Origin of the sequence: Pseudomonas sp. S3(2024), assembly GCF_036861315.1 — a bacterium.
Lineage (GTDB): Bacteria > Pseudomonadota > Gammaproteobacteria > Pseudomonadales > Pseudomonadaceae > Aquipseudomonas > Aquipseudomonas putida_A.
Genome location: NZ_JAZAQQ010000001.1, coordinates 704,673 through 762,343, shown reverse-complemented (window position 1 = coordinate 762,343; position 57,671 = coordinate 704,673). Strand labels below are relative to the sequence as shown.

Annotated in this window: 50 protein-coding genes (2 of these 50 cut by a window edge); 20 read left to right on the top strand and 30 right to left on the bottom strand. The window is 60.9% G+C overall.

Features of this window, described 5'->3' with window-relative positions:
* The 3 genes from fecA to VLA07_RS03585 form a co-directional block, all read right to left on the bottom strand.
* Positions 1–598 carry the 5' portion of a TonB-dependent Fe(3+) dicitrate receptor FecA gene (fecA, locus tag VLA07_RS03595; RefSeq protein WP_333988419.1) on the bottom strand. It extends 1,733 nt beyond the left edge of the window, so only the first 598 of its 2,331 coding nucleotides appear in the window; its start codon is at positions 596–598; its stop codon lies beyond the left edge, outside the window.
* Between the two features lie 208 nt (positions 599–806).
* The gene (locus VLA07_RS03590; RefSeq protein ID WP_247267882.1) at positions 807–1,739 is read right to left on the bottom strand and encodes a DUF4880 domain-containing protein; all 933 of its coding nucleotides are present in this window, start codon (positions 1,737–1,739) and stop codon (positions 807–809) included.
* Positions 1,736–2,224, bottom strand: a complete 489-nt coding sequence (locus VLA07_RS03585) for a sigma-70 family RNA polymerase sigma factor (protein WP_333988418.1) — start codon at positions 2,222–2,224, stop codon at positions 1,736–1,738. Before VLA07_RS03585 ends, VLA07_RS03590 begins: the two co-directional genes overlap by 4 nt.
* A 178-nt stretch (positions 2,225–2,402) precedes the next feature.
* On the opposite strand from VLA07_RS03585, the gene VLA07_RS03580 reads away from it, so the two are divergent.
* From VLA07_RS03580 to VLA07_RS03555, 6 genes are all read left to right on the top strand, one after another.
* Positions 2,403–2,708, top strand: a complete 306-nt coding sequence (locus VLA07_RS03580) for a DUF3649 domain-containing protein (protein ID WP_095139564.1) — start codon at positions 2,403–2,405, stop codon at positions 2,706–2,708.
* Entirely contained in the window at positions 2,705–4,288 is a 1,584-nt protein-coding gene (locus tag VLA07_RS03575; RefSeq protein ID WP_333988417.1) for a PepSY-associated TM helix domain-containing protein, read from the top strand. The genes VLA07_RS03580 and VLA07_RS03575 overlap by 4 nt, the downstream gene beginning before the upstream one ends.
* Positions 4,288–4,614, top strand: a complete 327-nt coding sequence (locus tag VLA07_RS03570; protein WP_333988416.1) for a DUF3325 domain-containing protein — start codon at positions 4,288–4,290, stop codon at positions 4,612–4,614. Before VLA07_RS03575 ends, VLA07_RS03570 begins: the two co-directional genes overlap by 1 nt.
* Before the next feature lies 1 nt (position 4,615).
* On the top strand, positions 4,616–5,182 hold the full coding sequence (locus VLA07_RS03565) for an RNA polymerase sigma factor (RefSeq protein WP_003221797.1): 567 nt from the start codon (positions 4,616–4,618) through the stop codon (positions 5,180–5,182).
* Positions 5,179–6,168 carry a FecR family protein gene (locus tag VLA07_RS03560; RefSeq protein WP_333988415.1) on the top strand — a complete coding sequence of 330 codons (990 nt, stop codon included), beginning with the start codon at positions 5,179–5,181 and terminating at the stop codon, positions 6,166–6,168. The genes VLA07_RS03565 and VLA07_RS03560 overlap by 4 nt, the downstream gene beginning before the upstream one ends.
* Positions 6,169–6,373: 205 nt before the next feature.
* On the top strand, positions 6,374–8,803 hold the full coding sequence (locus VLA07_RS03555; protein ID WP_333988414.1) for a TonB-dependent siderophore receptor: 2,430 nt from the start codon (positions 6,374–6,376) through the stop codon (positions 8,801–8,803).
* 142 nt (positions 8,804–8,945) lie between these two features.
* Here VLA07_RS03555 and VLA07_RS03550 read toward each other — a convergent pair whose 3' ends face one another.
* On the bottom strand, positions 8,946–9,821 hold the full coding sequence (locus VLA07_RS03550) for an AraC family transcriptional regulator (protein WP_333988413.1): 876 nt from the start codon (positions 9,819–9,821) through the stop codon (positions 8,946–8,948).
* Between the two features lie 254 nt (positions 9,822–10,075).
* Here VLA07_RS03550 and VLA07_RS03545 point away from each other — a divergent pair, with 254 nt between their 5' ends.
* The gene (locus VLA07_RS03545; protein WP_027610905.1) at positions 10,076–10,978 is read left to right on the top strand and encodes a DMT family transporter; all 903 of its coding nucleotides are present in this window, start codon (positions 10,076–10,078) and stop codon (positions 10,976–10,978) included.
* Between the two features lie 19 nt (positions 10,979–10,997).
* On the opposite strand, the gene VLA07_RS03540 is transcribed toward VLA07_RS03545, so the two are convergent.
* The 4 genes from VLA07_RS03540 to VLA07_RS03525 form a co-directional block, all read right to left on the bottom strand.
* Positions 10,998–11,507, bottom strand: a complete 510-nt coding sequence (locus VLA07_RS03540; protein WP_333988412.1) for a DUF2165 family protein — start codon at positions 11,505–11,507, stop codon at positions 10,998–11,000.
* Positions 11,508–11,656: 149 nt separating this feature from the next.
* Positions 11,657–12,631 carry a 2-hydroxyacid dehydrogenase gene (locus VLA07_RS03535; protein WP_333988411.1) on the bottom strand — a complete coding sequence of 325 codons (975 nt, stop codon included), beginning with the start codon at positions 12,629–12,631 and terminating at the stop codon, positions 11,657–11,659.
* 972 nt (positions 12,632–13,603) lie between these two features.
* Entirely contained in the window at positions 13,604–13,978 is a 375-nt protein-coding gene (locus VLA07_RS03530) for a DUF6124 family protein (RefSeq protein ID WP_333988410.1), read from the bottom strand.
* A gap of 382 nt (positions 13,979–14,360) precedes the next feature.
* Entirely contained in the window at positions 14,361–15,329 is a 969-nt protein-coding gene (locus VLA07_RS03525) for a LysR family transcriptional regulator (protein ID WP_027610909.1), read from the bottom strand.
* A 274-nt stretch (positions 15,330–15,603) separates the two neighbouring features.
* Between VLA07_RS03525 and VLA07_RS03520 the strand changes: the two genes are divergently transcribed.
* The 4 genes from VLA07_RS03520 (at position 15,604) to VLA07_RS03505 (ending at position 20,502) form a co-directional block, all read left to right on the top strand.
* On the top strand, positions 15,604–17,103 hold the full coding sequence (locus VLA07_RS03520; protein ID WP_333988409.1) for an efflux transporter outer membrane subunit: 1,500 nt from the start codon (positions 15,604–15,606) through the stop codon (positions 17,101–17,103).
* A 139-nt stretch (positions 17,104–17,242) separates the two neighbouring features.
* Complete coding sequence (locus VLA07_RS03515) at positions 17,243–19,435, top strand: FUSC family protein (protein ID WP_333988408.1); 2,193 nt, start codon at positions 17,243–17,245, stop codon at positions 19,433–19,435.
* The gene (locus tag VLA07_RS03510) at positions 19,425–19,625 is read left to right on the top strand and encodes a DUF1656 domain-containing protein (RefSeq protein ID WP_003221811.1); all 201 of its coding nucleotides are present in this window, start codon (positions 19,425–19,427) and stop codon (positions 19,623–19,625) included. The genes VLA07_RS03515 and VLA07_RS03510 overlap by 11 nt, the downstream gene beginning before the upstream one ends.
* A gap of 10 nt (positions 19,626–19,635) precedes the next feature.
* Entirely contained in the window at positions 19,636–20,502 is an 867-nt protein-coding gene (locus VLA07_RS03505) for an efflux RND transporter periplasmic adaptor subunit (protein ID WP_096795164.1), read from the top strand.
* A 129-nt stretch (positions 20,503–20,631) separates the two neighbouring features.
* On the opposite strand, the gene VLA07_RS03500 is transcribed toward VLA07_RS03505, so the two are convergent.
* Together VLA07_RS03500 and VLA07_RS03495 are read right to left on the bottom strand one after the other, a co-directional pair.
* Positions 20,632–21,030: a DUF4440 domain-containing protein gene (locus VLA07_RS03500; protein WP_247267870.1), complete on the bottom strand. Its 399-nt coding sequence runs from the start codon at positions 21,028–21,030 to the stop codon at positions 20,632–20,634.
* Positions 21,027–22,397, bottom strand: coding sequence for an MFS transporter (locus VLA07_RS03495; RefSeq protein WP_333988407.1), 1,371 nt, complete (start codon positions 22,395–22,397; stop codon positions 21,027–21,029). Before VLA07_RS03495 ends, VLA07_RS03500 begins: the two co-directional genes overlap by 4 nt.
* A 109-nt stretch (positions 22,398–22,506) precedes the next feature.
* Here VLA07_RS03495 and VLA07_RS03490 point away from each other — a divergent pair, with 109 nt between their 5' ends.
* Positions 22,507–23,388, top strand: a complete 882-nt coding sequence (locus tag VLA07_RS03490; RefSeq protein ID WP_333988406.1) for a LysR family transcriptional regulator — start codon at positions 22,507–22,509, stop codon at positions 23,386–23,388.
* Between the two features lie 100 nt (positions 23,389–23,488).
* Here the strand turns inward: VLA07_RS03490 and VLA07_RS03485 are convergent, their stop codons facing one another.
* A complete protein-coding gene (locus VLA07_RS03485; RefSeq protein WP_333988405.1) occupies positions 23,489–24,313 on the bottom strand; it encodes an SDR family oxidoreductase in 825 nt (274 codons plus the stop codon).
* 36 nt (positions 24,314–24,349) lie between these two features.
* A complete protein-coding gene (locus VLA07_RS03480) occupies positions 24,350–24,814 on the bottom strand; it encodes a hypothetical protein (protein ID WP_027610918.1) in 465 nt (154 codons plus the stop codon).
* A 178-nt stretch (positions 24,815–24,992) separates the two neighbouring features.
* Here VLA07_RS03480 and VLA07_RS03475 point away from each other — a divergent pair, with 178 nt between their 5' ends.
* Positions 24,993–27,845 carry an RHS repeat domain-containing protein gene (locus tag VLA07_RS03475; RefSeq protein WP_333988404.1) on the top strand — a complete coding sequence of 951 codons (2,853 nt, stop codon included), beginning with the start codon at positions 24,993–24,995 and terminating at the stop codon, positions 27,843–27,845.
* 73 nt (positions 27,846–27,918) lie between these two features.
* On the opposite strand, the gene VLA07_RS03470 is transcribed toward VLA07_RS03475, so the two are convergent.
* The 13 genes from VLA07_RS03470 to yaaA all read right to left on the bottom strand — a co-directional run bounded on the left by VLA07_RS03470 (position 27,919) and on the right by yaaA (position 46,045).
* On the bottom strand, positions 27,919–29,370 hold the full coding sequence (locus tag VLA07_RS03470; protein WP_247267864.1) for a mannose-1-phosphate guanylyltransferase/mannose-6-phosphate isomerase: 1,452 nt from the start codon (positions 29,368–29,370) through the stop codon (positions 27,919–27,921).
* A 155-nt stretch (positions 29,371–29,525) separates the two neighbouring features.
* A complete protein-coding gene (locus VLA07_RS03465) occupies positions 29,526–30,182 on the bottom strand; it encodes an alginate O-acetyltransferase AlgF (RefSeq protein WP_007969549.1) in 657 nt (218 codons plus the stop codon).
* A 15-nt stretch (positions 30,183–30,197) separates the two neighbouring features.
* Positions 30,198–31,370, bottom strand: a complete 1,173-nt coding sequence (locus VLA07_RS03460) for an alginate O-acetyltransferase (protein ID WP_027610920.1) — start codon at positions 31,368–31,370, stop codon at positions 30,198–30,200.
* 10 nt (positions 31,371–31,380) lie between these two features.
* Positions 31,381–32,946 carry an MBOAT family O-acyltransferase gene (locus VLA07_RS03455; protein WP_027610921.1) on the bottom strand — a complete coding sequence of 522 codons (1,566 nt, stop codon included), beginning with the start codon at positions 32,944–32,946 and terminating at the stop codon, positions 31,381–31,383.
* 194 nt (positions 32,947–33,140) lie between these two features.
* Positions 33,141–34,265: a mannuronate-specific alginate lyase gene (locus VLA07_RS03450; protein WP_333988403.1), complete on the bottom strand. Its 1,125-nt coding sequence runs from the start codon at positions 34,263–34,265 to the stop codon at positions 33,141–33,143.
* Positions 34,266–34,273: 8 nt separating this feature from the next.
* Entirely contained in the window at positions 34,274–35,734 is a 1,461-nt protein-coding gene (locus VLA07_RS03445; RefSeq protein ID WP_333988402.1) for an alginate O-acetyltransferase, read from the bottom strand.
* Positions 35,735–35,744: 10 nt separating this feature from the next.
* Complete coding sequence (gene algG / locus VLA07_RS03440; RefSeq protein WP_115990441.1) at positions 35,745–37,331, bottom strand: mannuronan 5-epimerase AlgG; 1,587 nt, start codon at positions 37,329–37,331, stop codon at positions 35,745–35,747.
* 26 nt (positions 37,332–37,357) lie between these two features.
* A complete protein-coding gene (locus VLA07_RS03435; protein WP_333988401.1) occupies positions 37,358–38,839 on the bottom strand; it encodes an alginate export family protein in 1,482 nt (493 codons plus the stop codon).
* Entirely contained in the window at positions 38,836–40,344 is a 1,509-nt protein-coding gene (gene algK, locus VLA07_RS03430; protein ID WP_274621138.1) for an alginate biosynthesis TPR repeat lipoprotein AlgK, read from the bottom strand. Before algK ends, VLA07_RS03435 begins: the two co-directional genes overlap by 4 nt.
* Before the next feature lie 9 nt (positions 40,345–40,353).
* The gene (locus VLA07_RS03425; protein WP_103369089.1) at positions 40,354–41,523 is read right to left on the bottom strand and encodes an alginate biosynthesis protein Alg44; all 1,170 of its coding nucleotides are present in this window, start codon (positions 41,521–41,523) and stop codon (positions 40,354–40,356) included.
* 35 nt (positions 41,524–41,558) lie between these two features.
* Positions 41,559–43,040 (bottom strand): mannuronan synthase, encoded by a 1,482-nt coding sequence (gene alg8 / locus VLA07_RS03420; protein WP_333988400.1) that lies wholly within the window; start codon positions 43,038–43,040, stop codon positions 41,559–41,561.
* Between the two features lie 97 nt (positions 43,041–43,137).
* Positions 43,138–44,454, bottom strand: a complete 1,317-nt coding sequence (locus VLA07_RS03415) for a nucleotide sugar dehydrogenase (RefSeq protein WP_333988399.1) — start codon at positions 44,452–44,454, stop codon at positions 43,138–43,140.
* Positions 44,455–45,265: 811 nt separating this feature from the next.
* Entirely contained in the window at positions 45,266–46,045 is a 780-nt protein-coding gene (yaaA, locus tag VLA07_RS03410) for a peroxide stress protein YaaA (RefSeq protein WP_108181747.1), read from the bottom strand.
* Positions 46,046–46,358: 313 nt separating this feature from the next.
* Here yaaA and VLA07_RS03405 point away from each other — a divergent pair, with 313 nt between their 5' ends.
* The 6 genes from VLA07_RS03405 (at position 46,359) to VLA07_RS03380 (ending at position 51,590) form a co-directional block, all read left to right on the top strand.
* On the top strand, positions 46,359–47,435 hold the full coding sequence (locus tag VLA07_RS03405; protein WP_442969534.1) for a polysaccharide deacetylase family protein: 1,077 nt from the start codon (positions 46,359–46,361) through the stop codon (positions 47,433–47,435).
* Between the two features lie 337 nt (positions 47,436–47,772).
* Positions 47,773–49,167, top strand: a complete 1,395-nt coding sequence (locus tag VLA07_RS03400) for a PhoH family protein (RefSeq protein WP_027610931.1) — start codon at positions 47,773–47,775, stop codon at positions 49,165–49,167.
* Between the two features lie 238 nt (positions 49,168–49,405).
* A complete protein-coding gene (gene moaC, locus VLA07_RS03395) occupies positions 49,406–49,879 on the top strand; it encodes a cyclic pyranopterin monophosphate synthase MoaC (protein WP_095138249.1) in 474 nt (157 codons plus the stop codon).
* Positions 49,876–50,118, top strand: a complete 243-nt coding sequence (gene moaD / locus VLA07_RS03390; RefSeq protein WP_098967306.1) for a molybdopterin converting factor subunit 1 — start codon at positions 49,876–49,878, stop codon at positions 50,116–50,118. The genes moaC and moaD overlap by 4 nt, the downstream gene beginning before the upstream one ends.
* A gap of 3 nt (positions 50,119–50,121) precedes the next feature.
* Positions 50,122–50,574 (top strand): molybdopterin synthase catalytic subunit MoaE, encoded by a 453-nt coding sequence (gene moaE / locus VLA07_RS03385; RefSeq protein WP_007965204.1) that lies wholly within the window; start codon positions 50,122–50,124, stop codon positions 50,572–50,574.
* 239 nt (positions 50,575–50,813) lie between these two features.
* Positions 50,814–51,590, top strand: coding sequence for an ABC transporter substrate-binding protein (locus VLA07_RS03380; RefSeq protein WP_333988397.1), 777 nt, complete (start codon positions 50,814–50,816; stop codon positions 51,588–51,590).
* Between the two features lie 105 nt (positions 51,591–51,695).
* Here the strand turns inward: VLA07_RS03380 and VLA07_RS03375 are convergent, their stop codons facing one another.
* The 5 genes from VLA07_RS03375 to VLA07_RS03355 all read right to left on the bottom strand — a co-directional run bounded on the left by VLA07_RS03375 (position 51,696) and on the right by VLA07_RS03355 (position 57,000).
* Complete coding sequence (locus VLA07_RS03375) at positions 51,696–52,322, bottom strand: helix-turn-helix transcriptional regulator (RefSeq protein WP_095138253.1); 627 nt, start codon at positions 52,320–52,322, stop codon at positions 51,696–51,698.
* A gap of 92 nt (positions 52,323–52,414) precedes the next feature.
* Entirely contained in the window at positions 52,415–53,542 is a 1,128-nt protein-coding gene (locus VLA07_RS03370) for an NAD(P)/FAD-dependent oxidoreductase (RefSeq protein ID WP_333988396.1), read from the bottom strand.
* 151 nt (positions 53,543–53,693) lie between these two features.
* Complete coding sequence (locus VLA07_RS03365) at positions 53,694–54,638, bottom strand: ornithine cyclodeaminase family protein (RefSeq protein WP_333988395.1); 945 nt, start codon at positions 54,636–54,638, stop codon at positions 53,694–53,696.
* 136 nt (positions 54,639–54,774) lie between these two features.
* A complete protein-coding gene (gene rhlB, locus VLA07_RS03360; RefSeq protein ID WP_247267855.1) occupies positions 54,775–56,247 on the bottom strand; it encodes an ATP-dependent RNA helicase RhlB in 1,473 nt (490 codons plus the stop codon).
* Between the two features lie 96 nt (positions 56,248–56,343).
* Positions 56,344–57,000: an alpha/beta hydrolase gene (locus VLA07_RS03355; protein ID WP_247267854.1), complete on the bottom strand. Its 657-nt coding sequence runs from the start codon at positions 56,998–57,000 to the stop codon at positions 56,344–56,346.
* A 468-nt stretch (positions 57,001–57,468) separates the two neighbouring features.
* Between VLA07_RS03355 and VLA07_RS03350 the strand changes: the two genes are divergently transcribed.
* Positions 57,469–57,671: the start of an amino acid ABC transporter substrate-binding protein gene (locus VLA07_RS03350; protein ID WP_007965188.1), read on the top strand. The gene runs 829 nt beyond the window's last position; the window shows 203 of its 1,032 coding nt (coding positions 1–203); it begins with the start codon at positions 57,469–57,471; its stop codon lies beyond the right edge, outside the window.

Genomic DNA, 57,671 nt, shown 5'->3' with positions numbered 1-57,671 from the left:
TCAGTACGGTCGAGCGCGCGGCCAGGCGCGGATTGAGACCGCGAATGCCGAAGTTCAGCGCCATGTCGTGGCTGCCGGTGCCGTTGTTTTCCGGGGCATTGACCCCGGGGATGCGGTTGAGCACGTCGCGCGCCTGAGTCGCGCCTTGACGTTCGAAGTCTTCGCGGCGGATCACATCGCGGGCGCCGGGGTGTTCGAACACGTTGACCTGCGTCGCTTCACCGAGCCAGTCACCGACGACTTTCGAGGTGTCCAGCTCCAGCGCCTTGTCGCCGACCGGTTGCAGGCTGAAGGCATTGTTGCCTTCGGCGCGGGCTTGCAGGCCGGTGCCTTCGAGCAATGCATCGAGACCTTGTGCGGCGCTGTAGCTGCCTTCGAGGCCACGGCTTTGCACGCCGCTGGTGATCTGCGAGCCGAAGGAAATCAGCACGCCGGCTTCACGACCAAACTGGTTGAGGGCGTTTTCCAGCGACGCCGGAGCGATGTGGTAAACCCTGGTTTCGGCGGCCATGGCCGGCAGAGCGCTGAAGCTCAGGCTGGCGCCCAGTATGAGGTTGCGCAGGCGACGGGCCAGTGGCGTGAGGCGGGTGGGGTGCATGAAGGGTGATCCTGAGAAGGTTGAATCAACGGGGCTTTCCTTCTCTGTCACGCCAGATCTGAAAAACGGCTCACGGTTTACGAATATTTTTTGCATGACTGATTTTGTGGCGAGGGAGCTTGCTCCCCGTTGGGGCGCAAAGCGGCCCCTGTATTGAGGGCCTGCTGCGCAGGCCAGCGGGAGCAAGCTCCCTCGCCACAGTTTTGTTTTAAACCCGCGCCTCTACGCTGACCCAATAGCGGGTAAACCGCCGTACTTTCACCGGCAGACTGATTTGCAGCAGATCAAGAATCCGCTCGCTGTCGTCCAGTGGATAGGTCCCGGAGATCAGCAGGTCGGCCACTTTCGCATCGCAATGCAACTGGCCGCGACGGTAACGCCCGAGCTCTTCAAGGAAGTCGCCCAGGCGCATGTGTGCGGCGATCAGCATGCCGTCGGCCCAGGCGCCGCTGTTGGCGTCCAGTGGCTTGGCTTCGCTGACTGAGGTGGCGCTGAAACTCAGCTGACGGGCAACGGGTAGCCACATCGGCTCGCGCCCGGGGCGGGTCAATTCGACCTGGCCTTCGAATAGCGCCACCTGCGTGCGATCGGCAAATTGCCGGACGTTGAGTCGGGCAGCACTGGTTTTCAACAGCCCTTGCGCCGTGCGCACTTCGAACGCTTGGGCGGTGCTTAGGAGGATCTCGCCTTCCAGCAAACGGATCAGCCGTTGCGTGCTGTCCACGTCCGCTGCGCTCGCGGTGTTGAGCTGCAACTGGCTGCCCGCACCCAGCGTAACCTTGCGGCGCTCCCCCAGCGGGCTGCGGTAATCGGCGAGCAGTGTCGGCAGTGGATTGTGCTCGCGCATGCCCCAGGTGACGGCAGAACCGGCACCGAGAAGCAGCAGCAATTTGAGCGCCTGACGGCGACTGGAAGACTTCTGCCCGTTCAACGCGGCATGGGCCAATGGCGAAGCCACGCCGCGCAAGCGCTGGTTGACCCGCTGCATGTGCTCCCACGCGCGACGATGTTCGCTGTGGGCGTCCAGCCATTGCTGCCAGGCTTGTTGCTGACGCGGGGAGAGCGTCCCCTGCTGCATTTCCATCAGCCAGTGCACGGCCTGTTCGGCCACTTGCGCAGAGAAATCCGGGACGCGGTTCATAGGGCGAAATAGCAGCGCAGGGCGGCTTTTTGCAGATGACGTTTGACCGTGGCCACGGAGATGCCCAGTTCGGCGGCGATTTGCGGATAAGTCAGGCCATCGACCTGCGCCAGCAAAAAGGCGCGCTTGACCAGACGTGGCAAGCCATCGAGCAGCTGATCCAGCTCGATCAGGGTTTGCAGGATGATCGCTTTGTCTTCTTCCGATGGCGCAACCATTTCCGGCATCTGCGACAGGGTGTCGAGGTAGGCGCGTTCCAGATCCTGACGACGGTAATGATTGAACAGCACGCGTTTGGCGAGGGTGGTGAGGAAGGCGCGCGGCTCAACAATTACCGATTGTTCACGTGCAGTTAGCACGCGGATGAAGGTGTCTTGCGCCAGATCCGCCGCGCTGTCCGGGCAGCCGAGTCTGCGCCGCAACCAGCCGGTGAGCCAGCTGTGGTGGTCGTGGTAGAGCGATTCGACGGGATGGGCGGACGACAAGGGTATTACTCCGGGCGCACGTTGGATGCGTTAGAGAACAAGAACTGTTCGCATTGTAGGGGCGGGCGAGGGTGTCCGGCAATCAGATGCTTTTGCGTATGAGAATATTTATCATTAATATTGCTCGCCTGTTGGTTCGGCTCGTTGGCCGGACGTTTTTTCGTTTCAGGGTCGAAACATGAAAGGCAAACTCGCCTCACTTCCCATGTCCTATCGTCTGGCCGTCACCTCGCGGGTGCTGGCGGCGGTGTTCGGCGGCTATCTGGTCGCGGCGCTGGCCAGTGTCGCGCTGACGATGTGGCTGCCGTTGAGCCGCGCCGAAGCGGTGGTGACCGGCATGACCATTTCCTTTCTGGTCTATCTGGTCGCGGTGCTGTGGTGTTTCGCTTGTCGCACGGCGTGGTCGGCGTGGGTCGGTTTGCTGGTGCCGAGCGTGATTCTGGCGACGGTGTCCGGCGCCGCACGGGGCTTGGGCTTCGCATGAAAGAGGGCTTTCGCCAGTCGATGGCCTGGCTGCACACGTGGACGGGGCTGGTGTTCGGCTGGCTGCTGTTTGCGATTTTTCTGACCGGAACACTGGCCTATTTCAAGGATGAGATCAGCCACTGGATGCAGCCGGAAATTCCCGCACGGCCCATCAATGCCGAAGCAAGCCTGACCCTGGCGCAAAGTTACCTGCAACAACACGCCGCCGGCGCCTCGCGCTGGCTGATCGACTTGCCCGACGCCCGCGATTCCGGCCTGACGGTGCGCTGGCAGCAGGCGCCGAAGACACCGGGCGAGCGCGGCAAGTTCGAATCCAGAACACTCGACGCGCAGACCGGCAGTGAAGTCCAGGCCCGCGAAAGCCTGGGCGGCGAGTTCTTCTATCGCTTCCATTTCCAGCTGCAAATGCCTTATCCATGGGGCCGCTGGCTGGCGACGATGGCGGCGATGGTGATGTTCGTCGGGCTGATCACCGGCATCATCACCCACAAGAAAATCTTCAAGGACTTCTTCACCTTTCGCCCGCGCAAAGGCCAGCGTTCATGGCTCGACGGGCATAACGCGGTCGGCGTGCTGGTGTTGCCGTTTCACTTGATGATCACCTACAGCAGCCTGGTGATTTTCATGGCGATGGTCATGCCGGCGAGCATTCTGGCGTCCTATAACGGCGACGTGCGCACCTTTTACGACGAAGTTTTTCCGGCATCGAAGACCCCTGAGCGAGCCAACCGGGCGGCGCCGCTGAGCCCGATGGCTCCACTTCTGGCCAAGGCCAGCGAGCAGTGGGCGGGAGGCAGCACCGCACGGCTGACAGTGAACAACCCGGGGGACGCGAATGCCTCGGTGGTGCTGTCGCGCCGTGGCGATCGCGTCGTCCACGATTTCGGTCGCGCGGTGACGTTCAACGGCGTCACCGGCGAGCGCCTCGGCAGCACCCCGGAGCAGCCAGTGGCGATGGCCGTCGGCGGCACGTTCTACGGTTTGCACATGGGCCACTTTGCCGGTTCGACATTGCGCTGGCTGTATTTCATTTGTGGTCTGGCGAGTACCGCGATGATCGGCACCGGGCTGGTGATCTGGCTTGGCAAGCGCCAGCTCAAACACGCCAAGAGCGGCGTGATGCCGTTCGAATTGCGTCTGGTGGAAGTGCTGAACATCGCCAGCATGGCCGGGCTGGTGGTAGCGGTGGCGGTGTTCTTTTTGGCCAATCGCCTGCTGCCGGCAGACCTGGCCGGGCGCGCCGATCAGGAAGTGAATGCGTTTTTTATCGCCTGGGCCTTGAGCGGGGTGCATGCAGTGCTGCGCAAAGGGCGAAAGGCCTGGGTCGAACAGCTCGCGCTGGCTGCCGTGCTGTTTGTCGCGGTGCCGCTGATCAATCTGACCACACCGTGGAATCTCGGCGAAACGCTGGCGCAAGGTGAGTGGACGCTGGCGGGTTTCGATCTGACTTGCCTGGGCGCAGGTCTGTTCCTCGGCTGGGCCGCATGGAAAATGCAGCGCGCTGGGAGCGCCATCAGCGTGAAAAAAACTCCCCGGGAAAAGCCGCGACCGATCGCGCTTGAGCAGGAGGTCAGCTGATGTTGCTGGCGTTGTTGCTGTGCTACGCCGGGTTCAGCGCGTTGTGTCTGTCGATGCCTCGGCACCACGATGAGCTGCTCGGCAACAAACCCTCGGCCCGACGCGCACGGGTTTTGAAAGTCGCCGGTTGGCTGTTGCTCGGGCTGTCGCTTTGGGCGGCAGTCGCTGCACACGGCTGGAGTTTCGGTCTGGTCGACTGGTTCGCGGTGCTCATGCTCAGCGCCTTGGCGTTGGTGCTGTTGCTGCCGTATCGCCCACGTCTGGCCCTCGCACTGGCCGGGTTGAGCCTGCTGGCCAGTCCGGTCGCCGCTTGGGCGCAGGGCTGACATGCTGATCGGTCATCCCCCGGAGTCCCGCGACGACGAACCGCACGGTGCGCGTGCGCATTTTCTTCAGGTGTTCCTGTCGCAGCGCTCGCAGATGGAAGCGCTGGTCAACCGGCGCGTCGGCTGCCGGGCCACGGCGGCGGATCTGGTGCAGGATCTGTTCCTGCGTTTCTGGCGGCGGCCGCTGGTGCAGGTCGAAGAACTCAGCACCTACCTGTTGCGCTGCGCCGGCAACATCGCCATCGATCACTTGCGCAGCGAAGGCACGCGGGTGCGGGTCAATGAGGGCTGGCAACCGGATGCGCCGGACAGTCACGGCAGCGAACCGCAAGCCGCGCTCGAAGCGGGCAATGATCTGCGCCATGTCGAAGCGGCGTTGCGCGCCTTGCCCGAGCGCACTCGGCAGATCTTTTTGCTCAATCGCATCCACGGCCGCAAATACGCAGACATCGCCAAGGCCATGGGCCTGTCCCAAAGCGCCGTGGAAAAACATATGATGCGCGCCCTCGAGGCCTGCAAGGCCAGCCTGCGCGAACCCGCGCCACGCCTGCCAGGGAAAGCACCGTGAAAGTCACCGACCGCGTCACCCCGACGCCTGCTCAGGAGCAGGCCGCGCTCGCCTGGCTGAGCCTGCTGCACGACCGCCCGAGCACCGGCGATCAACTGACCTTCAGCCAATGGCTGCGCGCCGACCCGGCCCACGCCGAGGCCTACGCCCAGGCGCAAGTGCTCTGGGAGTTGAGCGAAAGTCCGGCGCGTACCTTGGCCGATGAAGAGGCGTTGGCGTTGCAGGGCTACCTCAATGCGATGGATCGTCCGCGTCGTTCAACGCTGCTGCGCTGGTCGGGCGCGCTGGCGATGGCCGCGTGTCTGATGCTGATGATCAGCCTTGGCACGGGTTGGCAGCCGCAGCGCTGGATCGATGATCTGGGTGCCGATTACGTTTCGGCACCGGGCGAGATCCGCACCGTGACCCTGGCCGATCAATCGCAAGTCACGCTGGATGCCGACAGCGCCATCGCGGTGGATTTCAGTCATGGCGAGCGGCATGTGCAATTGCGTCGCGGTGCCGGATTTTTCAGTGTCACGCATACGGGGGATCCGTTTGTGGTCGCGGCGGAGAAGGGTGAGGCGCGGGTGCTCGGCACGCAGTTCGAAGTGCGTCTGCAGCCCGGTGGTGCGCAAGTCACGGTGCTGTCCGGGCGTGTTGGCGTGACGGCGAATCGCAACGCGCAACAGCAGATTCTGACCGCCGGCCAGCAAGTGGCTTACGGGCAGGGCATTGCGGAAAAATCGCACGCGGTGGACAGCGAAGCGCAATTGGCCTGGCGCCAAGGCTGGCTGAATTACTACAAGGCGTCGCTGGCCGATGTGGTGGAGGATCTGCGGCGCTATTACCCAGGACGGATTGTTGTGCTCAATGATGAGTTGGCTGCGCGCAAGGTCAGCGGCAGTTTTCCGAGCAAGGATCCGCAGGCGGTGCTGAGTTCGTTGCGAGGGGTGCTGGGGTTTGAGCAGCATCAGGTGCTGGGGCATCTGATTATTTTGCGCTGAGCCTGCCGGCGCCATCGCGAGCAGGCTCACTCCTACATTTGGAATGCGTTCCCCCTGTAGGAGTGAGCCTGCTCGCGATAGCGTTCTTTCAGACACCAAAAAATATTTTCAAATTTGTGGTGAGGTAAACCACAGCCCCATCCGTGTAGTGACTGAAACTGCGAGTCATTCGCATCCGTTGCGGTTCTACACAGGTCATTGAGCAATGAAGTCCAGGGCAAAATCGGGTTCGGTCAAACAGTGGTTGGGTGTTTCGGCATTGAGTTTTTCCGCATTGGCGCTGTTGCCGCTGAGTGTGGCGCTGGCCGCTGAAACCGTCAGCAGCCCGACACAGAAACAGTTCAGTTTCTCCCTGAGCGCCAAACCACTGCCCCAGGCTCTGAGCGACTTCAGCCGCGTCACCGGGCAAAGCGTGGTCTACACCGATGAAGCGCCGTACGGCCTCAACGCCCCGGCCGTCAGTGGCCAGATGAGCGCCGAACAGGCGCTGCAACGCCTGCTCAGTGGTTCCGGCATGACCTTTCGCCGTACCGACAGCCACACCCTGGCGCTGGAACCGCAACCCACCGCAGGCGCACTCAATCTTGGCGCGACCACCATCACGTCGATGCGTGACGAGTCGATGAGCTATCAGCCGCCGCAGACCAGTTCGGTGATGCGCTCCTCGGCTTCGCTGCAGGAAATCCCGCAGACCGTCAACGTGATCCCGGCCCAGGTGATTCGCGATCAGGCCCCGCGCAATCTCGACGATGCGTTGGCCAACGTCAGCGGCATCACCCAGGGCAACACCTTGGGCAGCACCCAGGACTCGGTGATGACCCGTGGCTTCGGCGACAACCGCAATGGCTCGATCATGCGCGATGGCATGCCGATCGTGCAGGGCCGTGGCATGAACGCGACGGTCGATCGGGTCGAAGTGCTCAAGGGCCCGGCCTCGTTGCTCTACGGCATTCAGGATCCGGGCGGCGTGGTCAACCTGGTCAGCAAGAAGCCGGAACTGACTCAATACAACGCCCTGACCCTGCGCGGTTCCACCTACGGCGACGGCAAGAATGGCAGCGGTGGCACCTTCGACAGCACCGGGGCGCTGGGCGAATCCGGGCTGGCCTATCGGCTGGTGCTGGACCATGAAGACGAAGATTACTGGCGCAACTACGGCACTCACCGCGAGACGCTGATCGCGCCGTCGCTGGCCTGGTTCGGCGAGCGTACCAAGCTGTCGTTCGGCTATGAACACCGCGAGTTTCTCACCCCGTTCGACCGGGGTACGGTAATCGATCCGCGCACCAACCATCCGCTGGACATCTCGCGCAACGAGCGTCTGGACGAGCCGTTCAACGACATGGAAGGCCGTTCCGACCTGTACCACTTCGAAGCCGACCACGAACTCAACGACGACTGGAAAGCCCATTTTGGCTACAGCTGGAACCGCGAAACCTACGACGCCAGCCAGGTACGCGTGACCGCCATCGACACCAAAAAAGGCACGCTGACCCGCAGCATGGACGGCACGCAAGGCGCGATCAGCACTGACCGTTTCACCACCGCCAGCCTCGAAGGCAAAGTCAACCTGCTGGGCATGCAACATGATCTGGTGTTCGGCGTTGACGATGAGTACCGCAAGATCTACCGCGCTGACCTGATCCGCCAGAAAAGCCTGAGCACCTTCAGCTATGTCAATCCGGTGTATGGCCGTGAAGTCGAAGGCACCACGGTCAGTCCGGCGGACAGTGCGCAGACCGATCTGCTGCGCAGCGATTCGGTGTTTCTGCAGGACTCGATCCATCTCAATGATCAGTGGATTCTGGTCGCCGGCGGGCGCTTCCAGGAGTACGACCAGTACGCCGGCAAAGGCGTGCCGTTCAAGGCCAACACCGACAGCAACGGGCAGAAATTCGTGCCTCGCGCGGGGCTGGTGTATCGCTACACCGACGAGTTGTCGTTCTACGGCAGCTATACCGAATCGTTCAAACCCAACTCGACCATCGCCCCGCTCAGCGGCAGCAGCACCGTGCTCGACGGCAGCATTGCGCCGGAAGAGGCCAAGTCGTGGGAACTGGGTGCGCGTCTGGATATGCCGGGGCGCATCACCGGCAATATCGCGCTGTTCGACATCAAGAAGCGCAACGTGCTGGTCTCCAATTCTGAAGGCCCGACCACCATTTACAGCGCGGCTGGCGAAGTGCGTTCCCGGGGTCTGGAACTGGACCTGACCGGGCAGTTGACCGATCGCTGGAGCCTGATCGGCGCCTATGCCTACACCGATGCCGAGGTCACCGAAGACCCGGACTACAAAGGCAATCGCTTGCAAAACGTGGCGAAGAACAGCGGTTCATTGTCGGCGGTGTATGACTTCGGCAGCGTGATGGGTGGCGACCAACTGCGGGTCGGTGCCGGGGCGCGGTATGTCGGCGAACGCGCGGGCAATGCGGTGAATGATTTCGACCTGCCGAGCTACACCGTGGCCGATGCGTTTGCCACTTACGACACGAAGCTTGAAGGGCAGAAGGTCAAGTTCCAGCTCAACGTGAAGAACCTGTTCGACCGCACCTACTACACCTCGGCGGCGAGCCGGTTCTTTGTGTCGATGGGCGATTCGCGGCAGATTTCGTTGTCGAGCACTTTGGAGTTCTGATCCAGGACCGCGTCATCGTTCTTCGCGAGCAAGCCCGCTCCCACACTGGATGGTGTTATTCACACAATCTGAGTTCACTCTGAACCCTGTGGGAGCGGGCTTGCTCGCGAAGCGGCCCGATCAGGCAATAAAAACCCCGGATCTAACGCAAAAACGCCTGCCGATATTCCCCAGGCGTCCCACCCAACACCTGCCGAAACCGGTTGGTGAAATGACTGGCACTGGCAAACCCGCACGCCAGTGCAATCTCCCCCAGCGGCAACGCCGTGCCACGCAACAATTCCCGCGTCCGGTTCAAGCGCCGCGCCAGCACGTACTGATGCGGCGGCAGGCCGAAGCTCACGCGAAACATCCGCGCAAAGTGGTATTCCGACAGCGCACACAGCCCGGCCAGTTGCCCGAGGCTGATCGGCTCGGCCAACTGATTGTCGATGAACTCGACCAGTTGCCGCCGCTGATGGGGCGCCAGTCCGCCCTTGAGGCGCACACCCTGCCGGGCGCCGACCTGGCTGAGCAGGGTATGGCTGATCAATTCATGCGCAATGCTGCTGGTCAGCAGGCGTTCGGCCGGTTCGTCCCAATTCAGTGTCAGTAACTGACGAAAGCGTCGGGCCTGCTGCGGATCTTCCAGAAAGGTCTGCTCGCGCAACTGCATCTCTCGCGGCTCGCGATCCAGCAGCGTGACGCAACCCAAGGCAAATTGTTCGGCGCTGAAATACAGATGAGCGAGACGCAGATCGCCGTTGATCACCCAGCCCGATTGGTGATCGGCGGGCAGGATGCACAACTTGTCCGGTCCGCCCTTGCGCCCCGGTTGGCCACGGCGAAAGGTGCCCGTGCCCCCGGCGATGTAGCAGGAAAGCGTGTGGTGGCTCGGCGTTTCGTATTCCTGGGCATCGTGGTGGTTGGTCCACAGGGCCGCAGACAAGCCGTCACCGAGATCGGCGCTGTGCAACAGGCGTGCATTCGGCGAGCGGTTGAGGGCTTGGAAGACTTGCAGGGTATCGATAGCGGCCATATTCGGTTCTCTCCAACGCCTTGCATCCTACTCCGTAGCTTTCGCGCTGCCAGCCTGTCGAGCGACAAAAGCGCAAGAATCTGCAAGCGCCCCGATCGTTGCTGTCGCACCCTGAACCTCCATACAACACAACCCTGTGGCGAGGGCGCTTGCTCCCGCCGGGCTGCGCAGCGGACCCATCAGTGAGTGCTGCGCACTCAAGCGCGAGCAAGCTCGCTTGCCACAGAGTGCCCGGTGTTCTCAGGAGTTTCGTCATGAACCTTTCGCTGTATCTGCTGACCGTGCTGATCTGGGGCACCACCTGGATTGCCCTGAAATGGCAACTGGGCGTGGTGGCGATTCCGGTGTCGATCGTTTATCGCTTCGGTCTCGCCGCGCTGGTGCTGTTCGTGCTGTTGCTGCTCAGTCGGCGGCTGCAACCGATGAATCGGCGCGGACATCTGATCTGTGTGGCGCAGGGGCTGTGCCTGTTCTGCGTCAACTTCATGTGCTTTCTGACCGCCAGCCAGTGGATTCCCAGCGGGTTGGTGGCGGTGGTGTTTTCCACGGCCACTTTGTGGAATGCGCTCAATGCACGCGTATTCTTCGGTCAGCGCATCGCGCGCAACGTGTTGATGGGCGGGGCGCTCGGCCTGTTCGGTCTGGGAATGCTGTTCTGGCCGGAACTGGCCGGCCATCACGCCAGCCCCGAAACGTTGCTTGGTCTTGGCCTGGCGCTGTGTGGCACCTTGTGTTTTTCGGCGGGCAATATGTTGTCGAGTCTGCAGCAGAAGGCAGGCTTGAAACCCTTGACCACCAATGCCTGGGGCATGGCCTACGGGGCGGCGATGTTGTCGGTGTGGTGTCTGGTCAATGGCATTGCGTTCGACATGGAGTGGTCGCCACGTTACGTCGGGGCGTTGCTGTATCTGGTGATCCCCGGTTCGGTGATCGGCTTCACCGCGTACCTGACGCTGGTTGGGCGTATGGGGCCGGAACGTGCGGCGTATTGCACCGTGCTGTTCCCGGTGGTGGCGCTGAACGTGTCAGCGTTTGCTGAAGGTTATCAGTGGACGGCACCGGCGTTGCTCGGGCTGGTGTTGGTGATGCTGGGTAATGTCTTGGTGTTTCGTAAGCCGAAAACGCTGGTGGCGCCGGTGCAGGGGAAGTTGGTATGAAACAAACGATCACTGAACATCAGCGCTCGACTTTCAAGGTGATGTAAATCATCACCGGGAATATGAAATCAATGATATGCCGGGCCCAGTCCTTGGCATTCCATGATTGTGAGGTGTCCATGTCAAACCATTCCACACCCACGGTTTGCAGGCACACGTAATAAATGAAAATTGCCGCCAGTATGCCCATGATCGAGAACTTTTTTGCCTCGTGGAATACCTCTGCAGACGCGTTGATGTGCCGATAGAGTTGATAGGTGCCTATCAGGCACAACGCTGTATACGTCACTTCCAGCGTGATGATGAACCAGTAGATCCGGTGATGAATCATCGGTGAATCGATGGCTCGGTATTTTATGGACTCACTGGCGGTGGTTGTGTCCATGCTCAGGATATGAGCCACGTAGGTGTAGTTCGAGTCATAGTCGGTAAAGTTGTGAATCATCACCAATACACCAAAGAAGCTGATGTAAGCCATTAATATAACTTTGCTGTAGCGAATAACTTTATCGGTTGTCAGGTTGTTCACGGGATTAGCTCTCCATAGCAGTGGTCGAACATTCGATTGCCAGGGCAGAGCTTATAATGCTGTTGTTAAGTTGGCTTTGTTGTTCAATTTCAAGTTGTGTAGGGCGGCAACTAACGGGCAAGTGTGGTTTTGCACTTGCCCGTCATTTTTTATCCGCGCCAGACTTGCGGATTGACCAGGTCCTGCGGGCGTTCGCCGAGCAGCGCGCTGCGCAGATTGGCCAGTGCTCGATCGGCCATGGCTTCGCGCGTTTCATTCGTGGCGGAGCCAATGTGCGGCAATGTCACAGCATTTTTCAACTGGAACAGCGGCGACTCGGCCAGCGGTTCTTTCTCGTAGACGTCCAGTCCGGCGCCACGGATGCGATTGTTTTGCAGGGCTTCGATCAGCGCCGGCTCGTCGACCACCGGGCCACGGGAGATGTTGACCAAAATCGCCCCCGGCTTCATCAACGCCAATTCGCGATGGCTGATCAGGTGGCGGGTCTTGTCGCTGAGCGGCACCACCAGGCAGACGAAGTCGGCTTCGGCCAGCAGTTGGTCAAGGCTGCGGAACTGCGCGCCGAGTTGCTGTTCCAGTTCGGTCTTGCGGCTGTTGCCGCTGTAGGTAATCGGCATGTTGAAGCCGAAATGGCCACGGCGGGCGACGGCGGCGCCGATGTTGCCCATGCCGACGATGCCCAGGGTTTTGCCGTGGACGTCACAGCCGAACAACGGTGCGCCGACGCTGGCCTGCCATTGGCCGGCCTTGGTCCAGGCGTCGAGTTCGGCGACGCGGCGGGCGCTGCTCATGATCAGGGCGAAGGCGAGGTCGGCGGTGCTTTCGGTGAGCACGTCCGGGGTGTTGGTGAGCATGATCCCGCGTTCATTGAAGTAGTCGAGGTCGTAGTTGTCGTAGCCGACGGAGACGCTGGAGACTACTTCGAGTTTTGTGGCGGTTTCGAGTTGGGCTTTGCCGAGTTTGCGGCCGACGCCGATCAGGCCGTGGGCGTGGGGGAGGGCTTCGTTGAATTGGGCGTTGATGTCGCCGTTCTTCGGGTTGGGGACGATGACGTCGAACTCTTGCTGCAGGCGTTCGATCATGGGTGGGGTGATGCGGCTGAAGGCCAGGACTGTTTTTTTCATCGCTATGGGCTCGGCTTCTGGGCTTTATTGCCAAGCAAGCTAACATTTCTGTTTTGGGTTGTCTTGGCGGCCTCTGGGCCGACCATGCTTTGGGTTGATGGGGGACATATCCGTTGCTTCGGGTGCTGCTGCTGGCGGTTTCGCTCTTACAGCGACTCCCTTTGGCAAACGCCCCAAAGGAAGCAAAGGTCTTGGCCCCTGCGTTCGGCCCTCGCTTAGGCTCGGGTTCCTTCGTTGCGGGGTTCATCCGGGGGCATCGCCTCCGGTTTGCTTCGCTGCACCTCCTCTCGATGTATGCGGCTTCGCCGCATGGCGCTGCGCGCCTACCCCCGGATAAACCCCTCCACTCAGCCTGCCGATGGGGCCGGCACGGCAAGATCAAGAGCTTTCGGCGAGCTGACACTCGGCCATTTGAGTGGTGAAAAGCATGCGGTCTGTCAGGACTGCTTTGCTTTTCTGTAGGAGTGAGCCTGCTCGCGAAGGCGGCCTGACAGCCGACCAGTTTCCAACTGACTGACCCAATCCCCCTGTGGGAGCTGGCTTGCCAGCGAAGGCGGCCTGACAGCCGACCAGTCTCTAACTGAATCACCCAATCCCTGTGGGAGCTGGCTTGCCAGCGAAGGCGGCCTGACAGCCGACCAGGCTCTAACTGACTGACCCAATCCCACTGTGGGAGCTGGCTTGCCAGCGAAGGCGGCCTGACAGCCGACCAGTCTCTAACTGAATCACCCAATCCCTGTGGGAGCTGGCTTGCCAGCGATGGCGGCCTGACAGCCGAAGGCTCTAACTGACTGACCCAATCCCACTGTGGGAGCTGGCTTGCCAGCGAAGGCGGCCTGACAGCCGATCACTCTCTAACTGAATCACCCAATCCCCCTGTGGGAGCGGGCTTGCTCGCGAAAGCGGTGTGTCAGTCACCGAAAGTGTTGGATGTGCTGACGCCTTCGCGAGCAAGCCCGCTCCCACAATGGCTCAGCTGTGTGCTGCAGGTTGGCTGATTTCCACGTTGTCCAGCACCCGATTCACCGCCAGCTCGGCCAGCATGATGATTTGCTGGATCGCCAGTATCGTCTGTCGCTGCGGGCTTTCGACATAGGCCGCAATGTCGCTGGTCATGATGCTTGCCGAGGCCAGTGATTCGCAGGCGTGAACCAGCAGGCTTTCGTTGTCCATGTCGGGGGCGACCTGGAACATGCTGCTGGGTTTGTGGAATCTCACAGCGGCGGCGGAAGGTTTCAGGTAATGGTCGAGTGCACGCTCGGCGGCGTCGTGGAGCTTTTTTGAATCGAGGGATTCGTAGGGGGAGGTGCTTTCGGCTTGGGGCGGATTGGGTGTGGGTTTGATCATGGTGGAACTCCATTCGGGATGTGGAGTTCGCCACGTACTGCGACCAAGCAATAGGGTGGCGAACCGTACGCAGGTTGGTCGACCAGGGAATGGAAACCCGGCAGGGCCAAGGCCCTCCCACGCACAGCTCGCCATTAAGCAAGCTTGAAAAGTGCGCCATTCTAAACCCGGACGACCAAGTCCGGTCGTTGATTCGTCAACGACCCCCTGAGCCTATCCACCCCACTTCCGAGTCACAACCGTCAAAACCTGTCGGAAAACTCCCTCCAAATCACCGCTTCTGTAGGAGCTGCCGTAGGCTGCGATCTTTTTATTTTTAAACATCAAGAGCAAAAGATCACAGCCTACGGCAGCTCCTACAGTGAACACCGTGTGTTGAAAATCAGTTGGCGACGCGGGCTCCGGCCAGACTCCCACTCAACTCATAAGCCGCCAGTTCCGCCTGATGCGCCGCCAATATCTCCGGCAGTGACCCGCGCAAATACTCGACCCAGGTCTTGATCTTCGCATCCAGGTACTGCCGCGAAGGGTAGATCGCGTACAGGTTGAGTTCCTGCGAGCGGTAGTTCGGCATCATCCGCACCAGCGTGCCGTTGCGCAGGCCTTCGATGGCGGCGTAGACCGGCAGGACGCCGACGCCCATGCCGCTGATGATCGCGGCTTTCATCGCGTCGGCGGAGTTCACCAGGAACGGCGAGCTGTTGATGGTGACCATTTCCTGGCCGTCCGGGCCGTTGAAGGCCCATTTTTCCAGGGGGATCACCGGGCTGACGAGGCGCAGGCAGGCGTGGTTCAGCAGGTCTGCGGGCTTTTGTGCGCAGCCGTTGGCTTTCACGTAGGCCGGGGAGGCGCAGACGATGCTGTAGGTGATGCCCAGGCGTTGCGAGACGAAGCCCGAGTCCGGCAGTTCGCTGGCGAGCACGATGGACACGTCGTAGCCCTCGTCGAGCAGGTCCGGCACGCGGTTGGCCATGGTCAGGTCGAAGGTCACGTCCGGGTGGGTCTTGCGGTAGCGGGCGATGGCGTCGATCACGAAGTGCTGGCCGATGCCGGTCATGGTGTGCACTTTCAACTGGCCGGCGGGGCGGGCGTGGGCCTGGCTGGCCTCGGCTTCGGCTTCTTCGACATAGGCCAGGATCTGTTCGCAGCGCAGCAGGTAGCGCTTGCCGGCCTCGGTCAGGGCGATGCGCCGGGTCGTGCGATTGAGCAGGCGGGTTTGCAGGTGGGCTTCCAGGTTGGAGACCGCGCGCGAGACGTTGGCCGTGGTGGTGTCGAGTTGCACGGCAGCGGCGGTGAAGCTGCCGGCTTCGGCCACGCAACTGAAGGCGCGCATGTTTTGCAATGTGTCCATGGGGTGCTCTCAAGGGAGATGGCAAATTGTGACACGAAGTTTCAGGGGCTGAGACCCCCGACCAAGGGATTATCTCGTTAACGGTAACAAAGATTCACAGGAATCCCAGCTTATCGCCACCAAGGCGCCCACCTAGAATTGCGCCGTTGTGGGAGCGGGCTTGCTCGCGAAAGCGATTTCATCTTCAACGCGGCGTCTTCTGACAGAACGCTTTCGCGAGCAAGCCCGCTCCCACAGGGCCTCGGTTCTTCCCCTTTTTCAGGAATTCGCAGCTGTGCCGCGTCGCATCATCAGAGCGCTTTTGCCGCTCAGTGTTCTGGCTTTTACCCTGGGTCTCAGCGGCTGCATCTCAACGCAAGGAATTGCCCCGCATAGCACGGCATTGGAAGCCGACGCACTGGCCACTGACGACGCCATCGCCCACGCCGCCCGTGACGCACACTGGCCCACCGCACAATGGTGGCAAGCCTACGGCGACCCGCAACTCAATCACTGGATCGACCTCGCCGTGCAGGGCAGTCCGAGCATGGCCATGGCCGCTGCACGAGTGCGTCAGGCCAGGGCGCTGGCCGGTGTCGCCGAGGCCGCCGAGTCGTTGCAGATCAATGGCGAGTCAACGCTCAAGCGCCACAACTGGCCGACCGACCAGTTCTACGGCCCGGGCGAGCTGGCCAACACCACCACCTGGGACAACAACGCCGCGCTGGGTTTCAGCTACGCCCTCGACCTCTGGGGCCGGGAAAGCAATGCCAGCGAACGCGCGGTGGATCTGGCGCACATGAGCGCCGCCGAAGCGCGGCTGGCGCAGCTGGAATTGCAGAACAATATCGTGCGCGCCTACATCGAGCTGTCGCTGCATTACGCCCAGCGCGACATCGTCGCCGCGACCCTCAAGCAGCAACAGCAGATTTTGGATCTGGCGCAGAAGCGTCTGGACGGCGGCATCGGCACGCACTTTGAAGTCAGCCAGGCCGAAACGCCGTTGCCGGAGACCCATCGGCAACTGGATGCGCTCGACGAAGAAATTGCCCTGAGCCGTAACCAGATCGCCGCGCTGGCGGGCAAAGGCCCGGGCGCAGGTGCACAGTTGAAGCGACCGACATTGGCGCTGGGCGCTGCGTTGAAACTGCCATCGGCATTGCCCGCCGAGTTGCTCGGTCAGCGCCCGGACGTGGTCGCCAGTCGCTGGCAAGTGGCGGCGCAGGCACGCGGCATTGATGTCGCGCATGCCGGGTTTTATCCCAACGTCGATCTGGTCGGCAGCCTCGGCTACATGGCCACCGGCGGCGGGGCGATGGAGTTTTTGACTGGCAAGAAGCTCAACTACAACGTCGGCCCGGCGATCTCGCTGCCGATCTTCGACGGTGGGCGTTTGCGCAGTGAACTGGGTGAAGCCTCCGCCGGGTATGACATCGCCGTGGCGCATTACAACCAGACGCTGGTCAATGCACTGAAGAACATTTCCGACCAGTTGATCCGCCGCGAGTCGATGGACAAACAGCAAGCCTTCGCCGCCGAGTCGGTGGCTACTGCGCAGAAGACCTACGACATCGCGATGATCGCTTATCAGCGTGGCCTCACCGATTACCTCAACGTGCTGAATGCGCAGACCTTGCTGTTCAAGCAGCAGCAAGTGCAGCAGCAGGTGCAGGCGGCGCGCTTGAGTGCGCATGCCGAGCTGGTGACGGCGCTGGGTGGCGGCCTCGGGGCTGGCAATGATGTGCCCACAGCCGAGCAAACGGCAGCCCCGAAAACCCCGGCCCTCCTGCGGTGAACACACAACCCTTGTGGGAGCGGGCTTGCTCGCGAATGCGGTGTGTCAGCCCGCGCATCAGGTGTCTGACACACCGCATTCGCGAGCAAGCCCGCTCCCACAGGTTCTCCGGTTCGACTGAATTCTTGAGCAAAATTTAATGACTCCCTTGCCCGCACCTCTACGCTGGCTCTACTCCCTGGAATGGCGTCGGGGTTTGTTTGACTGGGCGCGCAGCGATGGCGTGACCTGGGTGTATATCTTCAAGGTATTGCTCGCCGCGTTCCTCACGCTGTGGCTGGCGATGCGCCTGGAACTGCCGCAGCCGCGCACGGCGATGATCACCGTGTTCATCGTCATGCAGCCGCAGAGCGGGCAGGTGTTCGCCAAGAGTTTCTATCGCTTCCTTGGCACCCTGGCCGGGTCGGCGATGATGGTCACGCTGATCGCGCTGTTCGCGCAGAACACCGAGTTGTTCCTCGGTTCGCTGGCGATCTGGGTCGGCATCTGCTCGGCTGGAGCGGCGCGTTGCCGTAACTTTCGCGCCTACGGTTTTGTCCTCGCCGGCTACACCGCCGCGATGGTCGGCCTGCCGGCGCTGGCGCATCCGGACGGTGCGTTCATGGCCGCCGTCTGGCGGGTGCTGGAGATCTCGCTGGGGATTCTCTGCTCGACAGTAGTCAGCGCCGCGATCCTGCCGCAAACCGCCAGTGCGGCGATGCGCAACGCGCTGTATCAGCGCTTCGGCGTGTTCGCGTTGTTCGTCACCGATGGCTTGCGCGGGCGTAGCAAAGCCGAATCGTTCGAAGCGAGCAACGTGCGTTTTATCGCCGAAGCCGTGGGCCTGGAAGGGCTGCGCAGCGTCACCGTTTTCGAAGACCCGCACATGCGCCGACGCAACGGTCGCCTCAGCCGTTTGAACAGCGAGTTCATGGGCATCACCACGCGCTTCAACGCCTTGCATCAGTTGCTGGAACGCTTGCGCGAGAATGACGAAGAACACGTGGTGGCCGCGATCAGGCCGGGCCTGCAGGATCTGGCGGAAGTACTCGACGGCTTCAGTGGCCGCGCCTTGACCAGCCCGGACGCGGCACGTTTGGCGACGGCATTGGCCACGTACAAGGAAGGCCTGCCGACGCGCGTGCGAACCTTGCGCGGCATTTTCCAGGAAACCGGCCCGAGTGAAGCCGAACAACTGGATTTTCACACCGCGTACGAACTGCTCTATCGCTTCGTCGACGACCTGCACAGTTATGCACAGACCCACGCCTCGCTGGCCGATCACCGCCACGAACGCGAGCGCTGGGACGAGCCGTTCACCCCGCAAACCAACTGGTGGGCCGCTGCGGCTTCGGGGATTCGCGCCTCGTTCATCCTGATTGTGCTCGGTAGTTACTGGGTCGCCACCGCGTGGCCGAGCGGCGCGACCATGACCCTGATTGCTGCCGCGACCGTGGGCCTGTCTGCCGCCACGCCCAACCCCAAACGCATGGCTTTTCAAATGGCCTGCGGGACTTTCCTCGGCGCGCTGATCGGCTTCGTCGAGATGTTTTTCATCTTCCCGTGGATCGACGGATTTCCGCTGCTGTGTGTGATGCTCGCGCCAGTCATCGTGCTCGGCTCGTTCCTCGCTTCGCGACCGCAATACGCCGGGATCGGCCTGGGTCTGTTGATCTTCTTCAGCACCGGTTCGGTGCCGGACAACCTGACCATTTACAACCCCTACAGCTTCATCAACGACTACATCGCGATGGTCATGGGCATGCTGGTGTGTGCCGCTGCCGGCGCGATCATTCTGCCGCCGAACAGCCGCTGGTTGTGGAAGCGCCTGGAGCAGGATCTGCGCGAGCAAGTGGTCTATGCGATCAGCGGCAAACTCAAGGGCCTGGCGTCGAGCTTCGAGAGTCGTACTCGTGACTTGCTGCATCAGGCTTATGGTCTCGCCGCCGGGCAGCCGACCGTGCAGAAGAACCTGCTGCGCTGGATGTTCGTGGTGCTCGAAGTCGGCCACGCGATCATCGAATTGCGCAAGGAACAGGCAATCCTCCCGGTGCATCCGGCGTATGCCGAATCGCAGCCGTGGCGTCAGGCGATCCGCGTCATGGGCCGGGCGCTGGTGCGACTGTTTCTGCAACCGAACCCGAGCAATCTGGAGCGCGCACTGGTGGCGGTCGATCACGCGATCAGTCGGGTCGCCGCGACCGATGAGCCGTTCGCGCCGCACTTCGACACGTCCGCGTTACGCCGGGTGAAGAGCTATCTGCACTTCATCCGCACCTCGTTGCTCGACCCGCAATCACCACTCGCTGCCTATGCCGTCGCCAAGCCCGAAGGACTTGCCCATGCCTCGTGAAATCGCCTTCCACGGCGTGTACATGCCGACCATGACCCTGATGTTTTTTGTCGCTGCGGCGCTGGCCTGGGCCTTGGACCGGTTCCTCTCGGGGTTCGACCTGTACCGCTTTTTCTGGCACCCGGCGCTTTTGCGTCTGAGTCTGTTTACCTGTCTGTTCGGCGCCATGGCGCTGACTGTCTACCGTTGAGAACGTTCTGATGAAAAAGTTTTTCAGCCTGCTCGCGACCCTGCTGGTGCTGGCCCTGGCACTGTGGATCGGCCGGACCCTGTGGGAGCACTACATGAACACCCCATGGACCCGCGACGGCCGGGTGCGGGCGGACATCATCAACGTCGCGGCCGACGTCACCGGGGAAGTGGTCGACGTGCCGGTGCGCGACAACCAATTGGTGAAGAAGGGCGATTTGCTGATGCAGATCGACCCGGAGCACTACCGCATCGCGGTCAAGCAGGCGCAGTCGCTGGTCGCTTCGCGCAAGTCGACCTGGGAGATGCGCAAGGTCAACGCGCATCGTCGTGCCGACCTGGACAATCTGGTGATCTCCAAGGAAAACCGCGACGACGCCAGCAACATCGCCGACGCCGCGCTCGCCGATTACCAACACGCACAAGCGCAACTGGAAGCCGCCGAACTCAACCTCAAACGCACTGAAGTGCGCGCAGCGGTGGACGGCTACGTGACCAACCTCAACGTGCATCGCGGTGACTACGCGCGCATCGGCGAAGCGAAAATGGCCGTGGTCGACATGAACTCGTTCTGGGTCTACGGCTTCTTTGAAGAGACCAAACTGCCGCACGTGCGCGTAGGCGACAAGGCTGACATGCAACTGATGAGCGGCGAAGTGTTGAAGGGCCACGTGGAGAGCATTTCCCGCGGCATCTACGACCGCGACAACCCGGAAAGCCGCGAGCTGATCGCCGATGTGAACCCGACGTTCAACTGGGTGCGTCTGGCGCAGCGGGTGCCGGTGCGCATTCACATCGACGAAGTGCCGGAGGGGGTGTTGTTGGCGGCGGGGATTACTTGCACGGTGGTGGTGAAGCAAGAGCCTGTGGATAACTGACAGGCCGCGCCGACTGAATCGCGAGCAGGCTCACTCCTACACTGGATCTCTGCCACACCGAAGATCCCTTGTAGGAGTGAGCCTGCTCGCGATAAGGACAACCCGGTCTTTCAGACCAAAACCGAGTAATCATTCAGCGCAAAACGTCTCCTGCAAATACCGCCACAGCACCCGCCCGTCTTCGCTCTTTTCAAACACCACCGTAGACCGGCGATCAGTGTGCAACCCGCTCGCATCGCTCTGCTGCTCGCGATAACTCAACGTCGCGCCATGCGCATACAGGGCAATCCCGCGCAGCTCACTGAGCTCGATCCGGAACCCGGGCTTTTTCCCGCCTGCTGACTGAAACAGCCCGCGCAAGGCTTCGATATCCAGCACCCGGCCCAGCGGTGTGACCATGGAAAAATCCGCCGAGAATCGGCTCAGCAAGCGCTCCATTTCGGCTGAATCCTGGTCCACGGCAAACCAGCGTTCGATCACCAGGTGGGCCTGGAACACTTCATCAAAATATTCGTTGTAGTCAGTCATGTGGATTTTTCCTGAAGGGGAGGTGGGCTCAGCAGGGCGAGCACTGTGGAGGCGTCGAAACGCAGCACGGCAATCATGGGCAACAAGGTGAGCAAGGCCGCCGCGACAAAGCAGTATTTGAATCCGTTGCCGCCCAGTGCACCCAACAGCGAACTGAGCAGCGCGGCGCCAAGACAGAAACCGAGCTGGCGATTGATGTTCCACAGAGCGCTGGAGTGGCCCATTTTTTCCGGCGCGATGCCGACAAATGCCAGGCTCTGCGCGGTGACGCTGCACAGGCTGCCGCCCAGTCCCATCAAGGCATAGGCAATGATCAGCGGCGTGGCGGCGGGCTGTTCGATGCGCATCAGCAGGACAATCCCCAGGCACTGCAAAAGCATCCCGGTGATCAGCAGCGGTTTGGGGCCAATGCGGTTGAAACTGCGTTTGCCGAGCATGATCGCCACCCCCGATGCGGCCGCCCAGGACAGCATCAGCGCACCGGTCTGCGCGGCGCCGAAGCCGAGGTCGTGCAGGTACAACACGGCAATCATGTTGGTGCCGGTAAACACCCCGGGCACGAACAGGTAGATCAGCATTGCCAAACGCAGTGACGGACTCTTGAGCAGTTGCAGGTCGAGCACCGCGTCGGGTTTGTGCCAGCCATCACGCAGGTACAGCCATAAGGTCAGGACGCCGAGCAGCAGAACTCCGCCGGCGAGGTGTCGGGTAGCGGCGGCGCTCGCCAGGCTCACGGCAATCAACAACAGTGTCAGGGCTGCCACCGCCAGCAGCAGGCCGCGCAGATCCAGTGTCGGGCGTTCCGTGCCGGGTTGATCCGCTTGCAACCACAGCAGACCCAGGCCGAAAGTGAGCAGCGCCAGCGGCATGTTCAGGTAGAAAATCCAGCGCCACGACAACGCCTCGACGATCAGGCCGCCCGCCGCTGGCGACAGGGCTGGCACCATCAGCGCGACCATCAGCACCACGCCGGTCAGGTGCGCGCGTTGTGTCGATGGATACTGCCGATAAGCCAAGGCCTGACCGATCGGCAGCAACAACCCGCCACCGAGGCCTTGCAGCAGGCGCCAGACAATCAGGCTTTCAATCGACCCGGCCTGGGCCACCAGACCGGAAGCGATACCGAACAGCAGCAACGAGCCCAGAATCAGCCGCCGTTCGCCCAGCCGCGCCGCCAGCCACACGCTCAGCGGAATGATCAGTGTCAGCCCGAGCATGTAGGCGTTGGTGATCCACGCCAATTGCGTCACCGAGGCCTGTAATTCCCGGGCGATGTCCGGGTAGGCGATGCTCGCGGCGAACATGTTCAGCAGGTCGAGGGCGAACCCGAACAGATACACCAGCGCAACTTTCGAGCGATAGGCCATGGCAGCTTCCCTGTAATGAGACGTGCAGGGTAGGGCGCTTCGGACGTTAGGAAAACGCTGGTTTGCCTGCTAGTTTGTCAAAATAATTTTGACAGGGAGCGCGCTGGACATGGTCAGCCTTGACCGATTTGACACCTTCAAAGCCGTGGTCGAGGCCGGGTCGTTGACGGCCGCCGCCGATACCTTGGGCCAGACGCGCGCGGTGGTGAGCTTCAATCTCAAGCGACTGGAAGAAGAACTGGGCGTCACCTTGCTCACGCGCAACACCCGGCAACTGGCCCTGACCGATGCCGGCGAGCGCTTCTATCGGCGCTGCCTGCGCACCCTCGACGAAGCGCGACTGGCGATCGAGGAAGCGCGCTCCGAGCATTCGCAACTCAAGGGCACGTTGCGCATCACTACCACCGTGGAATTCGCCCTGGCCCAAGTGGTGCCGGCGCTGGAGGTGTTCCGTCAGCAACAGCCACAACTGAACATTCACCTGTCGACGTCCTCGACCCACGCCGATCTGATCTCCGAGCGCTTCGACATGGCGATCCGCCTCGGCCGCATGCACGACTCCAATCTGCGTGCGGTGCAGTTGTCGAGGTTCGAAGTATTTGCGGTGGCGGCGCCGCAACTGGTCGAGCGTTTCGCGCCGGTTGCCACGCTGGCAACGCTGGAGTCGATGCCGACGCTGGGCCATGGCCGAGTTCCGGAAATGACCGTGACCGACCCGGCCGGCCGTGAGCATGTCTACCAGCCAAAACCGGGGACCACCGCCATCGTCGCCGACAACTCGGCGACGCTCAGGGCGTTTGCGCTGACCGGGCAAGGCGTGGCGATTTTGCCGCAGTGGCTGATTCAGGAGGATCTGCAGGCGGGGCGATTGGTGCGGTTGCTGGCCGATTACCGCTTTGCCCCGCAGGGTGTCTACGCGCTGTATCCGGATACCCGGCATCTGCCGCTGAAGGTACGGGCGTTTATTGATTTCATGAAGGGTTGGGGTTGAGTGTTGGCTGATCTGGCCCCTTCGCGAGCAAGCCCGCTCCCACATTTGGAATGCATTCTCCTGTGGGAGCGGGCTTGCTCGCGAAAGCGTCAACCCGGTCTCAGAGCTTCCCACGCAAGCCGAACCGCTTCATCAACGTCGACTCCAGCAATCCTTTGGGCAATAACGTCGCCAGCAACGGCAACGCGCGGCTGCCATTACCAATGCGGATCAATCTTGGCGGCGTGCCCTGCTGCACAGCCTTGAGCAACTCAGCCGCAAACTCACTGGCCGGGGTCGGCTTGTCCTGCGATGCCTTGGCCCGCGCACGAATCCCCTCACGCAACGGAAACCACGGTGATTGCTCGTTGATCAGTTGCTCCGCTTCATGCCCGGCATTCTTGGCGAAGCTCGACTGAATCGCTCCCGGTTGCACTTCCATCACGCGGATGCCGAACGGCGCCAGCTCCATGCGCAACGCATCGCTCAAGGCATGCACCGCGGCTTTCGAGGCGCAGTAGGCGCCAGCGAACGGCGTGACCAGAACCCCTGAGACACTGCCGATATTCACCACCAGCCCCTTGGCCCGGCGCAGTACCGGAAACAGGGCGCGGGTAACGCCGACAATCGAGAACACATTGGTTTCGAACTGGCGCTGCATGGCCGGCACGCCGCCGTCGAGCAGCGGTCCCATGGCGCCATAACCGGCGTTGTTGATCAGCACGTCGAGGCCGCCGTGTTGCTGGTTGATGCGCTCAGCGAGTTGTTCCAGCGCCACGCCGTCATTGACGTCCAGCGCGATTGCGCTGAACCCCGCAGCGGCGAGGGCCGCGACGTCTTCAGCCTTGCGCGCACTGGCCCAGACCTCGTAACCGGCGGCTTTGAACGCATCGGCGAGGGCGCGGCCAATGCCGCTGGAGCAACCGGTAATCAACGCAACGGGCATGGCGCATTCCTTGTGCAAAAAATGGGAGGAGGGGGATCAGTCGGAGAAACTGCCCTGCAAGCGCTCGGCACGAAACTCCAGGGTTTGTGGGCGATAACCGGGGCGCAGTGGAGGCATCGGCAGGCAGTCTTCCCAGTCGCCACCGGCCTGCAGTTCGCCGGGGCCGCGATAGCGCGGGGCGGTGTATTGGTTGTCGGCCAGATTGACCGTGTCGCCCGGCGCGTAAGCTGCGATACGCCAGCGCAGTTCAGTCAGCGGCACGTCGTTGCCGTTTTTCATTTTCAATTGCAGCGGCCGATCTGCCGGGCATTGCTCCGGTGCATAGCTGATGCGCATCTCAAGGCGCGCCAGTTGCTTGAGCTCGCGGTTGTCCAGCCACACCACCCACATGGCCACCAGGCCCAGACCGATAGCCGCGGCCACGGAGACCGGCACAGCCTTGGCGGGATAGCGCAGCAGCAGAATCAACCAGGTGATGATCAGCAGGATGCCGATGAACATGAGGGAAGGCTCCTTGGTTCGTGAGTACCATCCTACCGGAGGGCCGGCGCAATGGACATTCGCGCGTATTCCGAATGTACCGTCAGTCGGTACTGTAATTTCTGACAGTTGAAAATCGCAAAGCGCGGATGCTCTGATGCCCTGAAGCATGGATAACGCTAGTGCCGGGAGCAAGCTGATGAACAAGCATGGCAAAACACCGACGCTTTCAGTAAGCGACCCGCGCGGACTGCAGGTTCGGACGGTTGGTTATTGGCGTGCCGACGACCTTTGCCCAGCTCAAACCCGCGTCAATCGCACGGTGCGCGACGCTGCCGGAAGGGTTGTGGAACAGTGGGATCCGCGCCTGTGGGCACTGCAAACCACCGAGCCGCTGACGCCAGCGAATCTGCGCACCCTTTATTCGTTGATCGGGCAAACGCTGCGCTCCGACAGCGTCGATGCCGGTACGCAGCTGGCGTTGTACGGGCTGGGTGCCGAGACGCTGTACGACTGGGACAGTCGAGAAATCTGGCGCGAGGTGCAACACGATCCGTTGCTGCGTCCGATTGCCGTGTTCGAAGAAGGCGCATCCGAGCCTAGGCGGTGCGTCGAACGTCTCACTTACGGTCAGCCCGGCGCGGGTGATCCCTCCCGGAATCAGCTGGGCCAGTTGATTCGGCACGATGATCCGGCGGGTAGTGTGTGCTCGCAAAGCTTTGCAATCAGTGGGCAATCCATTGAAAGCACGCGGCACTTCACCCTCGACCCCAGCGTCCCCGATTGGCCTCAAAACGTTGATGACCGCCAGCGCTTGCTGGAGCACGGTGACGGTGCTACGACCCGCTGGCGCTTCGGGCCGCTGGGGCAGGTACTCGAACAAGTCGATGCACGTGATAATCGACAGGACCGCGAGTTGACGCTGGACGGTCAGTTGCGCGCCTGCCATCTGCAATTGCGGCACCAGACCAAAGCGCAAACGCTGGTGAGCGACATTCGTTACAACGCTGATGGGCAAGTCACTCAGGAACTGGCGGGCAATGGTGTGCTGACGACGCTGACCTATCAGCCCGAGGATGGTCTTCTGCGAGCCCGCCATGCGAGGAAAGTCGGGGGCGAGGTATTGCAACATTTGATCTACGACTATGACCCGATGGGCAACTTGCTGAGCATCGAGGACAAGGCTCTGCCGATCCGGTATTTCGCCAACCAGCGTATCGATCCTGTCAGGCTTTTCGACTACGACAGCTCCTACCAGTTGCATGTGACCACCGGCTGGGAAACAGGTGCTGCTACTCAGGGGCCGGCGTCCATCGGCCGGGATGATCCGGCAGCAGTGAGCAATTATCGGCAGACCTTCCACTACGATGAATCCGGCAATCTGCTGCTGTTGACGCATGTTGGCGCACGCAATGGCCGCGAGCTCAAGGCTGCCCGATCGAGTAATCGCTGTTTGCCTTACCGTAATGGCGTGCCACCGACCGAAGAGGAGATTGCTGCGGCGTTCGATCCCCGTGGCAATTTGCGAGCGCTGTACGCGGGAAGTTCATTGACGTGGAATCTGCGTAATCAGTTGCAATCGGTCACGCCGGTCGAACGTGCCAGCGGACTCAATGACCGTGAACACTATTGCTACGACGGTACCGGCCAACGTGTGCGCAAGATTCGCTCACTCCAGACGAATGCCCGCGGCGTCACGGCCCAGGTACGCTATTTGCCTGGGCTGGAGCTACGCACCGACACGGCCACCGGTGAACAACTGCAAGTGATTTTCGTCGAGGGCCACATCAGCCGTGTACACGTGCTGCACTGGGAAAGTGCTCCGCCCACCGGTTCCAATGACCATTATCGGTACACGCTGACGGATCATCTCGGATCGACCTGCCTGGAACTGGGCGAGGATGCCCGGCTCATCAGTCAAGAAACTTTCTTCCCGTTCGGTGAAACGGCGTGGAGCAGGGACACCGAGGCCAGTTACAAAACCCTGCGTTATTCGGGCAAGGAGCGCGATGCTACAGGTCTCTATTATTATGGCTATCGCTATTACATGCCGTGGTTGCAGCGCTGGTTGAATCCTGACCCGAAAGGCTTTATCGACGGGCCGAACCTGTATCAGATGGTGGGTAACTCGCCCATGAACCATGTCGACACCGATGGGGGCGGGAAGACCGCCACATCTGAGTTGGCTGACAGTGTGCAAAAGCAGCAGGCATTAATGAGCACGATGACCTCTGCGGCAGCGGACGTCAGAAACTCATTGCTCAACCACACTCAGGCGCGACACCGGTTTCAGGCTCTGGTCAGGCGCGTCGGGACGCAACTGGCCAGCAGCATGTTCAGCGCAGGCGCTCAAGCCGCAGGGGGCACGATTGGCACTGCAATGGGCACCGTGTTCGGACCGGTAGCCGGTTCGCTTGGGGGCAAGATTGGCACGAAGGTCGCCGATAAGTTGGCGGGTGCAGCCATCGACAAGGTGGTGGACACCTATCAGTTGAACCGACCTATCCATTTCAAGGGCAGCGAATTGAATCCCAAGGCTCTGGTTGAAAGCGTCGAGCCGAAAAAGAAGCTGAGTCTTGCCACAGTGAAACTGCAATTGGCAGCGCATGATCCGCGCACAGCCGACGGTCGATCACGCTTGACCCAAATGGCGCGCGCCAAGGTCGAGGGCAAAGTGATCGAGGCAGTCTCTGAAAAACTGGGAGCGGAAACTCGGGGTCTGTTCCAGACGGGGCGGGAATTCATCCATGCAGCGCAGGGACTGAATGCTGAGGCGTTGAGCAACACTTACGAACATCTTTCGGCAGGCATCGACATGGTCGAGTTCAGGACGCAAGCCATCCTCACCGAGCTGGCAACCACCGGCAGCGCGGCCCCGGGGCTTTTCGAAGCGGTATCCGACTTGTCGATGCAAACGTCCAGTACGCTGCAGAGCCTGCAGCGGAGCCAGGACTTTATCGGACTGCTCGCACCGGCTCCCTACGCGGGAAGGCAGCAATCGCTGGGGGGACATTCCCGGCCGAGGCTGACTCGACAACATTCGTTGAGTTGAAAAAAGCCCCCGCCCAACCCACTGCGGATAGGGGACGCAGCGGGCTGGACGGGGGCTTCTCATTGCCGGGTGATCACTGCGCGATGGTTTTCACCGACACGCCGCGTTCGACCGGGGTGGAGCGGCCGTAGATATCTTCGAAGCGTTCGATATCGTCTTCACCCAGGTACGAACCCGATTGCACTTCGATGATTTCCAGCGGGATCTTGCCCGGGTTGCGCAGGCGGTGCACCGAGGCGATCGGGATGTAGGTCGACTGGTTTTCAGTGAGCAGAAAGACGTTCTCGTCGCAGGTCACTTCAGCAGTGCCGCTGACCACGATCCAGTGCTCGGCGCGGTGGTGGTGCATCTGCAGCGACAGGCACGCGCCCGGTTTGACCGAGATGTGCTTGACCTGAAAACGCCCGCCCATGTCCACCGAGTCATACGAGCCCCACGGACGGTAAACTTCGCAGTGGTTCTGGGTTTCGCTGCGGCCCTGCTCGTTGAGGGTGTTGACCATCTGCTTGACGCCCTGAACCTTGTCCTTGTGGGCGATCATCATCGCGTCCTTGGTTTCGACCACGACGATGTTTTCCAGGCCGATCACCGACACCAGTTTGCCGTTGCCGTGGATCATGCAGTTCTTGCTGTCCTGGATCACTACGTCGCCCTTGCTGACGTTGCCGTTGGCGTCCTTCTCGTTGACTTCCCACAGCGACGACCAGCAACCGACATCGCTCCAGCCAGCGGACAGCGGCACCACGCAGGCGCGTTGGGTTTTTTCCATCACCGAGTAGTCGATGGAGTTGTCCGGGCAGCAGGCGAAGGTGGCTTCATCCAACGTGACGCTGTCGGCGTCCTGCTGGCTGCGTTCGAGGGTCAGCAGGCAGGTGTCGTAGATGTCCGGATCGTGCTTTTTCAGCTCTTCGAGGAAGCGGCTGGCGCGGAACAGGAACATGCCGCTGTTCCAGTAGTAGCCGCCGGACTCAACGTACTCGGTGGCGCGTTTGACGTCGGGTTTTTCGACGAAGTGCGAAACGCGGCTGACGCCTTCGGGCAGCAGCGAATCGCCAGTTGACTTGATGTAGCCGTAGCCGGTTTCCGGCTTGGTCGCCGGCACGCCGAACAGCACCATCTCGCCGTTTTCGGCGGCGACGGTGGCCAGGGCAAGGGCGCGTTGCAGGGCTTTCTGGTCTTCCAGTACGTGGTCGGCCGGCAGCACCAGCATCAGTTCGTCACGCCCTTCGTTGACCAGCATCATCGCAGTCAGCGCTACCGCTGGTGCGGTGTTGCGGCCGAACGGTTCCATCAGGATGCGCTGGCATTCGAGGTTACGGTTGGCCAACTGTTCGTTGACAATGAAGCGGTGATCCTTGTTGCAGACCACGATCGGCGTGTCCATACCTTCGAACACCAGGCGCTCCAGAGTTTGCTGGAACAGCGTGTGTTCGCCGGTCAGGGCGAGGAATTGTTTAGGGAATTGCTTGCGCGAAAGCGGCCAAAGACGTGAACCGCTACCACCTGACAAGATCACCGGAATCATATTGTTTACTCCATAAAAATCGATTGGTTAGAGGCCCTGTGGGAGCGAGCCTGCTCGCGAAAGCGGTACATCAGTCGACATTGATGTTGGATGTCGGACCGTATTCGCGAGCAGGCTCGCTCCCACAGGGTTACTGCGTCAGTTCATGAAATTGGTTAGCGAGTCGACACCGGGCGTTTCACCCAGACTGGCGACAGGCTGCTGCCGGAACCGGTGACGTACAGCACCGCTGCTTCACCGCGCTCCAGCGCGACCGGTTTCACGTCGCCGACTTTCTTGTCGCCTTCGTACAGCGCCAGGCTGACTTTCACCGGGTTGATTTCACGTTCGCCACGGCCCTTGGCGGCCACGTTCGGCACCACGTCGGTCTTGCCGTCGGCGGTCTTCAGGGTCAGCGGCTTGTCGCTGAGGTTCTGCACGCGCACCAGGGATTTCTGCTTGTTCTTGAACGGTGGTTCTTCGATCAGTTGCGGCGCGCCGGACGCGTTGTTGACCAGGGTGTAGTAGTGGTCACCGGCGAGTTTGACCGGCAGGGTCTGGCTGCCGACCTTGGCGCTGTAGTCACCGCCCGGCATGAAGCTGAAGTCGCTGCTGGCCAGTGGCGCAACGTCGCTCAGGTTGGTGCTGCCGACGGTGGCGCTGACTTCGGCGTTGCTGGCGTTGTAGACCCGCACGAAAGTCGAGCCTTTCGGCGCGGTCGGGCCGTACAGCGCGGCGTCACCACCGGCAAAGGCCTGGACCGATAGCACGCTCAGACCCGCAACCAATGCGAAGCGTTTGGCGAGACGACGAGGAGTAGTAGTGAAAGTCATGGTGTTACCTCTCTTTCAGTTTTGCGCCCGATCGGGCGTCTCGGATTTAGTGTTGATGGCTACGTTTTGTTGGCGAGCACCGGCTTGTTTGAGCTCTGCGACCCACTGTGGGTCGGCGTCGCCGATTTCGTTGTTCACAGGCAGATATCGTTCAGGAAACTCCCAGATCAGCACCTGTGGCGGGCTGTTCTTGAAGTCATCGCTTTTCAGGTAGCTGAGCATCGGCAGGATCGGGCCGTGGCCGTCCTCGGCGTAATTGACCACGTCGCTGTGCAGCGCTTGTTTCAGCGCACCGACGAAGTTCCAGTTAGGGTTGGCGCTGTAGCTGGTGCCGATCAGTGCGACCGGTACTTCGCTGCTGGCGAACAGCGCGTCGTCACCGGCAGGCTGCTCGGCGGCCACGGTGTTGCGCTTCTGCAGCGGCTCTTGTGCCGGCATCAGGTTTTCGAACAGCGGATCCAGCGGCAGGAACAGACGCAGGTCGCCCTTGTGCGTGACCTTCTCCGCTGGCGTGGTGACGAAGCGCTGTGGCTCGCCGCTGAGCGGGAACTTGTCGGCGATAGTCTTGGCCAGGGTGTTGGCGGCGATTTCAGCGCCTTCCGGGGTCCAGTGGGTGTCGGTGCGCAAGAACACTTGCTGACCGTTCTGCTTGGCTTTTTGCAGTGGGCCAAGCAGGTCCGGGGCGAGGATCTTGTCTGCGGCGACACGGGCGTGGAAGTCCTGATAGAGGTTGGCGTGGATGCTCGCCGGTTTCACCTCACCCAGGTGTTCCGGGTACAGACGCACCTTGGCCGGCACGATGGCCATCACCAGTTTCACGCCTTTCTCTTTCAGGGTCTGGCGCACGCCTTCGACCAGCGCGTAGTTGCCTTGCAGGTTCAGTTCTTCGTTGACGATCGGGTTGAATTCCTCGTCGCTGTATAGCCACTGATCGCGACCGAGCACTACGCCCGGACGACCTTCGTTGAACAGTTTGAAATCCAGCGCCGCCCAGAGGTTGGTGCCCAGACGCTTGATCGGAAACTGATCGTCGTAGTGGGTTTCCACGGCTTTGGTCCAGCGACCGTTAAGCACGGTCGCATCGGCGTTGGTGCTGAAGCCGAAGAAGCTGCGCACCGACCACAGACCGAGCACCAGCAGGGTCACCAGAAACAGCGCGATGTAGAAGATGCGTAATGAGCGGGTCATGTCAGATCCCTCAGAACTGGAAGTAAAGGAACGGCGAGAAGCTTTGCGCCGAGAGTTTGAGAATCGAGGCGATGAACAGCAGCAGGATCAGCCCGCGCATCACGTAGCGTGACCAGTCCGCCGTCCAGTAGGCCGGTTGCACCTGCGCCTCGACGCCGACGGTGTAGCCAGGCTCGTGGATGCTCGCCGGGTTTTCGCCAGGCGCGGCTTTGATCATGCCCGGGGTCGCGGTGGCAGGGCCGTTGGCTTCGACGTTGACTTCAGGTTTGCTCTTCACCGGAGGCTGGTTGGTGTACAGATCACGCAGGCCGAAGAACGCCAGGGTTGCGTACGCCACCACCAGGGTCGCCACTTGCAGACCAGTGAGGCTGGCGCGGTTGAGTTCCGACAGCGACCAGTCGCTGAAGCTGAACATCGCGCCGTACATGCGCCCGGCGACGTGCAGGTTTTCGGCACGGAAGATCACCCAGCCCATCACCACCAGCAGGAAGGTCAGCGCCCAGCGGATCGGGTTCAGGCTGCGCGGCGAGGTGTTGATGCCGAGCATTTTTTCGATCGCCAGCCACATGCCGTGCCAGGCGCCCCAGACGATGTAAGTGATATTCGCGCCGTGCCACAGACCACCCAGCAGCATGGTCAGGAACAGGTTGCGATAGGTCATCAGCGTGCCTTTACGGTTACCGCCGAGGGTGATGTACAGGTAGTCACGCAGCCAGGTCGACAGGCTGATGTGCCAGCGGCGCCAGAACTCGGTGATCGACTGGCTGATGTACGGCTGCTTGAAGTTTTCCATGAAGCGGAAACCCATCATCAGACCCAGACCGATGGCCATGTCGCTGTAACCGGAGAAGTCGAAATACAGCTGCGCGGTGTACGCCAGCGCGCCAAGCCAGGCATCCCCGGTGGTCGGGTTTTGCAGGGCGAAGCAATGATCGGCAACCACGGCGAGGGTGTCGGCGATGAAGACCTTCTTGATGAAACCCTGCATGAACCGCGTGCAACCTTCGGAGAACTTGTCGAGGGTGTGGGTGCGGTTGTTGAACTGGTCGGCGAGGTCGCGAAAACGCAGGACCGGGCCGGCAATCAGGTGCGGGAAGATCGCCACGAACGCCGCGAAGTCGATCAGGTTGCGGGTGGCCGGGGTGTCGCCGCGATACACGTCGATGATGTAGCTGATCGATTCGAAGATGTAGAACGAGATACCGATCGGCAGCAGCACGTGGGTCAGGATGAACGGTTCCAGACCGAACGAGGTCATGATCGCGTTGATGCTGTCCACGCCGAAGTTGGCGTACTTGAAGTAGCCGAGGATGCACAGGTCGACCGCCACGCCGAGCAGCAGCCAGCGCTGTGCCGGTTTGCTGCGCACGCCGGCGGCACCGACTTTCAGGCCGATCCAGTAGTTCCACAGGGTGACGCCGGCGAACAGCGCCAGGAAGTCCACCCGCCACCACGCGTAGAACACGTAGCTGGCGATCAGCAGCAACAGGTTGCGATAGCGTTGCCCGCTCAAGTAGTACAAGCCGAGAAAGATCGGCAAGAACAGAAACAGGAACACGTTGGATGAAAATACCATCCCGATCTCTCCATGTTTGAACCAACAGTCAAGGGCCAAAGCCCCCCCAAACCCCCCGTGAAAATTCAGGGGGCGACATCACTTCACTGTGGGAGCGGGCTTGCTCGCGAAGGCGGTGTGTCAGTCGACATCAGTTTTGAATGTCAGACCGCATTCGCGAGCAAGCCCGCTCCCACAGGGGATTGCATTCACTCTTACGAACCCTTGTTGCCCTTCTCGTGGGACGGGTCGTAGACCTTGGTCAGGTCGCCACCCAGGCGGAAGGTCTTGAACGGCTGCATGCCGTGCTTCCTCTCGATCACATCCGCCGGGCAGGTGTAGAGGGTGCAGAACGGTTCGAGCCAGGCGAATTTCATGTCCTCTTTCAGGTCGGTCATGTCCTGCTCTTTGCCGTTCTTCTTCTCGAACTGATCCGGGTCTTTCACCCCGGCCAGCACCCGGTCACCCAGACGCTTGAGCGCGCTGTTGTTTTCCTGACGCAGATCGACACCGTTGACCTGGGCGAAACTGGCGATCATCGCCAGTGGCGGCAGGGCGTAGTTGTGATAGGCGAGGGCGCGTTGCTGGCGCTTGAGCTCGTTGGGCAGGAAGCCGTCGGCGTCGATTTGATTGACCCCGACCTTGTATTCCTTCACTGCCCAATCAAACAGGTCGCGACGGTTGGTGGCGATCGAGGTCGCCATCACCGACCACGCGGCCCAGTACGAGTGGTTGTTGGTTTTTTCCAGCGGCAGGTTGTCCCAGTCGCTGACCACCTGATCGGCCATCTTGCTGAACCACGCCTCGATCTGCTGCGCTTCTTGCTGATGCGTGGCCAGCGGATGCGAGTCGGAGAACTTCAGGCGAATGTACGAAGAGGCCATGCTGCCCAGCGCCCATTTGCGCATCGATTTGCCGGTGTGGTTGAAGTCTTTCGACATCAACGCATCGGCCTTGGCCCACGCGGTCAGCCAGTTGAGCGTGCAGTCGAGTTGCTCCGGACGACCGTCGCGCATGAACTGCATTACGCGTTTGGCGGTGCCGCGCTCCAGCGTGGTGATGTCCTTGGTGGTGTCGCGGAAGGCTTTTTCCGACTGCACGTTCAGGGTCGCGCGGGCCTTGTCCGAGCCTTCGTACTTGCTGCGAAATTGCAGCGGCCCGGTGTACGGCGCCGGCATCGCGTCGCAGCCTTCGCTGTTGTCGCCGCTCTTGAATTTATCCACCGGCGCAAAGTAGCCCTGCGGCGGACGCAGTGGCGCGGCGGCCTGAGTGGCCCCGGCGAACATCGCCAGGGTCAGCAGGGATGGCGCAAGCAAGTGTTTGATCGTTCGATTTCGCATAGCAGACCTCATTGCCCGAGCTGAGCGGTTTGTGGCCCAGCGCCCGGGAATACGTTGCGTTTGCAGATTTTCGCTTCGACTTTTTGCGGCGCGGTACCCGCTTCCGGGCCCTGGACTTCGACTGCCAGCAGATTTTGCGAGGCCCAGTCTTCGTCCGTGCGCAGCTCAAAGGCGAAACGACCGTCGGTGTCGGAGGTTTCCGGTTTCTCGATCTTGATGTCCTCGTGGCGACCGTTCATGTACCAGAGGGTGGCTTGCAGGGTTTTCACCGAGGTGTCGGCGAAGCGGATGTCGACCTGATGGCTGCTGTTCTGCAGGTTCAGGTTCTTGCTGTTGACCAGCAGTTCCTGTTTGCCGCCAGGCTTGAGCGTGGTGCTGGCGGACATTTGCGTGTCTTTGCCTTCGCAACCGTTATCCAGCAGCGCCATCATTTGGCGATAGATGGTTTCCTGGTCGAGACGGTACAGCGGCGAGAATTCCCAGATGAGGATCTTCGGCGGGGTCTTCTGGAATTCGTCGCTACCGAGGTACTGCAGCATCGAACCTTCGAGACCACCGCCGGGGAAGGCGACGTTGAGGATGTCGGCGCCGATTGCCTCTTCGAGGAAACCAGCGAAGTTGTAGTTCTTGCCGCTGTGCGAGGTGCCCACGAGGGTGATTTGCGGGTTGCCGGAATCACCGAACAGGTCGCCGTCACCGGCTTCGCCTTTCGGCTCGGTGGTGAACTGGTCCATGTACTGGATCGCGTAACTGGTGCCGCACAGTTGCCCGGCCATGTTGTGCAGGGTGCCGGTCTTGCCCATGCGCCCGGTGCGCTTGGTCTCGAATTCACGCTTGGGAATGTCGGCGAAGGCCGGAATCTGCTTGACCTTCTCGGCGACAATTTTCGCCGTGCGCTGGGCGCCGTATGGGGTCCAGTGCTGGTCGCCGCGGAAGTAGAAATCGTGGGCGGGCAGGGTGTCCGGCAGCGATTCGTTGGTCAGCGGCGACAGGTCCGGTACCACGTAACCCATCTGCGCGAAACGGCCGAGCATGGTCTTGTAGTTGCCCAGCGCTTTCTCGTAATCGAACGCGGCTTTTTCCTGCGGGTTGAGCTTGTTGCGGTTCACCAAACCACGGGTCGGCTGATAGACGATCACCAGTTCGACGCCTTTGGCCTTGAACGCATCGTGCAGCTGTTGCAGGCGTTTGTAGCCGGCCGGGGTGGTGTTGAACTCGGTACGCAGATCTTCCTGGGTACGGAACAGCCAGTCGCCCTGCGCCTGCACCAGGGTGGTGAAGTTCTGCTGATAACGCGTGGTGTAGTTCTTCGCGTCATGGGCGGCCGGGCACAGGTTGCAGCACGGTTCGGCGCTGAACTTTGGCGGGGTGGCGCCCGCCGCTGCATCGGCGCGAGCGCCTTGGCTGGCCGCCAGAATGCCCACGGTCAGGGCCGACAGGCTGAGTAATCTGATCAAGTGTGGGTGCATAAAATTATCCTCAGTCCTGCAATTCGGTCTGGCGTTCGACAGGGTCGATCAGCACGGCTTTCTGCTGGCGCACCAGCAGGTCGAGAATTTCATCCTGGCGCTCGCCGAGGATGCCGTTGAAGCTGATGCCGCTGGATTTGGTCGGCGCCAGCATCGATACGCGATACAGCTCGACGCTCAACGGCGAGTCGATGGCCATCGGCCCGCTGCCGTTGGCCGCCAGTTCACCGCCGACCACGATCAGCGAGACCTGGGCGTCGAACGGGTCGAGCTTGATGTCACGGTCGGTGTCGGTCAGGTCCTTGATGTGGCCGTAGACGCCGGTCAGGCCGTTGGCCATGGCGACGTTTTCGTAGAGGCGGATGTTCACGCTGTTACGAATGCGGATGCCGTGGCGCTTGTTGCTGATGACCTTGTTGCCCCACAGCAGGTTGTCGGCGGACTCGTAGAGGGTGATGCCGTCGGTGTGGTTCTTGTAGATCTCGTTGTAGGCAATGATGTTGTTGACGCTGTTACGGTCGATCACCAGGCCCGAGAGGTGGTTGTCGTAGCTCTTGTTGTTGAAGATGAAGCTGTCGTTCACTTCACGGGAAATGATGATGCCGTGCTTCTTCTTCGTACCGTGGACGGTGTTCTCGGCAATGATCAGACCGTGGGAACGGTCGTGCGGGTCGATGCCGTAGACGATGTTGTCCTTGTAAGTGTTGCCCTTGACCACGAAGTCGCGGGTCTCGTAGCAGTAGAAGCCGTACCACATGTCGGAGAACTCGGAGCCGACGATCCAGCCGGTCGGCTCGGGACGCTTGAGCACCTTGGCCATGTTCGGCGTGTACTGGGAAATACTCACCCCGTACGACTTACTGTTGGCGTAGCCGAAACTGGCCATCTTGCTGTTGACGATGTAGGTCTCGGTGCCGCCCCAGGCCAGCAGGAACGGACGGAATTCCTTCGGCGAACGGAAGGTTGCCGGGCCGTTGTCCTTCTCGCGCCAGCCGGTGACTTTGGTGTCACGCACGAACAGCTGACCGTCGTTGACCAGGAACGAACCGGCCTCTTGCGACAGGCGCAACTCCTGGGTCTGGCCGTCGATTTCGAGGATGCCTTTGCGGCCGACCACGATCGGCAGCTTCGCCAGGTACACGCCCGGCGCGGTCTCGCTGAAGTACTGCTTGGGCAGCTTCTGCGCCAGATCCTTGAGGTTCAGGTAACCGTCGTCGACGAAGATCGCCTGCGGGATGCCGTGCTGACGCACCACCCATTCGGCCATCTTGTTGTCGCCGCCGATGAAGTCCTTCAGCGCGTCTTCCTGCATCATCCGACGCACGCTGATCTTGCCCGGTTTGCTGCGATTGATCTTCGCGGCGGCAGCCTCGGCGGTGAAGCCGGACAGGTCGGGCAGTTTCGGCTTGGCCAGCTCCAGCGCCTCGGTCGGCGCGCTGCTGACGGTGTAGGTCTTGGCTTGTTGCAGCTCTTTGGCGGTGGTCACCGGTTTGCCCTGTTGAGGCACAGCCGGTTCCACCGTGGCGAACGCGCCAGCGGAGGCCAGCAGCATGGCGCCGGCCAACAGGCTGAGCGAGCCTTTCCTTGCATGGTGCATGTCGGGCACTCCCTTGGCGGTTTGCATCAGAAGCGCCAGATCACGTCGATGAACGCGCGGTGCATGTACGAATCGACCTGGCTGCCATAGGCATCACCGGGCTTGAACACACCGCCACGGAAGCGCACCAGCGCCGACGGTTCGTCGATCGACTGGCTCAACGCCGCTGGCAGCAGGCCTTGCTTGAAGTACTTGGTCACCACCAGGTCCATTTCCTGACCCAGATCCTTGTTGCCATCCTGCAGTGGCAGCGAGGTGCTGGAGAGGATCGCGCCAGTGACGTCGTCGGTGTTGTTTTCCACGGCGTTGATGCCGTTGCTGCCCACCGGCTTGTTGCCGTCCACGCGCCAGAACTTGTGGTAGATCAGGCTAGCGTCGTACTGGTCGTTGAGCATCCACGAACCGAACAGGGTCGCGGTCTGCATGTTGTTCATTTCGCCGCGGAACGCTTCGCCGAAACGGTGCACGCGCGAGCGGGTACCGGTGTAGTTGGAGCGGTTGCTCTCCAGACCGTTCTGCTGGTAATCGGCGCTGGCGCGGGCGTAGGCCGCACCGACCTGCCACTGCGGATCGAGGCGCAGACGCACGCCCAGGTCAGTGGCCCAGCCATTGATGTCATCGCTGTGTTTGGCCTGCGCCGGGCGGCTGCCATCGGCATTCAGCGGGTTGACCGAATCGAGGTCGCCGCTCATGCCGGTGATGCTGCCCCAGTAGTTGACGGTGTTGGTGTTGCGCCAGTTGTAGGCGTCGCTGTCGGCGGTCAGACCGAGCCAGCTGATGTCGCCGTTCTGGGTCTTGTCGAGGGTGTCGCGGGGCACGCCAGGTTCGGCGTAATCGAGCTTGCCGTTGTCGTGGGTGTGATGACCGCGAATGCCGACCCAGTTGCCGGGTGTCCACTGGTAAGCGGCATCGGCGTAGGCGTGCAGGCGATCCTTGTCTTTTGGTGCCAGCTCTTTGAGGTCGGTGCGGTATTCGCTGAAGCGTTCGGCAACACCGACGTTGGCACGCAACAGGGTGGTGTCGAAGGTCCAGTTCAGCGCTTCGATGTTGGTGTCGCGCCATTGGCCGTCGTCATTGCGCAGACGCTGGCGACCGAACTTGAGCATCTCGCCGGGGTACGGGGTCAGGCCGCTGTAGCCGACCCAGAACTCGCGCATCGCCAGATAGTTTTTCTTGGTTTTGCGGTCGCTGTTGTCGGTGGTTTGTTCACCGTCGGACTGCTGCAGGGTGTCGGTCTCGATGATGTCGGTCGACGTCACGGCCTGGCCCATGGCGTAGGCACTCCACGCGCCGCTTTCGCCGTAGACCCACGGACGCAAGTCCAGGCCCACACCGTTGACGTCGCCGCCGCTGGCGGTGCCGAGGTCGCGGTCATCTTCGGACTGGCCGGTGATCTTCACTTCCAGGCCGAAGTTCTTGGTTTCAGTCATCGCGGCCAGTGTCGGGCAAGACCAGATCAGCGCGAACGTGAGGCCAATGCCGGCCTTCACAAAGGGATTCAACTTCATAGGGATTCCTCGCCGTCTTCTTCTTGCAGGGCGTGCAGTTGCAGCGTGTTCTGGTTCAGGGCGCCACGGCTGGCCTGTTCCTGTTGCAGCAGGCGCTGGGCTTCGGCCAGACGCTCGGGCGGCAATTGCGCGGCCAGGGTGGTCGCCAGTTCATCGGCTTGCGGAGTGTTCTGCGCCTTGGCCAATTGGCTGAATACGTAGGCGTTGAGCGGGTCGGGCTTGGTGCCCTTGCCTTGGGAAAACAGTTGGGCGATGGCGAAATCGGCGCTGTTCTGGCCATTGCGCGCAGCGGTCAGCAGGTGGTCGAGGGCCTTCTGCGGGTAGACCTTGCCCAGGTAACCACGGCGATAGATCTGGCCGAGGTAATAGTCGGCGGCGACTTCGCGGCCGACGGCTTTCTGGAAGTGTTCTTCGGCGACTTTGGCGTCGGCCGGCACCAGTTTGCCTTCGTAGTAAAGCTTGCCCAGCAACAGTTCGGCGCGCGGCTGGTCGGCGGCGCGGCCGTTGTCCAGGTACTTCATCATCTGATCGACGTCGCCCAGTTCCGGGAAGTCGTAAAGCAGTTGCGCGAGGGTCACCCACGATGCCGGGTAGCCCGGAGCGATCGGTTCGAGCAGCGACTGCGCGGTCTTCTCGTCGGTCTTGCCGAGGGTCGAATCGGCCAGCACGCGGGCCACCGAATCGACGCGCTGCGCGCTGACCGTGCCACGGCTGTAACCGGCCTGCATCTGCTTGATCAGCTCGGCCTGTTGCTCCGGCTGGGCGCGTTTCTGATAGACCGTGGCCAGTTCGACGTAGCAGATGTCGGTGGTGTTGAGCGCGGCCTTGCAGATTTTTTCCACGTCATCCAGATGCTGGTCGTAAGTGCCCTGAGTGCGATACAGCAACACCTGCGCCAGACCCGCTTCCGGGTAACCGGATTTGCGCCACTGATCGATCTGTTGCTGCGCGTTGATGTTCGGGAAGCTGTGCGGGAATTGCAGGTACAGCATCGCCAGCGGGATCAACGTGTTGCCTTCGCCATTGGCGGCGGCTTTTTTCAGCAGGCTTTCGGCTTCATGGTGCTCGGCCTCAGTGGAGCCCGGTTTGGCCACCAGCAGACGACCGAGACGGGCCTGGGCCCGTGGCGACACGTCGGCGGCGGCGCGGTAGGTCGCTTCGGCCTGTTTGATCTGCTCGGGGTCGCGGCTGTCGACCTGGATATCGGCGAGACCGACTTGCGCCTCGCTGTAACCCAGATCTGCCAGTGCGCGGTAGTTCTGCGCGGCGGTGGCGGTGTCGCCACGCTTGAGCGCTTCGTTCGCCAGGCGTTGGTCGGGCAGGCCGGCGCAACCGGCGAGACTCACCGCCAATGCAACTGCACATACCGCTCCCATGTAGGAGTGAGCCTGCTCGCGATTCAGGCGGCGCGGTACATCAGACACACCGCGCTGATCCAATCGCTGGCAGGCCAGCTCCCACAGGGCTCGCGGTGTTTTCAGGATGGGTGGAGTAGTCACAGGCATGTCCTCGACTTAAAGACCGGCGGCCATGGCTTTGTCGATCAGCCAGTTCAGGTTCGGACCACGATCGCTGTTCACTTCCACCGGGCGGCCGGCGAAGCTGCTGTCCAGCGGCTCGTCAGGCTGGATCTGTACGCGGATGTCGGAGGACAGGTCGGCACTTTTCAGGCTGGTGCTGCTGACGATCTTGCCGGTGCGGGTCTGGTCTTCGCCGGCGATCTGGAAGCTCACTCGCGTACCCGGACGCACGTCGCCGAACTGGCGATAGGAGAAGCGTGCATCGACGGTGGCCTGTGTATTGCGCGGTACCAGAGTGAAGATCACGTCGCCCTTGCTGGCGTACTGACCGTCAGCCACCAGTTGCTGGGCCACGGTGCAATCGCACGGCGAGGTCAGGGTGCCGGTCATCTGCTTGCCGAACAGTTCTTCAACCTTGGCCGGTTGCAACTGGTCTTCGTCCAGATGGCCCTTGAGCACGTCGAGCATGCTGGTGCTGAAGGTCGCCAGCGGGGCGCCTTTGGCGGCGACGCCGTCGGACTTGACCAGGCTCTGCACGGTGCCGTCACGCGGCATGGTGATGTTCATTCCCGGCACGCTGACCAGACCTGCTTGCGCGTGGCTGACGAAGTACATGCCGTACACCGACTTGAAGACGAAACCGAAAGCGACCAGACCGATGGCGAAAATGCCAGCGCTGAAAGTCACGGCTTTCAGACGCCCGAACGGGGTCATGCCGCTCCCGCCGTCCTTGACCTTGCGCGCCTTGGTGAAGTTGTCGCGTTGCAGGGTCGCCAGTACTTCACCCATGCTGACGATGTCGCCGGCCAGGTGCGAAGTGATCAGGTGGCGCAGGGTGGAGATGTCCTGCGGCTCAAGGTTCTGGAACTGGCAACCGGCGCGGCCGCTCTGGCGATCGTAGGAGCGCACTTGAAGTTCGACGTCCATGGCCAGACCGAGGTTGTCGATGACGAATTGCAGGCGTGCCTTGTACACCTCGCCGATAGTCAGCGGCAGTTGCCCGGCGTTAAACGCCAGACCACCGGCGGACAGGTCGAGGACCCGCGCTTCGACCGGCGTCCGGTCCGGGCCGAAGAAACGCAGTTTGGCCGGGATTTTCACTCGGGCGTGCTGACGCTGGGCTTCGGATTCATGCACTACGTTGGCGTTGACGGCGGTATTCATGGGGGCGATTTCCTTGTTAATTCAATAGGGGCAGGTCAGACCATCATCAGCAGCACGGCGACGAAAATGCTGCCGGCGGAGAAGGTCATGGTCCGAGACGACCAGGTGTTGAACCAACGTTGAAAGCTGGCGAGATCACGGGTCAGGGAAGTGGGTTGGCGCGTCCAGGATTGCTGGTCGAGGCGGAAGAACACGTAGATCTTCACCAGCGCACCGACGATCTGGTTGTAATACAGAATCACGGGATAGGCCGGGCCGATCCGGTGACCGGAGCACGACAGCAGCAGGGTCAGAATCAGGCGGGTGATGCCGATCCACAGCAGGTAGGCGAGGATGAACGCGCCGCCGTACTTGAAGCTGGCGATGAGGGCCACGGTCAGGCCCAGCAACGAGGTCCACATCGACACGCGCTGGTCGAACAGCACCACCGAGGTGAAGGCGCCGAGGCGTTTCACACCTAGGCCCAGCGCTCGCGAGTTCTGGCGCAGGTTGTTGCCGTACCAGCGGAACATCAGTTTGCGGCTGGCCTTGATGAAGCTCTTTTCCGGCGGATGCTCAACGGTGTTGATCGCGGCGTCCGGCACGTAAAAGGTGTCGTAACCCAGGCGCATCAGGCTGAACCAGCTCGACTTGTCGTCGCCGGTGAGAAACTTGAAACGGCCCAGGCGCCAGTGTTGCAGCGAGTCGCTTTCGACGTCGGCGATGAATTCCGGGTCGGTGACCACGGTGGCACGGAACACCGACATGCGCCCGGTCATGGTCAGCACGCGCTTGGACAGGGCCATCGAGCACATGTTGATGTGGCGCTGGGCGAAACGCAGCTTGTGCCATTCGCTCATGATGTAGCCGCCGCGCACTTCGCAGAACTCGTTGGTGGTCAGGCCGCCGACATTGCCGAACAGCTGGAACCACGGCACGGTCTTGCGTACGGTGCCTTCGCCGAGCACGGTGTCGCCGTCGATCACGGCCACCACGGCGCGGTCGTCTGGCAGGTGACGGGAGATTGCGCGGAAACCGTAGGCCAGGCCATCGCGCTTGCCGGTGCCGGGAATGCGCACGAAGTCGAGCTTCACGCGGTCTGGCGGATTCATCCGCGCCCACAGCGCTTTCACCAGCAGCTCATCGGACATTTCGACGATCGAGCAGACCACGGTGGTCGGCAGTTCGCAGTCGATGGCTTCGCGGATCACCGAGCTGTAGACCTGTGCGGTGGTCAGCGCGTCGATACGGAAACTGGTGACCATCAGAAACACATGCGACGGGTCCGCCGCCTTACCCAGCTTGCGCACTTTGCGGCGCAGGTGCGGGTAAACGATGTAGAGAAAAATCATGCCGCGCACAAAGTGCGTTGCACCCATCGAGTAGCGCCAGATACCCACGGCGCCAATCAGGAAAATAAAGTCCTTCGACTCGGAGTCGAACGTGGACGTGGGCAGCATCAAGGCCAGGCCCAACAACAGGCTCAGAAACAAAAGCCAGCCGGCGGATTGCAGAAAGAAATGTTTGAGCTTGGTCATCGACGTCATCCAAGGTAAGAGAGGCTTCGAGCTGCAAGCTTCAAGCTGCAAGCGAAACGCTTTGCTTGCAGCTCGAGGCTTGTCGCTTGGCGCTGCTTTACCAGCAGATACCTTCAGTGCGAGTACCCGGGTTGGTGGCTTTGGCCATGAAGCCGACCAGGTCGATGACCTGTTTGCCCTGCGGTGCTTCCTGGGCCAGCGAGCGGAACTTCTCGTCGCGGTTGCCGAGGATGATCACGTCGGAGTTGTCGATCACCGAATCGAAGTCCGAGTTGAGCAGGGACGACACGTGCGGGATCTTCGACTCGATGTAGTCCTTGTTCGCGCCGTGAACACGGGCGTACTCGACGTTGCTGTCGTAGATGCTCAGGTCGTAACCCTTGCCGATCAGCATTTCGGCCAGTTCCACCAGCGGACTTTCGCGCAGGTCGTCGGTACCGGCCTTGAAGCTCAGGCCGAGCAGGGCGACTTTGCGTTTGTCGTGGCTTTCAACGATGTCGAAGGCGTTCTGCACTTGCGATTCGTTACTGCGCATCAGCGAGTTGAGCAGCGGCGCTTCGACGTCCAGGGAACCTGCGCGGTAGGTCAGGGCGCGCACGTCTTTGGGCAGGCACGAACCACCGAAGGCGAAGCCCGGGCGCATGTAGTACTGGGACAGGTTGAGGGTCTTGTCCTGGCAGACCACGTCCATCACTTCACGGCCATCGACGCCGACCGCTTTGGCGATGTTGCCGATCTCGTTGGCGAAGGTCACTTTGGTCGCGTGCCAGACGTTGCAGGTGTACTTGATCATCTCGGCGACCGCGATGTCCCTGCGGATGATCGGCGCGTCGAGTTCTTCGTACAGCGATTGCAGAACGTCGCCCGAGGCTTTGTCGAATTCGCCGATGACGGTCATCGGTGGCAGGTCGTAGTCCTTGATCGCGGTGGATTCACGCAGGAACTCCGGGTTGACCGCGACGCCGAAATCGACACCGGCCTTCTTGCCCGAGCAGTCTTCGAGGATCGGGATCACCACGTTGGCGACGGTGCCCGGCAACACGGTGCTGCGCACCACGATGGTGTGGCGGGTGGATTTTTCACGCAGCACGAAACCGATCTCGCGGCACACGGCCTCGATGTAGTTCAGTTCCAGGTCGCCGTTCTTCTTGCTCGGCGTACCGACGCAGATCATCGACAGGTCGGTGTCACGAATCGCCTCGGCGAAGTTGGTCGTACCGCGCAGACGACCGGTCTCGATACCCTGAGCCAGAAGTTCGCCCAGGCCCGGTTCAACAATCGGCGACTTGCCGGCGTTGATCATGTCGATCTTGTCTTTGGCAACATCGACGCCAACCACGTCATGGCCCCGTGCAGACAGGCAACCGGCACATACTGCGCCAACGTAACCCAAACCAAATATGCTGATGCGCATCGCAATTACCTCTGTGTTTTATCAAGCCATTAGATGGCCGGAGTTAATGGTGTTCAGCGGTCATAGTGCACTCGAAAGTGCGGCATACAGGCGCCACAATGCCGTGTGCAGGCATACTAAGTTCCGAGTGTCTAAATAAGTGCACTCAAGATGTGCGCAACTAGGCCTTAGTTGTTATGACTTGCCCTGTTATGCAGCGGATCTTCTTGCTGGAAGACTCTTGTGCATGTGTTCAGTCCACCTGATGTCGGACGAAAGGCCCATAGATCAAGCGGTTGGGTGCTCAGGCGAGCACAATTACAGGGGCGCAGCCTTGGCCTTGTAGAGGATGTTTATGGTGCGTATCACCTATCCATCGTTAGTTGATCAGATGAGTGAACCATCTAGGCAAGTTGCTGTGACAACTTGGTTACATGGTTCTCCGCTCTGCGTAAGTTATCTCGTACAAACTCGGCGAGAATCGTTACCGGTGGTATGAGCTATGCATTTGGACATAGTTCCTACCCGCTCATCGCGAAATCTGAAATTTTTTGAAATATTGCCAAAGATGGCACTGGTCTCAATTTGATAGCACTTTCGATTTGGGCCTTTGTTAATCGGTGCGTAATCGAGCTAGATAGTTTTGTGCCACTACCGTAAAAAAATTTACGTGCCACTACTGAAAAAAAGTGCGGCTGTCGAGTGAAACTAAAATTAGAATTGGGCGGGACGATTTTATGGCGCCAATAAAACGGCGAAATGTTGCGAGGGATTTTTGACGTCGTGCGAGCTGCACGACTCTTTATAGAAAGAGTCGTGCAATGGGCATGCTTTATTCCGGGGCGTGGTCGCGCAGAAACACCAGATTGTCCGGTTTCGATTGCTCGGCGCTGTAGCGATAACCCTGCACATCGAACTGCTTGAGCAGGGCAGGATCGTTGATTTTTTCCTGAATCACGAAACGGCTCATCAGGCCGCGGGCCTTCTTCGCGTAGAAGCTGATGATCTTGTACTGGCCGTTCTTCAGGTCCTTGAAATCGGTGTTGATGATCCGGGCGTTCAGGGCGCTGCGTTTGACCGCCGAAAAGTACTCGTTGGAGGCCAGGTTCAGCAGCACATCGTCGCCCTGATCGGCCAGCGCTTCGTTGAGCCATTCGCTGATGCGCGTACCCCAGAACGCGTACAGGTCCTTGCCACGGGCGTTGGCCAGTTTGGTGCCCATTTCCAGACGATACGGCTGCATCAGGTCCAGCGGACGCAGCAGGCCATAGAGACCGGAGAGCATGCGCAAGTGCTTTTGCGCATAGTCGAACTGAGCTTCGCTGAACGATTGCGCGTCGAGGCCGGTGTACACGTCACCCTTGAACGCGAGCAGTGCCTGCTTGGCGTTTTCCGGGGTGAAGGCGGGCGTCCAACTACCGAAACGCGCGGCATTCAGGCCGCCGATCTTGTCGGACACGTGCATCAGTTCGCTGATTTGCGCCGGGCTCAGTTCGCGCAACTGCTGGATCAGCTCCTGAGAATGATCGAGGTATTGCGGCTGGGTAAAGCGCTGGGTCGCCGGCGGTGTTTCGTAATCGAGGGTCTTGGCGGGGGAAATCACCATCAGCATGAAGTCGTCTCCTTTAATCGTGGGGGCGATTCTAGGGGGTTGGCCGGGTTGACTCCAGCTATCAAGCCCATAGGTGATCGACGGCTCGCCACATTTCCCTGTGGGAGGGGGCTTGCTCCCGAAGAGGCCGTATCAGCCTGCCCATCTGTTGGATGACACACCGCATTCGGGAGCAAGCCCCCTCCCACAGGGAATCGGAGTGGCTGCGGGGAATCGTGCGGGATCAGCTATAGTGCCGCGCGGGTTTGGTTATGGAGACACCCCTTTGCGCATTGTTCTTTTATTCACCGCGTGGCTGTTGAGCTTCGGGGCCATGGCGGCGCCGGGCGATGTGGCGACGCTGGATCGCAGCACCTGGCCGGAGCAACTGAGCAGCCCGACGCTGTTCGACGTTGCCTCGCGCGCGGAAATCCTCATGTTCGCCCGGGGCCTGCTCGGCACTGAAGCGCTGGACGAGGCCGCGCTGGCCCAGCGCCTTGGGCTGCGCACGGTCAACGTCGACGCGATCAGCCACCTGCGTCAGCGGCTTTGGGAACGTCTGTTGGCCAACTACAACTTCGCCCAGCAGAGCTGCGATCAGGATGCCTCGTTCTGCTTCCTCGTCGAAGACCTGCCGACCCTGCGCGAGCAGGCCGCCAAGTTCGTGGTCAGCGACGACAGCTATTACACCAAGTGGGCCGAGCCGAGCCGCTTGTTCCATCTGCAGTATCTGGACGAGCTGATGCGCAAGGCCGCGCTGTCGCCGCAAACCAGCAGCGAAGTCGATCAATTCGGCGACTACGAGCGCAACGGCGACGAGATGCACGATCGACTGTTTCTGCTGAGCTTCGACAGCGCCGCCAATCTGCAGCCGGACAACACCGACTGGATTGCCGACTACCTGCGCAAATCCAATCTCAGCGGCACGTTCTTCCTGTTGGGCAAGGATGTGCAGGCGCGGCTCGCTGATCGCTCGGTGAGCAACCTGCAATCGGAGTTCTCGAAACAGTGTGTGGGCGTGCAGGGTTGGGAGTTCCGTTCCCACAGCTATTGGCAGGACTGGCAGGACTCGGTGCGCCGCAGCGCCGATCTGGTGAAGAACAAGTTGCCGGAGAACTATGTGCCACTGTTCCGTCCGCCGGAGGGACAGCGCCGCAGTGATGCTGGCAGCTTCTTCCGCAATCAGGGCCTGCAAGTGGCGCTGTGGGACATCGATGCCCAGGACGGCGCCGGCAAGCTCAAGGGCGCACAGAGTGCGCAGCGGGTGCTGACCCTGATGCTGCTGTGGCGTCACGGGGTGATCAATTTCAACATGAAACAGGATGCGGTGAGGACCGCGTTGCCGTGGCTGATCACGCAAACTGCGCAAAGCGGCATCGGCTTTGAAGACTGTCAGGACGGGTTTCGCTGACAAACGGAAAAAGCCAGGAAACATTGGGCTTGGGGCGATTTTTTTAGAGAATTCGATGCAGGCGGACTTCCGACTTTAGCGGGGTCTGGACGGTCCGCCAAGGGCTTTTCGTCACTCTGCAAAATAAACTTAAAAAAACCGTCAAAGTGCTTTTTTATGTCATGGGTTTTGGAGTATTACGAAGACAGACCGCCGAAACCTGCAACACAGGTGGCGTCTTCCAAGACTCCTTTTGTGTGCAGTTCATCCAGGCCCTCGTGGATGAATTCGGCAGTCACTTCGAGGCGCAGCACCGCCCAGGTATTGCGTCGAATGGCTCCCACAAAGGTGACCGAGTATGGATGATCACGGACGTAGCCCTTCTTCCAACCAGCCAATCCTTTATGTACTCGATACCAACGTATTGATTCACGATCCAAATGCCCTGCTGAATTTCGAAGAACACCACGTCGCGATCCCGATGACCGTGCTCGAAGAGCTGGACAAGCTCAAGAGCGGCCATCACAGCGTTGCTGCCGAATGCCGCCAGGCGATCCGGCTGATCGACAAGACCCTGGGCGATGCCTCCCCCGAGGACGTTGAACTGGGTGTGCCGATCCAGCGCGGCAAGGGCGGGCCAAAGGGCTTGCTGTCAATTCTGATGAGCAAACAGGCCGAGTCGAACCTGATTCTGCCCGAGCATCTGAACGACAACAAAATCATCAACCAACTGATCGACCTGCACACCCGTGATCCGAAGAAGGCCGTGGTGCTGGTCACCAAAGACATCAACATGCGCCTCAAGGCGCGCGCCTGCGGGATCGATGCCGAGGACTACAGCACCGACCAGTTGGTCGACGACGTGTCCCTGCTGCCCAATGGCTACCACAACATGACCGGCTCCTTCTGGGACCGCGTGAGCAAGGTCGAAACCCGTCAGGATCACGGCCGCACCTGGCATCAGGTGCAGTTGATCGACAACCTGCCGGCGGTGCACATCAACGAGTTCATCATTGACGAACAAGGCTTTGTCGGCTGGATCAAGGAAATCCAGGAAGACAAGCTGCTGATCCTCGACCTGCATCAGGAACCGCTGCTGCATCAGGAAGCCTGGGGTCTCAAACCGCGCGATATCTACCAGAGCCTGGCGCTGTATGCGTTGCTGGATCCGGACATTCACCTGGTCAACCTGTCGGGTGCAGCGGGTTCCGGTAAAACCATTCTGGCGCTGGCTGCGGCGATCGAGCAGACCATGGTCAGCAAGCGCTATCGCCGGATCATTGCGACCCGCAGCGTGCAGGGCCTGGACCAGGAAATCGGCTTCCTGCCGGGTACTGAAGCGGAAAAAATGGAGCCTTGGCTGGGCGCCATCACCGACAACCTCGAAGCCTTGCACATGGATGACGAAAACACCCATGGCAGCGTCGATTACATCCTCAGCAAAGTGCCGTTGCAGTTCAAATCGCTCAACTACATTCGTGGTCGCAGCTTCCAGCAGAGCCTGATCCTGATCGACGAATGCCAGAACCTCACGCCGCACCAGATGAAAACCATCATCACCCGGGCCGGTGCCGGTTCCAAAGTGGTGTGCCTGGGCAACCTGGCACAGATCGATACCCCTTACCTGTCCGCGACCAGCTCCGGGCTGACCTACCTGACCGAACGCTTCAAGGATTTCCCCAACGGGGTGCACATCACCCTGCAAGGGGTGCCACGCTCGATTCTGGCCGAATACGCCGAATCGCATCTGTAACCCTTCCAACAAAACCGGGCGGCCTGACAGCCGCCCTTTTTTTATGGATAAACGCAAGGCCATTGTAGGAGTGAGCCTGCTCGCGATAGCGGTGTGACATTCAGCATAATTGTCGACTGATACACCGCTATCGCGAGCAGGCTCACTCCTACAGGGGATTTGCGGGGCAACAGTAATCTCACTCGCAGATATTTGACCCACAGGTTTACAATCCCTGCTCCTGATCAGGAGTAATCCCGTGCTGACTCATCTCGATTCCCAAGGTCGCGCCAACATGGTCGACGTCACCGAAAAAGCCGTGACGTTCCGTGAGGCGACGGCCCAAGCGCTGGTGCGCATGCTCCCCGAAACCCTGCAGATGATCGTCAGCGGCGGCCATCCCAAGGGCGACGTGTTTGCCGTGGCGCGCATTGCCGGCATTCAGGCGGCGAAGAAAACCAGTGATCTGATCCCGCTGTGCCATCCGCTGATGCTCACCGGGGTCAAGGTTGAACTCAGCGCTGAAGGTGACGACAGCGTGCGCATCGTCGCCCGCTGCAAGCTGTCAGGGCAGACCGGCGTAGAGATGGAAGCACTGACCGCTGCCAGCGTCGCCGCACTGACCATCTATGACATGTGCAAAGCGGTGGATCGCGGCATGGTCATCGAAAGCGTGCGTCTGCTGGAGAAGGTCGGCGGCAAGAGCGGGCATTTTCAGGCGGAGCAGCCATGAAGCTGACGGTTAAATTCTTTGCCCGTTATCGTGAAGCGCTGGGCGTGGACTCGGTGGAGGTCGAAGGCGATTTCGCCACGGTCGACGCTGTGCGTGCGCTGCTCGCGCAACGCGAGGGCGCCGAAGTGCTGAGCGAACAGAACCTGATGTGCGCACGCAACGAAGACCTGTGCCCGCTCGACGAGCCGGTGAGCGATGGCGACGAAGTGGCGTTTTTCCCCACCGTGACCGGAGGCTGAGGCATGGCGATTCGAGTGCAGTCCACGGCGTTCGATCCCGGCGCTGAAGTCAACGCGATGCACGCGGCGAATGTCGGTGTCGGCGCGGTGGTGAGTTTTGTCGGCTACGTGCGCGACTTCAACGACGGTCTGGATGTGGCGGGTATGTTCCTCGAGCATTATCCGGGCATGACCGAAAAAGCCCTTGGCAAGATCGCCGTCGAGGCCGAGCAGCGCTGGCCGCTGTTGAAGCTGGAAGTGCTGCACCGCATCGGCGCGCTGGAGCCTGGCGAGCCGATCGTGTTTGTCGGTGCGGCCAGTGCCCATCGCCAGGCGGCGTTCGACGCCTGCGCCTTTGTCATGGACTACCTGAAAACCCGCGCGCCGTTCTGGAAGAAAGAAAACACCAGTGACGGCCCGCGCTGGGTCGAGGGGCGTGACAGTGATCATGCCGCTGCGGATCGCTGGAAAAAATAGTTTTTATAGCGCCTTCAAGTCCGTCTTCGCGAGCAGGCTCGCTCCCACAGGAGAACGCATTCCAATGTGGGAGCGGGCTTGCTCGCGAAGGCGTCATCCGCCACGCAAAAAATCCTGCCTCTTTCATCTGATTGACGGTTTGTACGTAAAAGTCCAGTATGGATTTACAAGTACACAATCCTGTTCCAGCTCTTTTCTTCTGTCTTGCCAAACCAACAACAACCCGCGAGAGAACGAACATGAAGAAACTCCCCCTGATTACCGGTCTGGCCCTGAGCCTGTTGGCGTGCGCCAGCTCGTTTGCCGCCGAGAAGACCCTGCGCATCGGCATCGAGGCCGCTTATCCACCGTTCGCTTCGAAAACCGACAAGGGTGAAATCGTCGGTTTCGACTACGACATCGGCAACGCCCTGTGCGCGCAGATGAAGGTCAAGTGTGTGTGGGTCGAGGGTGAGTTCGATGGCCTGATCCCTTCGCTGAAAGTGAAGAAAATCGACATGGCGCTGTCGTCGATGACCATCAACGAAGACCGCAAGAAGTCGGTGGATTTCACCCACAAGTACTATTTCACTTCGTCGCGACTGGTGATGAAGGAAGGCGCCACGGTCGATGACCAATACGCCAGCCTCAAGGGCAAGAGCGTCGGCGTGCAACGCGCCACCACCACCGATCGTTATGCTACCGAGGTGTTCGAACCGAAGGGCATCAACGTCAAGCGCTACGGCAATAACGAAGAAATCTACATGGACCTGGCGGCCGGGCGGCTCGATGCGATTTTCGCCGACACCATCCCGCTGACCGACTTCCTGTCGATGCCGCGCGGCAAGGGCTACGCGTTTGTCGGGCCGGAGCTGAAGGATCCGAAGTACGTGGGCGAGGGCGCGGGGATTGCGGTGCGCAAGGGCAATACCGAGCTGGTCAGCGAGTTGAACACGGCCATCGACGGGATTCGGGCGAGTGGCGAATATCAGAAGATTTCCCAGAAGTATTTCAAGTCCGACATCTACGGCGACTGATAGTCCGCCTTCGGGAGCAAGCCCCCTCCCACAGGGGAACGCATTCAAATGTGGGAGGGGGCTTGCTCCCGAAAGGGACGGATCAGGCAATACAGCTTATGGATCCTAGCCCTTCAATTCCTTCAAATGCTTGTACACCGTCGCCCGCCCCATGTTCAGCACATTGGCCACATAGTTCGAGGCGCTCTTGCCCTTGAACGCGCCTTCGGCGTGCAGCGCCAGCACCAGTTCGCGCTTGTGATCGCGGGTCAGCAGATTCAGGCTCAGCTGCCGCTCGCGCAGCCAGGCGTGGAGGAAGGTGTTGATGCGTTCCTGCCAGTCATCGCGAAACAGTGAATCCGGCTGCGGGATCAGTTTGCTCGGCGACAGGAACAGATCCAGCGCAGCCTTGGCATTCTCGAACAGCGAAATATTCAGGTTGATGCACAGCACCGCCAGCGGCCGCTCTTCGCGGTCGCGCAGCACGGTGCTCAGGCTGCGGATTTTCTGGCCGTCCCAATTGAGCTTTTCGTACGGGCCGATGTTGCGCTCGCTGACCTCCTCGCTGAGCATGTCTTCAAGCGATGAATCGTCGCCGATCTCGCGCTTGGACAGGTTGTTGGCGATGTAGTCGACCTTCTGCGTGCGCAGGTCGTGCAGCACCACTTCGGCGTGGGGAAAGAACAGCGTGGCGATGGCGTCGGCGATGGCACGGAAGTTATCCAGGGCCGGATCGAATTCGGGGGCGGTCATGTTTGTGGAGCTCCAGGCAGCGTCAGCGCCCCCGTGCACGGGGGCGCTGCGAGTGTGCCGCAATCCGTTGGGCGCGTCATCCGCAGGGGGCATCAGCGCAGTCGTGAAGGGGAGAGCATGGCGCTGCTCAGGCCGAACTGCTGCAACGACTCAGGCAACGGCTGACCACGCACCAATGCCGCGCTGGCCTGGCCCATGGCCGGTGACGTCTGAATACCGTAACCGCCCTGGGCCGCGACCCAGAACAGCCCCGGCACTTGCGGATCGAAACCGCTGAGCAGATCACCGTCGGCGACGAAGCTGCGCAGTCCGGCCCAGGTTCGGGTCGGGCGGCGAATGGTCAGGGTCGTGGCCTCTTCGATCTGATAGATGCCCATGGCGATGTCCAACTCTTCCGGTTGCACGTCATGCGGTTCGACCGGGTCGGCGTTGGCCGGCGAGCCGAGGAACATCCCGGCGTCGGGTTTCATGTAGAACGATTCGTCGAGGCTGACCAGCATCGGCCAGTGATGAATGTCCACGCCCTCGGGGCCGGCGAAAATGAACGCCGCACGGCGTTTCGGTTGCAGGCCCAGCGCCTGGGCGCCAGCCAGCGCGCCGATCTGGTCAGCCCAGGCGCCGGCGGCGTTGATGATGACCGGCGCGCTGAAGGTCTGACCGTTGGTTTGCACCTGCCAGAGGCCAGCGGCGTCGCGCGTCAGGCCCAGCACCTCGCAATCGGTGCGCACCTCGCCGTTGTTGCGGCGGATACCGCGCAGGTAGCCCTGATGCAGGGCGTCGGTGTCGATGTCACTGGCGGTCGGATCGTAGATCGCGCCGTGGACTTTTTCCCGACGCAGGATCGGCAGACGGGCGCAGGCTTCGTCGGCGCTGAGCAACTGCATTTCTGGCACTGTGGCTTTAGCGCTGAGGTACTGGTTGTTCAGCTCGGCGGCGTCACCGCTGAAGTCCACGGTCATTTCGCCGCGCGGCGTGAGCAATGGATGCTCGCAGAAGCCGCTCGGCGGATGGTCGAAAAACTCACGGCTGGCCAGTGTCAGCGCGCGCACCTGCGGCGTACCGTAGGCGGCGGTGTACAGCGCGGCAGAACGCCCGGTGGAGTGATAGGCCGGGTGCGATTCACGTTCGAGCACGATCACTTTGGCGTGGGGCGACAGCCAGAAACCGGTGGAAGCGCCGGCAATCCCGCCGCCGATGATGATGAAATCTGCCTGGCCCATGAAAGTCTCCAGTTGCTCGCAATATTGGAAAATTCGCTGATCCCCTGTGGGAGCGGGCTTGCTCGCGAAGGCGGTATGTCATTCGGCAAATACGTTGCCTGACACGGCCTCTTCGCGAGCAAGCCCGCTCCCACAATGGGATTTGTGGTGATTAGTGGGTCAAGTGATAAACCGCATTGGCCAGCGCGATGTCTTCCAGGCCCAGGCCGATTGAACGGAAAAATACGTGACGGTCGTAACCGGGGCGCGGCACTTTCTCGCTGAGCAGGTCGGCGAGGTCACCGACAATCGCAGACTTGTCCCAGCCATGCTGCTCTCTCGCGATCAACATCTCACCGGCCGAGCCCGGCGTGGTCAGCCGATAGTCACAGAACACCTGCATGTCGCCCAGGCTCTGCGGCGGCAGCTCATGGGCGCGTGGTGCGTTGGTGCTGATCGAGGTGATCAGCGCCGGTTTGCTCAAGCTGGCCGGGTCGATGACCGGGCCGGCGGATGACGTGCAGAGCATGATCACGTCCGCGTCTGTGAGGGCGACATCGCGGCTGTCGGCAATCTTCACCCCCAGGTAGATCTCTTTCAGCAGCGCCCGGGTTTCAGCGTCTTCAGACAGGCTCGGCGAATACACGCTGATGTTCTGCCAGTCGCGCAGACCTTTCACGTAATGCAAATGAGCCTGGGCAACCTTGCCGCTGCCGATGATCGCCAGCCGTTGGGCTTTCAACGGCGCGAGGGCATCGATCGCTACGGCGGTGGTCGCTGCAGTGCGTGCGGTGGTCAGCTCGCCGGCATCGCAAAGCAACAGCGGTTGGCCGGTTTTCATCGACATCAATAGTGTCCACGCCGTGACCAGCGGCCCTTGTTCACGGACGATGTAGGGCGAGGTCTTGACCCCGTACACGCCGTCCTCGGCCAGCACCCCCAGATAATTGATGAAGTCGCCGGCGCCCTGCGGAAACTCCACCAATTGCTGCGCCGGTTGCACGGCGTGGCCGGCGGCGAGGTCGCGAAACAGTTTGCGCAGGATCTGCGGCACATCGATGCGCGCCAGCAGCTCGCGGGCCTGGGTGTGGTCGATCACGTAGGGTGTACTGGACATGTCAGGCTCCACGGTCTGGATATAAACTAATTTGTCTATTATGGACTTTTAGTTGTCTATCGCAAGCGCCTGCTTAAACGCCGGGCAAAAAAAAAGCGCAGTCCGTCACCGGCTGCGCTTTTTCGTTACAGATCGCTTACTGCGGCTGCGGACGCTTGCGTTCCACTGCACGCAACAGGTGCGTCGGCGGTGTTTCACAGCTGATCTTGCGACCCAGTTTTTCTTCGATCGACGGCAACTGGTAGGAGTCGTCCTCACCGGCGAAGCTGATCGACACGCCGTCGGCGCCCGCGCGACCGGTACGGCCGATGCGGTGCACGTAGTCGTCCGGCACTTCCGGCAGGGTGAAGTTGATCACGTGGCTGATGCCGTCGATGTGGATGCCGCGACCGGCGACATCGGTGGCCACCAGCACGCGGATCTTGCCTTCGCGGAAGCCTTCGAGGGTCTTGATGCGCTTGTGCTGCGGCACGTCGCCGGACAGTTGCGCGGCGTTGATGCCGTCGCGCACCAGGCGCTCTTCGATGCGACGCACTTCGTCCTTGCGGTTGGCGAAGACGATGACGCGTTCCCAGCCGTTGTCGTTGACCAGGTTGTAGAGCAGTTTGTATTTGTCAGCCGCGGCCACCGCATAGATGTGCTGCTCGACGTTTTCGTTGGCCACGTTGGTGACTTCGATTTCGACGATTGCCGGATCGGTGGTCCATTGCTTGGCCAGGTTCATCACGTCTTCGGTGAAGGTCGCGGAGAACAGCAGGGTCTGACGCTCGGACTTCGGCGGGGTCTGACGAATGATCTGCCGCACTTGCGGGATAAAACCCATGTCGAGCATGCGGTCGGCTTCGTCCAGCACCATCACTTCGACCATGTCCAGGTGCACGTCGCCGCGCTGGTTGAAGTCGAGCAGACGGCCCGGGGTGGCGACGAGGATGTCGCAGTGGCGAGCTTCGAGGTGCTTGAGCTGCTTGTCGAAGTCCATGCCGCCAACGAACGTCATCACGTTGAGGCCGGTGTACTTGGTCAGGTCGGCAGCATCCTTGGCGATCTGCACCACCAGCTCACGGGTCGGCGCGATGATCAGCGCACGGGGTTCACCCATGTAGCGTTCTTTCGGCGGTGGCGTCTGCAACAACTGAGTGATGATCGAGATCAGGAACGCAGCGGTCTTGCCGGTGCCGGTCTGCGCGCGGCCGATGGCATCTTTGCCGGCGAGGGTGAAACCCAGCACCTGCGCCTGGATCGGCGTGCAGTACGGGAAGCCCAGGTCCTGGATGGCGTGCATCAGTTCCGGAGCGAGCTTGAAATCGTGAAAGCGGGTTTTGCCTTCCTGGGGTTCGACAACGAAATCTTCGAGCTTCCAGGGAATGACCGGTGCCTTGGGCTTCGGTTCGCGGCGCGGCCGGGGTGGTTTTGGCGCTTCGGCGCGGACCGGTTCGGTAGCGACGGCAGGTTGCGGCTCAGGCTGGGGTGTCGCTACCGGAGCCGGACGTTCAGCCTTGGGCGCAGCGCTGCGAGGGCCGGGGGCGTGCGACGGCGCACTGGGGACTGGCGCGAGCTGCTCAGCCTCGCTTTTACCGAACATTTTCTTGAGTGCTTTGAGCACGGTCATCTCATCAATTGGTTAAGGAATGTACGCCGGCCAGTGTAATGCAAGAAACGGGCGCGGCGTAGTGGGATGATCAAAGCGGTCCGCCAAGCGGCCGAATCAACGCAGGCGTTCGCTCAGCCAGACGCCGATGTCACGAATTTCTTCGGGTAACACTTCGTGCTCCATTGGGTATTCCTGCCATGTCACGGTGACACCATGCTTCACCAAATGCTCATAGGCGCTGCGCCCCATCGAGTTCTGCACCACGCCGTCGAACTGGCCGTGCAGGCATAGCGCAGGAATACGCTGCTGACTGGCTGAAAGCTCCATCTCGTCAGTGAAGGTCGGGGCATAGGTGGAGAGGGCAAGTACGCCACCCAACGGGCCTTGCCACTTTATATAAGCGGTGTGCAGAACGACGGCGCCGCCTTGGGAAAACCCGGCGAGAAAAATCCGCGAAGCGTCTATTCCGCTGGCGCGCTCCTTTTCGATCAATTCAATGATGCGATCCGCCGACGCTTCCAACTGCTCACGGTCAATCGACCGCGCCGGGCTCATGGCCTTTATGTCGTACCAGCTCGGCATCTCGTAACCACCATTGATGGTGACGGGCTGGGTTGGCGCTTGCGGCAATACAAAGCGGGTAGTCAGCAGGCTTTCCTGCAGCGCTTCGGCGACCGGCAAGAAGTCATAGCGGTCCGCGCCGAGGCCGTGCAGCCAGATCACGCAGGCGTCTGCAGGCTTTACGGGTTGAAGAATCAGGGGCTCGGTCATGGCTGCTCCAAAAATGTGCGGGCGCTCTCAATAAGTGCGTGATTGAGGTGCGCGTCCGGTCGATCCGTTAAGAAGATGTCGCAAGGCTACAAGTTTTGCTATTGACCTGTCGCGCAATCGCTTCAGAAAGCGGTGTGGTACGGGCTTTGCTATGGAGGATTCTGTACGAAGCGTCCTACGCCTTGCGGTAACACTATCAGTGTACGTCTTGCGACGGGATTGCAAAGAATCCGGTGATGGATGTTCGCCAATGGCCGCTACGGGCAAAGCGAACGTGAAAGGGCTACAGCCCGTTCGGCCGATTGGTGAGAAGTGAGTTGTCCATGATGTGGATTTTCTCCTACTAGACTCATAGCGAAGGTCTTACGTCGGTTGACCCCAAAAAAAGCCAACACGGGTCAACAACGCCTCAAAAGGGTGCGACTGGACTCAAGCTCCGACACAACAAGAGCAAAACTGGAGGTTTGAATGAAGATGTTGAAATCCACTCTGGCGGTCGTGACTGCAGCAGCAGTACTCGGCGTCAGCGGGTTCGCTCAGGCGGGTGCAACCCTGGATGCCGTGCAGAAGAAAGGTTTCGTGCAGTGTGGCGTGAGCGACGGTCTGCCGGGTTTCTCGGTGCCGGACGCTTCGGGCAAGATCCTCGGGATCGACGCTGACGTCTGCCGCGC

Bases quoted from the DNA above. Each gene is read 5' to 3' on its own strand.
- VLA07_RS03370 (WP_333988396.1), bottom strand. From the start codon at position 53,542: ATGGGCCAGGCAGATTTCATCATCATCGGCGGCGGGATTGCCGGCGCT.
- VLA07_RS03405 (WP_442969534.1), top strand. From the start codon at position 46,359: ATGGCGGCGCCGGGCGATGTGGCGACGCTGGATCGCAGCACCTGGCCG.
- VLA07_RS03470 (WP_247267864.1), bottom strand. From the start codon at position 29,370: ATGATTCCGGTGATCTTGTCAGGTGGTAGCGGTTCACGTCTTTGGCCG.
- algG (WP_115990441.1), bottom strand. From the start codon at position 37,331: ATGCACCATGCAAGGAAAGGCTCGCTCAGCCTGTTGGCCGGCGCCATG.
- VLA07_RS03450 (WP_333988403.1), bottom strand. From the start codon at position 34,265: ATGCGAAATCGAACGATCAAACACTTGCTTGCGCCATCCCTGCTGACC.
- VLA07_RS03545 (WP_027610905.1), top strand. From the start codon at position 10,076: ATGAACCTTTCGCTGTATCTGCTGACCGTGCTGATCTGGGGCACCACC.
- VLA07_RS03525 (WP_027610909.1), bottom strand. From the start codon at position 15,329: ATGGACACATTGCAAAACATGCGCGCCTTCAGTTGCGTGGCCGAAGCC.
- alg8 (WP_333988400.1), bottom strand. From the start codon at position 43,040: ATGACCAAGCTCAAACATTTCTTTCTGCAATCCGCCGGCTGGCTTTTG.
- VLA07_RS03550 (WP_333988413.1), bottom strand. From the start codon at position 9,821: ATGGCCGCTATCGATACCCTGCAAGTCTTCCAAGCCCTCAACCGCTCG.
- VLA07_RS03570 (WP_333988416.1), top strand. From the start codon at position 4,288: ATGTTGCTGGCGTTGTTGCTGTGCTACGCCGGGTTCAGCGCGTTGTGT.
- VLA07_RS03590 (WP_247267882.1), bottom strand. From the start codon at position 1,739: ATGAACCGCGTCCCGGATTTCTCTGCGCAAGTGGCCGAACAGGCCGTG.
- VLA07_RS03400 (WP_027610931.1), top strand. From the start codon at position 47,773: ATGGATGATCACGGACGTAGCCCTTCTTCCAACCAGCCAATCCTTTAT.
- VLA07_RS03435 (WP_333988401.1), bottom strand. From the start codon at position 38,839: ATGAAGTTGAATCCCTTTGTGAAGGCCGGCATTGGCCTCACGTTCGCG.
- moaE (WP_007965204.1), top strand. From the start codon at position 50,122: ATGGCGATTCGAGTGCAGTCCACGGCGTTCGATCCCGGCGCTGAAGTC.
- algK (WP_274621138.1), bottom strand. From the start codon at position 40,344: ATGCCTGTGACTACTCCACCCATCCTGAAAACACCGCGAGCCCTGTGG.
- VLA07_RS03485 (WP_333988405.1), bottom strand. From the start codon at position 24,313: ATGCCCGTTGCGTTGATTACCGGTTGCTCCAGCGGCATTGGCCGCGCC.
- VLA07_RS03535 (WP_333988411.1), bottom strand. From the start codon at position 12,631: ATGAAAAAAACAGTCCTGGCCTTCAGCCGCATCACCCCACCCATGATC.
- VLA07_RS03455 (WP_027610921.1), bottom strand. From the start codon at position 32,946: ATGGTATTTTCATCCAACGTGTTCCTGTTTCTGTTCTTGCCGATCTTT.
- VLA07_RS03475 (WP_333988404.1), top strand. From the start codon at position 24,993: ATGAACAAGCATGGCAAAACACCGACGCTTTCAGTAAGCGACCCGCGC.
- VLA07_RS03580 (WP_095139564.1), top strand. From the start codon at position 2,403: ATGAAAGGCAAACTCGCCTCACTTCCCATGTCCTATCGTCTGGCCGTC.
- yaaA (WP_108181747.1), bottom strand. From the start codon at position 46,045: ATGCTGATGGTGATTTCCCCCGCCAAGACCCTCGATTACGAAACACCG.
- VLA07_RS03465 (WP_007969549.1), bottom strand. From the start codon at position 30,182: ATGACTTTCACTACTACTCCTCGTCGTCTCGCCAAACGCTTCGCATTG.
- VLA07_RS03460 (WP_027610920.1), bottom strand. From the start codon at position 31,370: ATGACCCGCTCATTACGCATCTTCTACATCGCGCTGTTTCTGGTGACC.
- VLA07_RS03415 (WP_333988399.1), bottom strand. From the start codon at position 44,454: ATGCGCATCAGCATATTTGGTTTGGGTTACGTTGGCGCAGTATGTGCC.
- VLA07_RS03565 (WP_003221797.1), top strand. From the start codon at position 4,616: ATGCTGATCGGTCATCCCCCGGAGTCCCGCGACGACGAACCGCACGGT.
- VLA07_RS03490 (WP_333988406.1), top strand. From the start codon at position 22,507: ATGGTCAGCCTTGACCGATTTGACACCTTCAAAGCCGTGGTCGAGGCC.
- VLA07_RS03495 (WP_333988407.1), bottom strand. From the start codon at position 22,397: ATGGCCTATCGCTCGAAAGTTGCGCTGGTGTATCTGTTCGGGTTCGCC.
- rhlB (WP_247267855.1), bottom strand. From the start codon at position 56,247: ATGACCGTGCTCAAAGCACTCAAGAAAATGTTCGGTAAAAGCGAGGCT.
- VLA07_RS03510 (WP_003221811.1), top strand. From the start codon at position 19,425: ATGCCTCGTGAAATCGCCTTCCACGGCGTGTACATGCCGACCATGACC.
- VLA07_RS03530 (WP_333988410.1), bottom strand. From the start codon at position 13,978: ATGATCAAACCCACACCCAATCCGCCCCAAGCCGAAAGCACCTCCCCC.
- VLA07_RS03505 (WP_096795164.1), top strand. From the start codon at position 19,636: ATGAAAAAGTTTTTCAGCCTGCTCGCGACCCTGCTGGTGCTGGCCCTG.
- VLA07_RS03480 (WP_027610918.1), bottom strand. From the start codon at position 24,814: ATGTTCATCGGCATCCTGCTGATCATCACCTGGTTGATTCTGCTGCTG.
- VLA07_RS03365 (WP_333988395.1), bottom strand. From the start codon at position 54,638: ATGTCCAGTACACCCTACGTGATCGACCACACCCAGGCCCGCGAGCTG.
- VLA07_RS03375 (WP_095138253.1), bottom strand. From the start codon at position 52,322: ATGACCGCCCCCGAATTCGATCCGGCCCTGGATAACTTCCGTGCCATC.
- VLA07_RS03355 (WP_247267854.1), bottom strand. From the start codon at position 57,000: ATGACCGAGCCCCTGATTCTTCAACCCGTAAAGCCTGCAGACGCCTGC.
- VLA07_RS03500 (WP_247267870.1), bottom strand. From the start codon at position 21,030: ATGACTGACTACAACGAATATTTTGATGAAGTGTTCCAGGCCCACCTG.
- VLA07_RS03445 (WP_333988402.1), bottom strand. From the start codon at position 35,734: ATGCACCCACACTTGATCAGATTACTCAGCCTGTCGGCCCTGACCGTG.
- VLA07_RS03380 (WP_333988397.1), top strand. From the start codon at position 50,814: ATGAAGAAACTCCCCCTGATTACCGGTCTGGCCCTGAGCCTGTTGGCG.
- VLA07_RS03515 (WP_333988408.1), top strand. From the start codon at position 17,243: ATGACTCCCTTGCCCGCACCTCTACGCTGGCTCTACTCCCTGGAATGG.
- VLA07_RS03555 (WP_333988414.1), top strand. From the start codon at position 6,374: ATGAAGTCCAGGGCAAAATCGGGTTCGGTCAAACAGTGGTTGGGTGTT.
- moaD (WP_098967306.1), top strand. From the start codon at position 49,876: ATGAAGCTGACGGTTAAATTCTTTGCCCGTTATCGTGAAGCGCTGGGC.
- VLA07_RS03575 (WP_333988417.1), top strand. From the start codon at position 2,705: ATGAAAGAGGGCTTTCGCCAGTCGATGGCCTGGCTGCACACGTGGACG.
- VLA07_RS03425 (WP_103369089.1), bottom strand. From the start codon at position 41,523: ATGAATACCGCCGTCAACGCCAACGTAGTGCATGAATCCGAAGCCCAG.